Annotated in this window: 59 protein-coding genes, 1 tRNA gene and 1 pseudogene (2 of these 61 cut by a window edge); 20 read left to right on the top strand and 41 right to left on the bottom strand. The window is 62.6% G+C overall.

Features of this window, described 5'->3' with window-relative positions:
* From bamA to X728_RS147600, 8 genes are all read right to left on the bottom strand, one after another.
* A protein-coding gene (gene bamA / locus X728_RS147570) for an outer membrane protein assembly factor BamA (protein ID WP_023742441.1) crosses the window boundary here: on the bottom strand, positions 1-2,032 show its 5' portion. Its footprint begins 350 nt before the window's first position; only the first 2,032 of its 2,382 coding nucleotides appear in the window; the start codon lies at positions 2,030-2,032; the stop codon falls past the left edge of the window.
* A 217-nt stretch (positions 2,033-2,249) separates the two neighbouring features.
* Positions 2,250-3,392: an RIP metalloprotease RseP gene (gene rseP, locus X728_RS147575; protein WP_023754870.1), complete on the bottom strand. Its 1,143-nt coding sequence runs from the start codon at positions 3,390-3,392 to the stop codon at positions 2,250-2,252.
* A gap of 103 nt (positions 3,393-3,495) precedes the next feature.
* The gene (locus X728_RS147580) at positions 3,496-4,311 is read right to left on the bottom strand and encodes a phosphatidate cytidylyltransferase (RefSeq protein WP_023696555.1); all 816 of its coding nucleotides are present in this window, start codon (positions 4,309-4,311) and stop codon (positions 3,496-3,498) included.
* Positions 4,312-4,322: 11 nt separating this feature from the next.
* Entirely contained in the window at positions 4,323-5,096 is a 774-nt protein-coding gene (locus X728_RS0135475) for an isoprenyl transferase (RefSeq protein WP_280790906.1), read from the bottom strand.
* Entirely contained in the window at positions 5,077-5,631 is a 555-nt protein-coding gene (gene frr / locus X728_RS147585) for a ribosome recycling factor (RefSeq protein ID WP_023671027.1), read from the bottom strand. The genes X728_RS0135475 and frr overlap by 20 nt, the downstream gene beginning before the upstream one ends.
* Positions 5,632-5,730: 99 nt before the next feature.
* Positions 5,731-6,453, bottom strand: coding sequence for a UMP kinase (gene pyrH, locus X728_RS147590; protein ID WP_023671026.1), 723 nt, complete (start codon positions 6,451-6,453; stop codon positions 5,731-5,733).
* Between the two features lie 151 nt (positions 6,454-6,604).
* Positions 6,605-7,714, bottom strand: a complete 1,110-nt coding sequence (locus X728_RS147595) for an aldo/keto reductase (RefSeq protein ID WP_023724378.1) — start codon at positions 7,712-7,714, stop codon at positions 6,605-6,607.
* A gap of 34 nt (positions 7,715-7,748) precedes the next feature.
* Complete coding sequence (locus tag X728_RS147600; RefSeq protein ID WP_023832083.1) at positions 7,749-8,276, bottom strand: nuclear transport factor 2 family protein; 528 nt, start codon at positions 8,274-8,276, stop codon at positions 7,749-7,751.
* A 99-nt stretch (positions 8,277-8,375) separates the two neighbouring features.
* Here X728_RS147600 and X728_RS147605 point away from each other — a divergent pair, with 99 nt between their 5' ends.
* Positions 8,376-9,302 (top strand): LysR family transcriptional regulator, encoded by a 927-nt coding sequence (locus X728_RS147605; RefSeq protein WP_023832082.1) that lies wholly within the window; start codon positions 8,376-8,378, stop codon positions 9,300-9,302.
* A gap of 34 nt (positions 9,303-9,336) precedes the next feature.
* Here X728_RS147605 and tsf read toward each other — a convergent pair whose 3' ends face one another.
* The 5 genes from tsf to X728_RS147630 all read right to left on the bottom strand — a co-directional run bounded on the left by tsf (position 9,337) and on the right by X728_RS147630 (position 13,093).
* Positions 9,337-10,257 (bottom strand): translation elongation factor Ts, encoded by a 921-nt coding sequence (gene tsf, locus X728_RS147610; protein ID WP_023724376.1) that lies wholly within the window; start codon positions 10,255-10,257, stop codon positions 9,337-9,339.
* Positions 10,258-10,365: 108 nt separating this feature from the next.
* Positions 10,366-11,154, bottom strand: coding sequence for a 30S ribosomal protein S2 (gene rpsB, locus X728_RS147615; protein WP_023671022.1), 789 nt, complete (start codon positions 11,152-11,154; stop codon positions 10,366-10,368).
* A gap of 177 nt (positions 11,155-11,331) precedes the next feature.
* The gene (locus X728_RS147620; RefSeq protein ID WP_023832081.1) at positions 11,332-11,943 is read right to left on the bottom strand and encodes a LysE family translocator; all 612 of its coding nucleotides are present in this window, start codon (positions 11,941-11,943) and stop codon (positions 11,332-11,334) included.
* Positions 11,940-12,218, bottom strand: coding sequence for a DUF4031 domain-containing protein (locus X728_RS147625; protein WP_023671020.1), 279 nt, complete (start codon positions 12,216-12,218; stop codon positions 11,940-11,942). Before X728_RS147625 ends, X728_RS147620 begins: the two co-directional genes overlap by 4 nt.
* A 44-nt stretch (positions 12,219-12,262) precedes the next feature.
* Positions 12,263-13,093 carry a cell envelope integrity EipB family protein gene (locus X728_RS147630; protein ID WP_023671019.1) on the bottom strand — a complete coding sequence of 277 codons (831 nt, stop codon included), beginning with the start codon at positions 13,091-13,093 and terminating at the stop codon, positions 12,263-12,265.
* A gap of 138 nt (positions 13,094-13,231) precedes the next feature.
* Between X728_RS147630 and X728_RS147635 the strand changes: the two genes are divergently transcribed.
* The 5 genes from X728_RS147635 (at position 13,232) to X728_RS0135470 (ending at position 17,476) form a co-directional block, all read left to right on the top strand.
* Complete coding sequence (locus X728_RS147635; RefSeq protein WP_023832080.1) at positions 13,232-13,696, top strand: RidA family protein; 465 nt, start codon at positions 13,232-13,234, stop codon at positions 13,694-13,696.
* A 14-nt stretch (positions 13,697-13,710) separates the two neighbouring features.
* Positions 13,711-14,439 carry a glycerophosphodiester phosphodiesterase gene (locus X728_RS147640; RefSeq protein ID WP_023832079.1) on the top strand — a complete coding sequence of 243 codons (729 nt, stop codon included), beginning with the start codon at positions 13,711-13,713 and terminating at the stop codon, positions 14,437-14,439.
* A 55-nt stretch (positions 14,440-14,494) separates the two neighbouring features.
* On the top strand, positions 14,495-15,709 hold the full coding sequence (locus X728_RS147645; RefSeq protein ID WP_023693439.1) for a GNAT family N-acetyltransferase: 1,215 nt from the start codon (positions 14,495-14,497) through the stop codon (positions 15,707-15,709).
* 122 nt (positions 15,710-15,831) lie between these two features.
* On the top strand, positions 15,832-16,260 hold the full coding sequence (locus X728_RS147650; RefSeq protein ID WP_023684683.1) for an HIT family protein: 429 nt from the start codon (positions 15,832-15,834) through the stop codon (positions 16,258-16,260).
* Between the two features lie 280 nt (positions 16,261-16,540).
* Positions 16,541-17,476: a phosphatase PAP2 family protein gene (locus X728_RS0135470; RefSeq protein ID WP_031195654.1), complete on the top strand. Its 936-nt coding sequence runs from the start codon at positions 16,541-16,543 to the stop codon at positions 17,474-17,476.
* A gap of 103 nt (positions 17,477-17,579) precedes the next feature.
* Here X728_RS0135470 and clpA read toward each other — a convergent pair whose 3' ends face one another.
* The 4 genes from clpA to X728_RS1000000170390 all read right to left on the bottom strand — a co-directional run bounded on the left by clpA (position 17,580) and on the right by X728_RS1000000170390 (position 21,281).
* Complete coding sequence (gene clpA / locus X728_RS147655; protein ID WP_023671013.1) at positions 17,580-20,069, bottom strand: ATP-dependent Clp protease ATP-binding subunit ClpA; 2,490 nt, start codon at positions 20,067-20,069, stop codon at positions 17,580-17,582.
* A gap of 6 nt (positions 20,070-20,075) precedes the next feature.
* Positions 20,076-20,402 (bottom strand): ATP-dependent Clp protease adapter ClpS, encoded by a 327-nt coding sequence (gene clpS / locus X728_RS147660; RefSeq protein ID WP_023671012.1) that lies wholly within the window; start codon positions 20,400-20,402, stop codon positions 20,076-20,078.
* A 277-nt stretch (positions 20,403-20,679) separates the two neighbouring features.
* Positions 20,680-21,009: a phasin family protein gene (locus X728_RS147665; protein WP_023671011.1), complete on the bottom strand. Its 330-nt coding sequence runs from the start codon at positions 21,007-21,009 to the stop codon at positions 20,680-20,682.
* On the bottom strand, positions 21,006-21,281 hold the full coding sequence (locus tag X728_RS1000000170390) for a hypothetical protein (RefSeq protein WP_023726657.1): 276 nt from the start codon (positions 21,279-21,281) through the stop codon (positions 21,006-21,008). Before X728_RS1000000170390 ends, X728_RS147665 begins: the two co-directional genes overlap by 4 nt.
* A gap of 11 nt (positions 21,282-21,292) precedes the next feature.
* Here X728_RS1000000170390 and X728_RS147670 point away from each other — a divergent pair, with 11 nt between their 5' ends.
* Positions 21,293-22,744 (top strand): D-alanyl-D-alanine carboxypeptidase, encoded by a 1,452-nt coding sequence (locus X728_RS147670; protein WP_023706224.1) that lies wholly within the window; start codon positions 21,293-21,295, stop codon positions 22,742-22,744.
* Between the two features lie 46 nt (positions 22,745-22,790).
* Here the strand turns inward: X728_RS147670 and X728_RS147675 are convergent, their stop codons facing one another.
* From X728_RS147675 to X728_RS147690, 4 genes are all read right to left on the bottom strand, one after another.
* Complete coding sequence (locus X728_RS147675) at positions 22,791-23,489, bottom strand: DnaJ domain-containing protein (RefSeq protein WP_023700739.1); 699 nt, start codon at positions 23,487-23,489, stop codon at positions 22,791-22,793.
* On the bottom strand, positions 23,489-24,220 hold the full coding sequence (locus X728_RS147680; RefSeq protein ID WP_023832078.1) for a hypothetical protein: 732 nt from the start codon (positions 24,218-24,220) through the stop codon (positions 23,489-23,491). Before X728_RS147680 ends, X728_RS147675 begins: the two co-directional genes overlap by 1 nt.
* A gap of 103 nt (positions 24,221-24,323) precedes the next feature.
* The gene (locus tag X728_RS147685; protein ID WP_023815779.1) at positions 24,324-24,761 is read right to left on the bottom strand and encodes a DUF1489 family protein; all 438 of its coding nucleotides are present in this window, start codon (positions 24,759-24,761) and stop codon (positions 24,324-24,326) included.
* Positions 24,762-24,839: 78 nt separating this feature from the next.
* On the bottom strand, positions 24,840-26,243 hold the full coding sequence (locus X728_RS147690; RefSeq protein WP_023671005.1) for an L-serine ammonia-lyase: 1,404 nt from the start codon (positions 26,241-26,243) through the stop codon (positions 24,840-24,842).
* Between the two features lie 271 nt (positions 26,244-26,514).
* Here X728_RS147690 and X728_RS147695 point away from each other — a divergent pair, with 271 nt between their 5' ends.
* Positions 26,515-27,258 carry a DUF599 domain-containing protein gene (locus X728_RS147695; protein WP_023671004.1) on the top strand — a complete coding sequence of 248 codons (744 nt, stop codon included), beginning with the start codon at positions 26,515-26,517 and terminating at the stop codon, positions 27,256-27,258.
* Here the strand turns inward: X728_RS147695 and X728_RS147700 are convergent.
* The 7 genes from X728_RS147700 to X728_RS147730 form a co-directional block, all read right to left on the bottom strand.
* The gene (locus tag X728_RS147700) at positions 27,207-28,004 is read right to left on the bottom strand and encodes a YdcF family protein (protein WP_023671003.1); all 798 of its coding nucleotides are present in this window, start codon (positions 28,002-28,004) and stop codon (positions 27,207-27,209) included. The two genes, X728_RS147695 and X728_RS147700, sit on opposite strands and share 52 nt — an antisense overlap.
* Positions 28,005-28,011: 7 nt before the next feature.
* Positions 28,012-28,542 (bottom strand): hypothetical protein, encoded by a 531-nt coding sequence (locus tag X728_RS147705; protein ID WP_023671002.1) that lies wholly within the window; start codon positions 28,540-28,542, stop codon positions 28,012-28,014.
* A gap of 1 nt (position 28,543) precedes the next feature.
* Complete coding sequence (locus tag X728_RS147710) at positions 28,544-30,109, bottom strand: amidase family protein (RefSeq protein ID WP_023693429.1); 1,566 nt, start codon at positions 30,107-30,109, stop codon at positions 28,544-28,546.
* Positions 30,109-30,564, bottom strand: a complete 456-nt coding sequence (locus X728_RS147715) for a GNAT family N-acetyltransferase (protein ID WP_023832077.1) — start codon at positions 30,562-30,564, stop codon at positions 30,109-30,111. Before X728_RS147715 ends, X728_RS147710 begins: the two co-directional genes overlap by 1 nt.
* A 7-nt stretch (positions 30,565-30,571) precedes the next feature.
* Complete coding sequence (gene gatC, locus X728_RS147720) at positions 30,572-30,859, bottom strand: Asp-tRNA(Asn)/Glu-tRNA(Gln) amidotransferase subunit GatC (protein WP_023670999.1); 288 nt, start codon at positions 30,857-30,859, stop codon at positions 30,572-30,574.
* A 110-nt stretch (positions 30,860-30,969) separates the two neighbouring features.
* Positions 30,970-31,386, bottom strand: a complete 417-nt coding sequence (locus tag X728_RS147725; protein ID WP_023670998.1) for a hypothetical protein — start codon at positions 31,384-31,386, stop codon at positions 30,970-30,972.
* Positions 31,387-31,430: 44 nt separating this feature from the next.
* Entirely contained in the window at positions 31,431-32,138 is a 708-nt protein-coding gene (locus tag X728_RS147730; protein ID WP_023670997.1) for a metal-dependent hydrolase, read from the bottom strand.
* A 165-nt stretch (positions 32,139-32,303) separates the two neighbouring features.
* On the opposite strand from X728_RS147730, the gene ruvX reads away from it, so the two are divergent.
* Positions 32,304-32,810, top strand: coding sequence for a Holliday junction resolvase RuvX (gene ruvX, locus X728_RS147735; protein WP_023688595.1), 507 nt, complete (start codon positions 32,304-32,306; stop codon positions 32,808-32,810).
* Here ruvX and X728_RS147740 read toward each other — a convergent pair.
* From X728_RS147740 to X728_RS147750, 3 genes are all read right to left on the bottom strand, one after another.
* On the bottom strand, positions 32,728-33,069 hold the full coding sequence (locus X728_RS147740; protein ID WP_023670995.1) for a DUF6105 family protein: 342 nt from the start codon (positions 33,067-33,069) through the stop codon (positions 32,728-32,730). The genes ruvX and X728_RS147740 overlap by 83 nt on opposite strands.
* Positions 33,069-33,656 (bottom strand): hypothetical protein, encoded by a 588-nt coding sequence (locus X728_RS147745; RefSeq protein WP_023726664.1) that lies wholly within the window; start codon positions 33,654-33,656, stop codon positions 33,069-33,071. Before X728_RS147745 ends, X728_RS147740 begins: the two co-directional genes overlap by 1 nt.
* Positions 33,657-33,780: 124 nt before the next feature.
* Positions 33,781-35,409, bottom strand: coding sequence for a DNA alkylation response protein (locus X728_RS147750; RefSeq protein WP_023670993.1), 1,629 nt, complete (start codon positions 35,407-35,409; stop codon positions 33,781-33,783).
* 196 nt (positions 35,410-35,605) lie between these two features.
* On the opposite strand from X728_RS147750, the gene X728_RS147755 reads away from it, so the two are divergent.
* The 4 genes from X728_RS147755 to dprA are packed head-to-tail and all read left to right on the top strand — an operon-like array spanning position 35,606 to position 39,637.
* Positions 35,606-36,568 (top strand): aspartate carbamoyltransferase catalytic subunit, encoded by a 963-nt coding sequence (locus X728_RS147755; RefSeq protein ID WP_023684668.1) that lies wholly within the window; start codon positions 35,606-35,608, stop codon positions 36,566-36,568.
* A complete protein-coding gene (locus X728_RS147760) occupies positions 36,565-37,851 on the top strand; it encodes a dihydroorotase (RefSeq protein ID WP_023684667.1) in 1,287 nt (428 codons plus the stop codon). Before X728_RS147755 ends, X728_RS147760 begins: the two co-directional genes overlap by 4 nt.
* Before the next feature lie 56 nt (positions 37,852-37,907).
* Complete coding sequence (gene plsY / locus X728_RS147765) at positions 37,908-38,513, top strand: glycerol-3-phosphate 1-O-acyltransferase PlsY (RefSeq protein ID WP_023696534.1); 606 nt, start codon at positions 37,908-37,910, stop codon at positions 38,511-38,513.
* On the top strand, positions 38,510-39,637 hold the full coding sequence (dprA, locus tag X728_RS147770; RefSeq protein ID WP_023832076.1) for a DNA-processing protein DprA: 1,128 nt from the start codon (positions 38,510-38,512) through the stop codon (positions 39,635-39,637). The genes plsY and dprA overlap by 4 nt, the downstream gene beginning before the upstream one ends.
* Before the next feature lie 217 nt (positions 39,638-39,854).
* Here dprA and X728_RS147775 read toward each other — a convergent pair whose 3' ends face one another.
* Positions 39,855-40,997 carry a hypothetical protein gene (locus X728_RS147775; protein WP_023832075.1) on the bottom strand — a complete coding sequence of 381 codons (1,143 nt, stop codon included), beginning with the start codon at positions 40,995-40,997 and terminating at the stop codon, positions 39,855-39,857.
* Positions 40,998-41,250: 253 nt separating this feature from the next.
* On the opposite strand from X728_RS147775, the gene X728_RS147780 reads away from it, so the two are divergent.
* The 6 genes from X728_RS147780 to ugpC all read left to right on the top strand — a co-directional run bounded on the left by X728_RS147780 (position 41,251) and on the right by ugpC (position 47,083).
* Positions 41,251-42,135: a dihydrodipicolinate synthase family protein gene (locus X728_RS147780; RefSeq protein WP_023832074.1), complete on the top strand. Its 885-nt coding sequence runs from the start codon at positions 41,251-41,253 to the stop codon at positions 42,133-42,135.
* Between the two features lie 23 nt (positions 42,136-42,158).
* A complete protein-coding gene (locus tag X728_RS147785) occupies positions 42,159-42,818 on the top strand; it encodes a GntR family transcriptional regulator (protein ID WP_023693416.1) in 660 nt (219 codons plus the stop codon).
* A 66-nt stretch (positions 42,819-42,884) separates the two neighbouring features.
* Complete coding sequence (locus X728_RS147790) at positions 42,885-44,222, top strand: sugar ABC transporter substrate-binding protein (protein WP_023706208.1); 1,338 nt, start codon at positions 42,885-42,887, stop codon at positions 44,220-44,222.
* A complete protein-coding gene (locus tag X728_RS147795) occupies positions 44,222-45,160 on the top strand; it encodes a sugar ABC transporter permease (protein ID WP_023712372.1) in 939 nt (312 codons plus the stop codon). The genes X728_RS147790 and X728_RS147795 overlap by 1 nt, the downstream gene beginning before the upstream one ends.
* Positions 45,161-45,982, top strand: a complete 822-nt coding sequence (locus X728_RS147800; protein WP_023684659.1) for a carbohydrate ABC transporter permease — start codon at positions 45,161-45,163, stop codon at positions 45,980-45,982. It abuts the gene before it with no gap.
* Between the two features lie 39 nt (positions 45,983-46,021).
* Positions 46,022-47,083: a sn-glycerol-3-phosphate ABC transporter ATP-binding protein UgpC gene (ugpC, locus tag X728_RS147805; protein ID WP_023706206.1), complete on the top strand. Its 1,062-nt coding sequence runs from the start codon at positions 46,022-46,024 to the stop codon at positions 47,081-47,083.
* A gap of 47 nt (positions 47,084-47,130) precedes the next feature.
* Here ugpC and X728_RS147810 read toward each other — a convergent pair.
* Positions 47,131-47,206 (bottom strand) — tRNA-Lys (locus X728_RS147810).
* A 322-nt stretch (positions 47,207-47,528) separates the two neighbouring features.
* On the opposite strand from X728_RS147810, the gene X728_RS147815 reads away from it, so the two are divergent.
* Entirely contained in the window at positions 47,529-48,020 is a 492-nt protein-coding gene (locus X728_RS147815) for a BA14K family protein (protein ID WP_023706205.1), read from the top strand.
* A 90-nt stretch (positions 48,021-48,110) separates the two neighbouring features.
* Here X728_RS147815 and X728_RS147820 read toward each other — a convergent pair whose 3' ends face one another.
* The 8 genes and pseudogenes from X728_RS147820 to X728_RS147850 all read right to left on the bottom strand — a co-directional run.
* Positions 48,111-48,587, bottom strand: coding sequence for a DUF6882 domain-containing protein (locus X728_RS147820; RefSeq protein WP_023684656.1), 477 nt, complete (start codon positions 48,585-48,587; stop codon positions 48,111-48,113).
* A 22-nt stretch (positions 48,588-48,609) separates the two neighbouring features.
* A complete protein-coding gene (gene glpK, locus X728_RS147825) occupies positions 48,610-50,103 on the bottom strand; it encodes a glycerol kinase GlpK (protein ID WP_023706204.1) in 1,494 nt (497 codons plus the stop codon).
* 89 nt (positions 50,104-50,192) lie between these two features.
* On the bottom strand, positions 50,193-51,920 hold the full coding sequence (locus tag X728_RS147830) for an ABC transporter substrate-binding protein (RefSeq protein WP_023670978.1): 1,728 nt from the start codon (positions 51,918-51,920) through the stop codon (positions 50,193-50,195).
* Between the two features lie 77 nt (positions 51,921-51,997).
* Entirely contained in the window at positions 51,998-52,285 is a 288-nt protein-coding gene (locus tag X728_RS147835) for a DUF2160 domain-containing protein (RefSeq protein WP_023670977.1), read from the bottom strand.
* 67 nt (positions 52,286-52,352) lie between these two features.
* A pseudogene (locus tag X728_RS01000000166885) lies at positions 52,353-53,274 on the bottom strand (carbohydrate ABC transporter permease).
* Between the two features lies 1 nt (position 53,275).
* Positions 53,276-54,142 carry a sugar ABC transporter permease gene (locus X728_RS147840; RefSeq protein WP_023712374.1) on the bottom strand — a complete coding sequence of 289 codons (867 nt, stop codon included), beginning with the start codon at positions 54,140-54,142 and terminating at the stop codon, positions 53,276-53,278.
* Positions 54,143-55,234, bottom strand: coding sequence for an ABC transporter ATP-binding protein (locus tag X728_RS147845; RefSeq protein ID WP_023684651.1), 1,092 nt, complete (start codon positions 55,232-55,234; stop codon positions 54,143-54,145).
* Between the two features lie 10 nt (positions 55,235-55,244).
* A protein-coding gene (locus tag X728_RS147850; RefSeq protein ID WP_023670973.1) for an ABC transporter ATP-binding protein crosses the window boundary here: on the bottom strand, positions 55,245-55,339 show its 3' end. Its footprint extends 985 nt past the window's final position; 95 of the gene's 1,080 nt are visible here — the last part of the coding sequence; its start codon lies off the right edge, out of view — the gene reads right to left on this strand; it ends in the stop codon at positions 55,245-55,247.

Raw genomic sequence — 55,339 nt, 5'->3', positions numbered from 1 at the left:
CATACTCGAAGCCGCGGATCATGCGGTCGCTGCTCTGGAACTGATCGAAGATACGCAGGCCGTCACCGCCGAAGCCCTGAATATGGCCAGCGCCGCCTGAGATCAGGCCAACCAGATCCAGCTGTTCGGACAGCGTCTGGTAGACAGTGCCACGACCGGTAACCTTGACGAATTTGGCATCGCCACCAAGGCCGGCCACTTCCACGGTCGTGGTGGCGTAGATGCCTTCATGCGGGCTCTTCATGTCGTCGATGGTGTTGTAGACCAGTCCCAGGCTGACCGACGACTTGATCCACGGGCTATCATTGATGCCCTCGACGATGGCTTTAGAAATGTGGCAGTCAGCGTCCGGAATCTCATCGTGGGGAGTATCATCGCAACCGTCGTCGAGCTTGTACTTCTCCTGGGCGATATTGTACGCCAACTGCGTCGAGATGTTGTCGGTGATCGGCAGGCCGAAGCGCACCGTCGCACCCAGCGTCTCGCTGTCATAGTGGTCGTAGTTGCGTGTCTGCTGGAAGATGTCGAAGCCGGCAGCGATACGGCGCCCGAGGAAATAGGGCTCGGTGAAGGACAGGCTGTAGTCGCGCGAATTCTTGCCACCACCCGCCGAAACCTTGATGTACTGGCCGCGACCGAGGAAGTTGCGCTCCGCGACCGAACCTTCGACGGACGGACCCGCAGTGTCGCCACCGGTCGAATATCCTGCGCCAACCGAGAACTCGCCGGTCGATTTCTCGACTACGTCAACCACGAGCACGACCTGGTCTGGCTCAGAACCCGGGACAGTCGAAACGTCGACTTTCTCAAAGTAATCTAGCTTTTCCAGCCGCTTCTTCGCGCGCTGGATGAGTACCTGGTTGAAGGCGTCGCCTTCGCTGACATCGAACTCACGACGAATGACATAGTCGCGCGTGCGGTCGTTGCCGCGGATTTCGATGCGCTCGATATAGGCCTTGGTGCCCTGGTCGATCGTATAGACGACCGAAATGGTGTGGTTCTCGAAGTTGCGATCACCGCGCGGCGTCACCTGGGCGAAGGCATAGCCCGAACCCGCGACCTTTTCGGTCAGCGCGATGATGGTGTCCTCGACATTCTTGGCGTTGTAGACGTCGCCCTTGTGGGTCTGAACCACCGATTCCAGCGCCTTCGAGTCGACTTCGGGAATGGTGCTCTCGACGCTGACGTCGCCGAACGTATAGCGGTCGCCTTCCTGGACGGTGATGGTAACGGTGTACTGGTTGGTCGTGTCGTCGAGCTCGCCGACGGCTGAGACCACCTGGAAGTCGGCATAGCCGTGATTGTAATAGAAGCGGCGCAGCGATTCCTGGTCGGCGCGGAGCTTGTCCTCGTCATAGACGTCGTCACGCAGCACGAAGGACAAGAAGCTCGAGCGCTTGGTTGCGATGACGTCGGACAGGCGGCGGCTCGAATAGGCGCTGTTGCCGACGAAATTGACAGCGGCGATCTTGGTGCGGCCGCCTTCGTTGATGTTGAAGACCACGTTCACGCGGTTGTCGCCGAGATCCATGATCTGCGTCGTGACAGCGGCGTCATCCCGGCCAATTCGCCTGTAGGCAGCCTTTACCGCCTCGACATCGGAGTCCAGCGTTGCCTGCGAGAACGTCCCGCGCGGCTTCAACTGCACGGCGACTGCCAGCGCGTTGTCCTTGAGCTTCTTGTTGCCCTGGAACAGAACCTGGTTGACGACCTGGTATTCGGCAACCTTGACTACCAGCGTCGAACCGACCTGATTGATCTGCACGTCCGAGAACAGCCCGGTGCCGAACAGCGCCTTGACCGCATCGTCGATATCGGCGCTGGAAAACGCCTTGCCCGGCTTGATCGTGATGTAGTTGCGGATGGTGTCGGCGTCGACACGCTGGTTGCCGCTGACCTCGACTCTCGAGACAACGGCTGCCTGCGCCGCAGATGTGGCAACGAACTGCACGGCGAGCGCACCTGGTACAACCAGAGCGGCGGACATAGCCACCGCGGACGCGGCGCTCAAAAATTTGGATGCTGCCTTCATCGGGCTTTTGTACCTTTTCTCGAAGTCCCCACGGCGAGAAAACCGGACGTGCGGTAATTTCTCCTACCGTATTAACCGGATTTTCCCTACACGCAAGGCTTCTGGTTAATTTGTAATTACTTAACCCTGATGCGTGGCTTTCGCGTCACGCATACCCCCGTGCATGGTAAACGGCGTCTCAACATTGCCGGTGCTGAAGCCAAATTTCTTCATGATTTCAGCACCCAAACAGATCGTTCCAGAAGACGAAGCCCATAAATCCCAGCACCAGAAAGAGGCCGGCCCGGTATCCCATTTCCATCATCCGCTCCGATACCGGACGCCGGAAAACGGCTTCGAGTGCGTAGAACAGGAGATGGCCGCCGTCGAGGGGGGGAATCGGCAAAAGGTTCAGAATTCCGATCCCGACCGACAGGCCGGCGACGAGTTGCACCAGCCATAGGAAGCCCAGCTTTGCCGCCTGCCCCGACATCTTGGCGATCTTGATCGGGCCGCCCAGCTGGCATTTGTCTTCGCGGCCGACAACGAATCGCTGCAGGAACTGGCCGGTGCGCTGAATGACGTGCCCCGTCTCCTCGACCGCGGCGCCGACTGCTCCGACAGGGCTGTAGGTGATCAGCCTGGGCTGGCCGACATCCTTGTTGTTGACGACGCCGATGACGGCCACCTTGACCTTGTTGCCCAGTGCGTCCAGCTGCTCCATCGGCTCCGGCGTCGCGACGACGGTGACCTCCTTGCCGTCGCGCAACATGGTGAAGCTGATAGCGTCGCCGCCGCGGCCTGAGACCAGGCGTTGGACGTCGGCGAAGGTCTCAACCTTGCTGCCGTCGACGGCGACGAATCGGTCGCCTGGCAAAATGCCGGCCCTTTCGGCTGGACTGCCGGCGGTGACCGCCGCCACCATCGGCTCAAACACAGGGCGGCCATAGAGGGAAAACAGCACGGCAAAGACGGCAATGGTCAAAAGGAAGTTGAACAGCGGTCCGGCCACCACCGTGGCGGCGCGTTTCCAGATCGGCTGCGTGTGGAAGGCGACCTTGCGTTCAGCGTCAGTCAGCGTTTCCAGATCTTCCGAACTCGGCTGGCTCGACGTGGCGCTCATGTCGCCGACGAATTTGACATAACCGCCGAGCGGTATGGCGCAGAGCTTCCAGCGCGTGCCGTGGCTGTCGTTGAAGCCGAGAAGTTCGGGGCCGAAGCCGATCGAAAAGGCCTTCACGCCAATGCCGCACCAGCGGCCGACCAGGTAATGTCCCATTTCGTGAATGAAGACGACCACGGTCAGCACGAACAGAAACGGCACCAGCGTGCCGAGGACAAAGCCTTCCGTGCTGAAAAACGCGTGAAGAATTTCGTTCAAGTTGTGCCCTCAAATTCACCCGCGGCAAAAGGTGTCGCCGCGACTGTGACATCAATCCAGGCGAATCCGTGGCGTGCGCCATTTCTTCGCCGTGAAATATCACTCAAGCCGGAAACAGCCCCTGCGCCGGATGATCGGCGCCCGCCGAAATCCAGCCGATCACGTATAGGGCAAAAGCCGCCGCGACAAGCCCGTCCACCCTGTCCATGACACCGCCATGCCCGGGTATCAACGCGCTTGAATCCTTGCGGCCGTGGCGGCGCTTGACCCAGGATTCGAAGAGATCGCCAGCCTGGGCAACAATCGACAGCACCAGCGCAACCAAGGCGAGGACGCCAAGATTGCCGGCCCCGGCGGCGGCAGCCAGAAGCACGCCGGCGGCCACGCCGCCGACAGCGCCGCCAAGCGCGCCGCTCTGCGTCTTGCCGGGGGATATAGATGGCGCGAGCTTGGGCCCACCGACGGAGCGGCCGACGAAATAGGCGAAGATGTCGGTCGCCCAGACCACGGCGAACAGAAACAGGATTGCGACCAGGCCGGGATGGTCGCCGCCGCGCAGCAGCGCCAGCGATAAGCCGGACAAAGCCGCGTAGGCAAGACCGGCTGCATCCCATTGCGCCGCTCCACGCATACGGGCGCCGACAGCAGCGACCACAACCATGGCCAGGACAAGAGACAGAAGCCACGATGCCGGCACGCCTGCAACCAGGGCGACGACGAAAACCAGAAGCAGCGCTTCGGGAATGAAGCCGAGGGTCGCACCGGCCAAGGGGCGCGACATGCGCGCCCATTCATAGAAGATGACCGCCGATATCCCGGCGCAAAGCAGGCGGAACCACAGCCCTCCCAACCAGGTCAGGCCAAGCGCTATTGCGGCCAGCACCAGCGCCGAGACGATGCGAAGCTGAAGATTGTTCATCCCGCCGCCGATCACGAGGCAGCGACATCTTGAGCGGCAAGCCCGCCAAAACGGCGCTCGCGGCCAGCAAAATCGCGCAATGCGTCGGCCAGGTGTTCGCGGCTGAAGTCAGGCCAGTAGCAAGGCAGAAAAACCAGTTCGCTGTAGGCTGCCTGCCACAGAAGGAAGTTCGACAGCCGAAGCTCGCCACTGGTGCGGATGACCAGCTCCGGATCGGGAATGCCTGCGGTGTCGAGGGCGCCGGCAAAAGTGTCTGCCGTGATCGCCTCTGCGTCGATCTCGCCGCGCGCCACTGCGGCTGCGAGCTTGCGTGCCGTGCGCACGATCTCGTCGCGCCCGCCATAGTTGAAGGCGATGACCAAGGTCAGCGATTCATTGCGCGCAGTCAGCGATTCGGCCTCTTCCAGCAGGCCCCTGATGTCCGGCTGCAGCCCCGCCCTGTCACCGATGATCCTGACGCGCACGCCGTTCTGGTGCAGTTCGGCCAGATCGCGGCGGATGAACAGTTTCAAAAGCCCCATCAGGTCGCTGACTTCGGCCTTGGGCCGCGACCAGTTTTCCGACGAAAAGGCGTAGACGGTCAGGAAGGAAATGCCGAGACCGGGCGCGGCGCGCACCGTCTTGCGCAGCGCTTCGACGCCGGCGCGATGGCCGGCAAGCCGCGGCATGCCGCGCGCCTTGGCCCAGCGTCCGTTTCCATCCATGATGATCGCGACATGCGCGGGCGTTGCCATTGTCTCGCTTTCGGGCCGGTGTGGGCCGACCCTAAACCTGCATGATTTCAGCTTCCTTATCGGAAAGCAGGTGATCGATGGTGCTGATCGTCTCGTCGGTCAGCTTCTGGACCTGATCGGAGCGCTTGCGCTGATCGTCCTCGCTGATGTCGCCGTCCTTTTCGGCCTTCTTCAAGAAGTCCATGCCGTCGCGACGGACATGGCGCACCGCGACGCGGGCGTTCTCGGCGTAGCCATGCGAGATCTTGACCAGTTCCTTGCGGCGCTGCTCGTTGAGCTCGGGCAGCGGAATTCTGAGATTGGTGCCGTCGACGATCGGATTGAAGCCGAGATTGGATTCTCTGATGGCACGGTCGACCGCGCCGACCATCGACTTATCCCAGACCGAAACCGAAATCATGCGCGGCTCGGGCACCGACACGTTCGCCACCTGGTTGATGGGCATGGTGGTGCCGTAGGCCTGGACCTGGATGGCGTCGAGCAGATTGCTGGAGGCACGGCCGGTGCGCAGCGAAGCCAAATCGTGCTTGAAGGCGGCGATCGCGCCATCCATGCGCCGCTTGAGGTCGTCGAACTCACCACTCATCTTAGTCTCCTCGACCCGTTTGATCCGGGTTCACTGCTTAGGGCTCATATTCCGCCCCTCTTTCGAAAACTGATCCCTTTTTGGAGAGTATACTCCGGATTATTCGTCGGCGACGATCGTGCAACGGCCGCCGCCCCGCAGAATATCGCCGAAACCACCTTTTTCGTGGATCGAATAGACGATTATCGGGATGTTGTTTTCGCGCGCAAGTGCAATTGCGGCGGTATCCATGATCGATAAGCCCTTGTTGATGACTTCGGCATGGCTGATGCGCTCGAAGCGGGTCGCATTCGGATCCTTCTTGGGATCGGCCGAATAGACGCCGTCGACCTGGGTGCCCTTGAACAACGCGTCGGCGCCGATCTCGGCGGCGCGCAAGGCCGCGGCCGAATCGGTGGTGAAGAACGGATTGCCGGTGCCGCCGGCGAAAATGACGACCTTGCCCTGGTTCATATAGGCGGTGGCCTGGCGCTGGGAAAAACTCTCGCACAGTTCGGGCATGGCGATGGCCGACAGCACGACGGCATCGACGCCGATCTTGTTCAGCGAGGTGCGCAGCGCCAGCGAGTTGATGACGGTGGCCAGCATGCCCATGTGGTCGCCGGTGACGCGGTCGCCGCCCTTGGATGCCACCGCCACGCCGCGAAAGATATTGCCGCCGCCAATGACGACGCCGACCTCGATGCCAAGCGCGCGGGCTTCGGCGATGTCGGCGGCGATTCGGTCGACCACCGAGACGTCGATGCCGAAATGCTGCTCGCCCATCAACGCTTCGCCCGAGGCTTTCAGCAGGACACGTCGATAGAGGGGCTTTGCCGTCATCTGGACCTCGTCATTGATTGCGTGTGGCAGCCTGGGCAGGCCGCCCTCGCGCGGGCGCCGCCGCTGGCGCGATGCCGAGTTCCGATACACGAAGGGCGCCGCGATGTCACGCGGCGCCCCTCGCCGAATTCCGCCTTCCCGTCGCGGCCCGTCAGTTGCTGGTGATGCTGACGGCGTCGCCCTCGACCAGCAGCGGCGGCGCATAACCCAACGGTTTGTCGCCGGTCACGGCGCCGCCGGTAACCCGGGCTTGTATGTCGGACCCGAAATAGGCGTACGGGAATGGCGGCGGTGTCTTGCTGACCGTATCCAGCCGCGCGCGAAGCTCGGCGGGTAAAGTGAAATCCAACGCCGCCAGATTGTCCTGCAACTGTGCCAGCTTGGTGGCGCCAAGAATCACGGTGGCGATGCCCGGTTGCGTTGCCACCCAGTTGAGCGCGACCTGCGCCATGCTGTGTCCGAGTTCGGCGGCCACTTTTTCGAGTTCCGCCACGATCGCCCAGTTGCGCTCGGTGAACTTCTGGAACCCCGGATGAGTGGTGTTGCGAAAGCCGTCGAGCCGGCCGACATGGCCGTCCTGCGTCGGCCGGTACTTGCCGCTGAGCAGCCCGCTGGCCAGCGGGCTCCACACCATGATTCCTGCGCCATGGCGGGTGCCGAAGGGCACGAACTCATTTTCGATCGAACGCTCCGCCAGCGAATATTCAAGCTGCAGGGCCGACACCGGCTCGTAGCCGCGCCACTCGGCGATCGTCTGCGCGCGGGCAGCATACCAGGCCGGCACATCGGACAGGCCGACATGGCGAATTTTGCCCGCACGCACGAGATCATCCGTCGTGCGCATGACCTCCTCGGCCGGCGTCAGCCCGTCCCAGACATGGAGGAGGTAGAGGTCGATATAGTCAGTGCCCAACCGCTTCAGCGAGGCGTCCACGGCGCGCAAGATGTTCTTGCGGCCATTGCCGCCGGCGTTCGGATTGCCGGGCTCCGCGTTGAAGGTGAATTTCGTGGCGATCACCGCTTTGTCGCGCAAGCCCCGCTCGGCGATGAATTCGCCGAGCCAGGTTTCGGCTGTGCCGCCGGTGTAGAGGTCGGCGGTGTCGAAGAAATTGCCGCCGGCCTCGACATAGGCGTCGACCATGGCGCGCGCGGTTTCCCTGTCCGCGCCCCAGCCCCATTCGGTGCCAAAGGTCATGGTGCCCAGTGCCAGCCGGCTGACGCGCAGGCCGCTGTTGCCCAGTGTGTAATAGCTCATGGTCATGGTGTTTTTCCTATCCTGATTTCTTGACGCCGGCTCACTGGCCAGGCGTCATCTTGACCCAGGGATTGCCGCGCTCATGCGTGGCGCGGAAAACGAAGCCGTCGACTTTCCAGCCGGTCCCGGAGCGAACCAGATGGTGCTCGTAGGTGCCCCAGACTTCCCACAGCGGGTCGCCATTGCCTTCCATCCGGTTCCAGGCATAGCCGTTCGAAGAGACGGTCGCCGCGTCCGCCTCAAAGATCACCTGGTGATTGGTGCGCAGATGCAGGCTGGTCTTGCTGCCCCTGAGGTTGCCGGCCCAGGTACCGATCAGATTGTCGGAGGGGATGGCGGCGGCAGGCTGTCCTGACAGGCTGCTGAAGTCGACGGTGACACGGTCGGCGAAATAGGAGCGGGCAAGCTTCCAGTCCTGCGCATCGACGGCACGGTCGATGGCATCGGCGATGCGGATGACGGCGCGTTCGTCGGCGAGCGCGCGCCAACCGGACGGCTCGGCGCCGCCGGCATCGACCGGCGCTAGGGCAAGGCCTGCGGCGAAGGTAGCGTGTTTCAAGGCGTCCATCTCTCTTCTCCTTTGTGCATCGGTGATGGCAATATGGGTCAGCCTGTCGGCATCGAGAAGATTGAAGTGTTCGCAAGGACTATGCGATATCATGCATGAATGGACCGGGATCTGCTCAGTCATTTGCCTGTCATCGTCGCCGTTGCCCGACGCGGCGGCTTTGCGCTAGCTGCGGCCGAACTGGGCATGTCCCCATCCGCCGTCAGCCATGCGGTGCGCCTCGTGGAGGAGCGGATCGGCCAGCCGCTGTTTGCGCGCACCACGCGCAGCGTCTCGCTGACGGAAGCCGGCAAGGCGCTGGTGGAGACGGCAGCCCCTGCTCTCCAGGATATCGCCGACCGGATGGACCGTATCCGCGCCATCAAGGGCCGGCCCTCCGGCTTGCTCAGGTTGAACGTTCCCAACATCGCCGTTCCACTTGCCGTCACTCCCGTGGTCGCCGCGATGGCTGAACGCTATCCTGATGTGACCATCGAATTGCTCACCGATCAGGGGCTGGTGGACATTGTCGGCGAGGGTTTCGATGCCGGCATCCGGCTGGGCGAGATGATCGCACAGGACATGGTCACGGTCCGGCTGACGCCGCCATTCAACGCCGTGATCGTCGCCTCCCCCGCCTATGTCGGCCGGCATGGCCGTCCGCGCGGTGTGGCGGATCTTTCGGACCACAATTGCATCGACTACCGGCTTGTGCGCTCCGGCGCACTCTATCGCTGGGACCTGACCGAGGACGGCCAGGATGTCGTGGCCGAGACGAAGGGTACGGTCATCGTCACCGATTCGCTGGCCGCGATCGACCTTGCGCTTGCCGGCGTCGGGCTGACCTATGTGTTCGAGCCGCTGGTGCGCGCGGAATTGGCAGCCGGCCGCCTCGTTCAGATCCTGCCGCAAACGGCGATCGAGGAGCCCGGCCTCTTCCTCTACTTCCCGCGCCGGGCGTCGATGGCGCCAAAGCTCAGGGCCTTCATCGACACCGCACAAGAAATCGGCCGAGCATCCTTGCGGACACCCGGCCGAGTTGCCTGAGCTGAGAAGCCCCTTTTCAGGGGCTATTTTAAAACTACTTCTTCACCGCCGCCGCGACTTCCGCCGCGAAATCGGTCTCTTCCTTTTCGATGCCTTCGCCCAGCGCAAAGCGCAGATAGGCGGAGATCTTGGCCGGAGCGCCGATATCCTTCTCGGCATCCTTCAGCGCCTGCTCGACAGTGATGTCGGGATTGAGCACGAAGGCCTGCTTGAGGAGCACGACTTCCTCGTAGAACTTGCGCAGGCGGCCTTCGACCATCTTTTCGATGATCGCTTCCGGCTTGCCGGACTGGCGCGCCTGGTCGGCGAAGATCGCCTTCTCGCGCTCGACCGCTGCCGGATCGATCTGCTCGGCGGTCAACGCCAGCGGGTTGGTGGCGGCGACATGCATGGCGACCTTTCGGCCAAAGGCGTTCGCGGCATGCTCATTGCCCGTCGTCTCGATCGCGACCAGAACGCCGAGCTTGCCAAGACCATCGGCAACCGCATTGTGGACGTAGGTTGCGACAGCACCGTGCGGGACGGTGAGCTTGGCCGAACGGCGGAAGCTCATGTTCTCGCCAATGGTGCCAACGGCGTCCTTGATGGTGTCAGTGACCGACTTGTCCGAACCCGGATACTTTGCGGCAGAGACAGCCTCCGTCGTGCCATAAGCAAGCGCGACCTTGGCGACATTGCGAACGATCTCCTGGAACTGCTCGTTGCGGGCCACGAAATCGGTCTCGGAGTTAACCTCGACGATGGCGGCCTCGCGGACGCCGGAGTCGACGCCGATCAGGCCTTCGGCGGCAGTACGGCCAGCCTTCTTGTCGGCCTTGGAAATGCCCTTCTTGCGCAGCCAGTCGACGGCCTCTTCGATGTTGCCGTTGGTCTCGGTCAACGCCGCCTTGCAGTCCATCATGCCCGCGCCGGTCAAGTCGCGGAGTTCTTTGACCTGTGCAGCCGAAATGCTCATTGTCGCCTCTTTGTTTTAAATGCACCGACGCACCACCGGTACTCGGTGATGCGTCCGTCTAGCGTGCCAAATATGAGAATGATGAAGGCCGCAACCGGCCTTCGACTGTCAAGCTTCCGGAGCGTCCGCAGCCGGGGCCGGAGCCGGATCAAGCGCCGGTTCGACCGGAGCTTCGACCGAGGCGCCGATGTCGACGCCGAGCGCGCCCTGCTGGCGGGCGATGCCGTCGATGGCAGCCTTGGCGATCAGGTCGCAATAGAGCTGGATGGCGCGCGCCGCGTCGTCATTACCGGGGATCGGGAAGTCGATCTTGTCCGGATCGCAGTTCGAATCGATGATGGCAACGACCGGAATGCCGAGGCGCTTGGCCTCGAGAATGGCGATCGCTTCCTTGTTGGTGTCGATGACGAACATCAGGTCGGGCGTCGAGCCCATGTCCTTGATACCGCCGAGCGCCTTGTCGAGCTTCTCGCGCTCGCGGTCGAGGTTCAGGCGTTCCTTCTTGGTCAGGCCCTGGGCCTCGCCGGCCAGCATCTCGTCGAGCTTGCGCAGGCGCTGGATCGAATTCGAGATCGTCTTCCAGTTGGTCAGCATGCCGCCGAGCCAACGCGAATTGACATAATACTGGGCCGAACGCTGCGCCGCGTCGGCGACGATATCCGAAGCCTGGCGCTTGGTACCGACGAACAGCACGCGACCGCCCTTGGCAACGGTGTCGGAAACCTGCTTCAGAGCCTGGTGCAGCAAAGGCACCGTCTGCGACAGATCGATGATGTGGATGTTGTTGCGGGCGCCGTAGATGTAAGGCGCCATCTTCGGGTTCCAGCGGTGGGTCTGGTGGCCGAAGTGAATGCCAGCTTCCAAAAGCTGGCGCATGCTGAAATCAGGCAGTGCCATTCTTAGTTCCTTTTCCGGTTAGCCTCCACGGACACAGGCATTTTTGGACTTTGTCCTCGAACGCCACCGGAGGTTTCAGCCGGATTTCTCCCGGGCAGACACCAAAGTCCGTGTGTGGAATGAGCGCGCATATAGAGGGGAAGCGCTGCAAACGCAAGCGGTGAGGTGCTTCATCGCTCAGCGTGCGGCAATCAGCGCTCCGGTGCCGATCATGGCGCTGCCGGCGAACCGGTTAATCAGCCGCATGCGTTCGGGCGTCCTGAACCAGCCGGATGCCCTGCCCGCCAGCGCGGCGTAGATGCCCATGGTGAGAATATTGGCGCCGACGACGACTGCCACCACCAGCAGGCCGTCGGCAAACGTCATGGTGTCGAGGTTGAGGATCAGCGGCATGATCGAGGCGTGGAACAGGATCGCCTTCGGGTTGCCGAGCGCCACGGAGGCGCCAAGCAGGAACGACCGCGACAATCCGGTTTGGGGGATTCCTTGCGCGGCCGATTGCGCGGCCGCGGCCCGCCACATCTTGATGCCGAGGAAAATCAGGTAGGCCGCACCGGCGTATTTCAACAGGAGAAACACCCATTCGAAGGTCTGGGCCAGCGCCACCAGCCCGAGCAGTGCCAGGGTGACCAGCACGGCATCGCCGGCGGCAATGCCCATTCCGGCGACGAACGCACGCAGGAAGCCGCGTGCCACGCCGTTGGTGATCACCGTGAACATCGCCGGTCCCGGCGTGGCGGCGGCAAGTGTGATGGCAATGCAATAAGCCAGGAATGCCGTTAGCGTCACGATCGGCCCTTTCCGTTGGGTACCCGTACGCGCCTGAAGATCGCAACGATCTCCTCGCGGCTGCATTCGATGGCGCCGAGCCGCACCGCCCGGTCGCGCTCGAAGCCTGTTATGTCATAGTGCGGCGCCGATGTCCTGGGCGGCCCTTGGTAGGACGAACGCTTGACGCCAAGCTCGGCGGCGAAACGATGCAGTTCGTCCGTATCGTCGGCCATCAGGTGGCACCAGCGATGGCCGGCCCATTTCCAGATCGCCGCATCGACATAGACCGCCATCGGGAACTGCCATCAAGCCTGCCGTGGCCAGCGCCGCATTGTTGCTATTTCGAGACCGGGCAAGGCTTGGTCTGATCGAACAGCGACAGGTTGACCAGCTTTCCGGTCATCGAGAACTCGCCATAGTCCATTGTGAGGTCGCGGGTGATGCCGTTCTCGTGCAGCTTGAAGCTGATGCGGTATTCCGGCACCTCTTCGCCCGATTTGTCGGTCTCGTCGAAATAGGCGATGTCGACCGGCCAGTATTTGTCGCCTGCAAGCTTGGCCAGCGCCGGCGCTTCGGGGTCGGCCTTGTCGCCCTCGGCCTTCTTGCCGACGATGACGGTGGTGGTCATCACCTTGTTGGCATCCTCCGAACCGTCGAACAGGCTGGTTTCGTAGAAATTCTCGCCCTTCTCGGCCTTGCCGATCAGTTCGACCAGATGCTGGGTCGGGAACTGAGTGGCGGCGAGTTCCAGGCTGTTCTTCTCGGGCTTGTCGATGTCGACCTTGAGGCCCTTGGTCTCTTTCGTGGCGGTGCCCTTGACCTCCTTGTCGAGGTTCTGGTCGACGAAGGATTTGGTCACGAACGAGAAGGTCTTGCCTTCGGCGTCCTCGAACGTGGTCGTCTGCTGGTCGGTCAGCCTGGTGTTGTCGCCGGTGGCGATCTGGGTGACGAAACGGAATTTTACCGTATAGCCCTCGCAGGGCGAGCCGTTGAACTCATAGACCATGCGGCCGGAAATGCCGGTGATGCCCGAGCGGTCCGACGCCTTGTCGAGGGTAAGATCGTAGACGGCGCGATGCGCCTGCAGCGCCGGCACGGCAAAGGCTGGAGCCATCGAGAACAGCACCGGAACGAGAACGGCGTGGAAGGCAAGGCGCGTTGCGCGCATAAGGGGCTCCGATCGTCGCAGCTGATGGCAGGCCGCAGGTAAAGATGGTCCAGCTTAAAAAAAGTCGTGGCGGAAGCGAGGCAAAAATAGCAATTTCGGCCCGGCCAGCGCGGCGTCTCCAAGCAATAGGGAAATACGATGAGTGAAACAATCGAAAAGCGGCTAAGCGATCTCGGCGTGACGATACCTGCCGCCGCAGCGCCCGCCGCGAACTATGTGCCCTATTGCAGGTCCGGCAATCTTTTGTTCACCGCCGGGCAGTTGCCGCTCAAGGACGGCAAGCTGCAGGTAAGCGGCCTGCTCGGCCGCGACGTCGACACGGCAACCGGCAAGGAAGGCGCAAAGTACTGTGCAATCAACATCTTGGCGCAGGCAAAAGCAGCACTTGGCGATCTCGAAAAAATCCAGCGGCTAGTCAAGATCACCGTCTTTGTTGCATCAGTGCCGGATTTCGTCGAGCAGCATCTGGTCGCCAATGGCGCCTCCGATTTCCTGGTCGCGGCCCTTGGCGAGCGCGGCAAGCATGCCCGCTCCGCCGTAGGCACCGCCTGTCTGCCGCTTAATGCCGCAGTGGAAATCGAAGCCGTCTTCGAGGTCGCATGAGCAGGACCAAGACAATGACCGACCTTTCCTGGCTGACCGCCCGCCCGGTGGCGCATCGCGGCTTTCACGACATGAACAAGACGCTTTGGGAAAACACGCTGTCGGCCTTCGCTGCTGCCGCCGAGCGCGGCTATGCGATCGAATGCGACGTGCATTTGTCGTCCGACCGCGTCCCCATCATCATTCATGACGGCGATCTCAGGCGGTTGACCGGCCAGGACGGCTTCGTCTGGCAGCGCACGGCAGCGGAACTGGCGGCGCTCAGGATCGGCGGCACCAAGGACCATGTGCCGACACTGCAAGAAGCGCTCGACCTGGTCGACGGCCGTGTGCCGATGGTTGTCGAACTGAAGGGTGTGCCCGGTTACGACGAGGGCTTGGTGGCAAGCGTCGGCAAGATGCTGGAGCGCTACAAGGGCAAGGCGGCGATCATGTCGTTCGACCACTGGCTGGTCCGCGACTTCCCCAAGGATGCGCCTGCCATTCCGGGTGGGCTGACCGCCTACGGCAGGGACAATCAGTTGATCGAGGCGCATTTTGCCATGCTGGCACATGACCTCGCCTTCACCTCCTATGCCGCGGGCGATCTGCCGAACCCGTTCGTCAGCTTCGTGCGCGAAAGGCTTAAAATGCCTGTCATCACCTGGACGGTGCATGACCAGCCGGCGGTGGATCTCACCTTCAAATACGCCGACCAGATGACGTTCGAAGGGTTCGAACCCGATCTGGTCAATGTCGCCTGATGGAAGTGCCTGAAACGTGACTTGTAGCGGCCCCGACAGAGCTTAAATAAGCCCCATGGATCAGGGTGATGAAGGTGACGGGCAAACGGCGAATGCGGAGTTTTCCATCCGCGTTGCCGCCGGCATCAATGCCTTCACCTGCGACGAGTGGAACGGCTTTACCGGCACAACCCGCAGCGACACAGAAAATGGCTATAACCCTCTCGTTTCATATGCTTTTCTGAGCGCGCTTGAAGATTCCGGCTGCGCCGTGCGGCGTACCGGCTGGCAAGGTCATCATCTCAGACTGGAAAATGCCCAAGGCAGATTGCTGGGCGCCGTGCCCTGCTATCTCAAATCGCACAGCCAGGGCGAATATGTCTTCGACCACGGCTGGTCCGATGCGTTCGAACGCGCCGGCGGCAACTACTATCCGAAACTGCAATGCGCCGTGCCGTTCTCTCCGGTCACCGGCCCTCGCCTGCTGGTCAGCAAAGGCGAGGACAGCGCCATTGTGAAGGCCGGTCTCGCAGCGGGCCTGAAGGCGGTGACGGAAAAGCTCGGCGTGTCGTCCGCGCATGTCACCTTCGCCAGTGAAAGCGACGTTGCAACGCTGGAAGCAGCCGGCTTCCTGCACCGCACCGACCAGCAGTTCCACTTCTTCAACGAAGGCTTTTCGACCTATGACGATTTCCTCGCCACGCTGGCATCGCGCAAGCGCAAGGCGATGAAGAAGGAGCGGCGCGAGGCGCTCGCCAACGATATCTCGATCGACCGGCTGACCGGCAAGGACCTGACCGAAAGGGCCTGGGACGATTTCTTCGCCTTCTATATGGATACCGGCAGCCGCAAATGGGGCCGGCCCTATCTCAACCGCAAGTTCTTCTCGCTGATCGGCGAGCGCATGTCCCAGGATATCCTGTTGGTAATGGCCAAGCGCAATGGCCGCTATGTCGCCGGCGCCATCAACTTCATCGGCTCCGATGCGCTCTACGGCCGCAATTGGGGCTGCATCGAGGACCACCCGTTCCTGCATTTCGAAGTTTGCTACCATCAGGCCATCGACTTCGCCATCGAGCGTAAGCTGAAGGTGGTCGAGGCCGGCGCGCAGGGTGAGCACAAGCTGGCGCGCGGCTATCGTCCCGTGACCATGCATTCGGCGCACTACATCGCACATCCCGGCCTGCGCAATGCTGTGGCCGACTATCTCCGGCGGGAACGCCGCGAGGTCGAGCGGATGGGCGAAATCCTGGAAGAGCATACGCCGTTCCGCAAGGATCTTGAGGAATAGCGATCCGCCCCTGCCCTCGCCTGACCATCTTACCTGACCATCTTACCTGACCATCTTACCTGACCATCTTGCCGGTCCGGGACAGCTTCGCTACACCGGGAGCATACTCCCGGAGCGCCGCCATGACCGAGGCCTACGACCCCAGCAATATCTTCGCAAAGATCCTGCGCGGCGAAATCCCCTCGCACCGCATCTACGAGGATGATGCCGTGGTCGCCTTCATGGATGTGATGCCGCAAGGCCCCGGTCACACGCTGGTAGTGCCCAAAGCACCGTCGCGCAATCTGCTCGATGCCGATCCCGCGACGCTCGGCCGGCTGTTCACCACGGTCCAAACGGTCGCGCTGGCGGTCAAAAAGGCTTTCGGCGCTGACGGGGTCACCATCCTGCAGTTCAACGAACCGGCGTCCGGCCAGACCGTCTACCACCTACATGTCCATGTCATCCCGCGGTTCGAAGGCATCGCGCTCAAGCCGCATACGGGGCAGATGGAGAAGCCCGAAGTGCTGACGGAGAACGCGGCGAAGATCCGAGCAGCGCTGAACGGTTGAGGTGGCGCGCGCCTCAGGGAGATGCGCTCAGCCACAATCCACCACGTCGGTTAGGAAAATATCAAACCACGCCGTGATAACGTGCTCCGTACCGGGATGCGTTTGGGTTTTCAAAATCGTGGAACATTCGGTTGCGACATCAGAGCCGTTGGTAAAAGCAGCTGCCGGGCGGGCCTTTCTGCGCACCTTGGCGGACGCGTACCGGCGACACCGCCTGCTGCACGCGATGGCCATCGCTGCCCTGCTTTTGGCAGCCGCGGTCGGCCTGCGCACCGGAAACATGCCGGATTTCGGCGTGCTGGAAGACTATTCCCAATACCTTCTTTTCGCTTTCTGGATCGGTGGCTGCGCCTTCGCACTCGGCAGCTTTTTTCACCTTGCACTCATCAAGCGGGATCCTGAGCCGCTCGGCACTTTCCTGCGATCGATCGGCGGCGTCTTCGGCGACGCCGAGCGCAACGCCAACAGCCTGAATGGTCTGGCCGCGTGCATTGCGCTCATATCCGCTTTCGGTGTGTTGAAAGGCGCGGTCGCGATCCTTTCGCCATTCGCATGGGATCACGCATTGGCTCAGGCCGACCGGGTGCTGCATTTCGGCCGAGCGCCCCATGAATGGCTATGGTTTATCGTCCAGTCGCCGCTCGCCGTAAGATCGTTCAACCTGGCTTACAATTCCTGGTTCGTCGTCCTTATCGCCTCGGTCTTCATCGCTTGCATCACGCGCAGGGACACGAAGCTGCGTCACCAGTTCCTGATGAGCTTCATGCTCGTGTGGATACTGGCGGGTTTTTTCCTGGCGATGGGCCTGTCTTCGGCAGGGCCGTGCTTTTACGAGCGACTGGGGCTGGGCAGCGACTATCATTCCCTGATGCAAGCACTCGCCGCCGCCGATCGCATCTATCCGATCTGGGCGCTCAGCACGCAGGACATTGTGTGGAGCGGCTATATCGGGGCGACGCCAGGCAGTCTCGGCATATCCGCCTTCCCGTCCATGCATGTGGCGATGGCGGTGCTTTTCGCGCTTTATGCAACACGCCGCTCACGGTTGGCCGGCCTTTTGATGTGGGCATTCGCCGCAATCATCATGGTCGGCTCGGTCGTCCTTGGCTGGCATTATGCCGTGGATGGCTATGCGAGCGTTCTGATTTCGATCGCCATCTGGAAGGCGTGCGGGTACTTCCTGGGCAAGTTTGCACCCGAGGGCGTCGCCGCCTGACCTAACAACATCTGACCTGAAAAGCAGGGGCGCTGTGTCGGCAAACCGGCCAGCCAATGAAAAAAGGGCCCGTCACCGGGCCCTTTTTTCATAGGCGAACTTTTTAGCTCTTGCGCGGCAGTTGCGGCACCAGGCTGCGCTTGCCGCCATCCTTGCCCTTGGGCTCAGGCTCGTCCTTGCCCTTGGGCTGAGGCTTCTGCGCCACCGCCTTCTTGGCGACGGGCTTCTTGGCCACCGCCTTGCGGGCTTTCGGCGCCTCTTCCGGCTCCTGCTTCGGCTGCACCGGGGCTTCGTCGGCCAGTGATTCGAGCTTCAGGCCGGTTTCGCCGGTTTCCTTCTTCTCGACGGTGACGCGCACCGTGCCGCCCTTCTTGAGCTTGCCGAACAGCACCTCGTCGGCCAACGGCTTCTTGATGTGCTCCTGGATGACCCGGCCGAGCGGCCGCGCACCCATGCGCTCATCATAGCCCTTGTCGGCCAGCCAGGCGATCGCGTCGGACGACAGGTCGAAGGTGACGCCCCGCTCGGAGAGCTGGGCCTCGAGCTGCATGACGAACTTCTGCACCACCTGATGGATGACCGGCACCGGCAGCGAACCGAACGGGATGATCGCATCGAGACGGTTGCGGAACTCCGGCGTGAACAACCGGTTGATGGCCTCGACATCGTCGCCTTCGCGCTTGGTCGATCCGAAACCGATCGCCGCGCGCTGGGCATCGGATGCGCCCGCATTGGTGGTCATGATAAGGATGACATTGCGGAAGTCGATCTGCTTGCCGTTGTGGTCGGTCAGCTTGCCGTGGTCCATGACCTGCAACAGGATGTTGAACAGGTCCGGATGCGCCTTCTCGACTTCATCCAGCAAGAGCACGCAGTGCGGATGCTGGTCGACCCCGTCGGTAAGCAGACCGCCCTGGTCGAAGCCGACATAGCCGGGAGGCGCGCCGATCAACCGCGAGACGGTGTGGCGTTCCATATATTCCGACATGTCGAAGCGGATCAGCTCGACGCCGAGCGAGGCAGCCAACTGCTTGGCGACTTCGGTCTTGCCGACGCCGGTCGGGCCTGAGAACAGGTAGGAGCCGATCGGCTTTTCCGGTTCGCGCAGGCCGGCACGTGCCAGCTTGATCGCCGAGGTCAGCGCGGTGATGGCGGTGTCCTGGCCATAGACGACGCGCTTCAGCTCGATGTCGAGGCCTTGCAGCACCTTCTCGTCGTCTGCCGAAACCGTCTTCGGCGGGATGCGGGCCATCGTGGCGATGGTGGCTTCGATCTCCTTGATGCCGATCGTCTTCTTGCGCTTGGCTTCCGGCACCAGCATCTGCGAGGCGCCCGTCTCGTCGATCACGTCGATCGCCTTGTCCGGCAGCTTGCGGTCGTTGATGTAGCGGGCCGACAGTTCCACCGAAGCCTTGATCGCCTCGTTGGTGAACTTCACCTTGTGGAATTCCTCATAATAGGGCTTGAGGCCCTTCATGATCTCGATGGCATCCTCGATGGTCGGCTCGTTGACGTCGATCTTCTGGAAGCGCCGCACCAGGGCGCGGTCCTTCTCGAAGAACTGGCGGAACTCCTTGTAAGTGGTCGAGCCGATGCAGCGGATGGCACCCGAAGACAGCGCCGGCTTCAACAGGTTCGACGCATCCATCGCGCCGCCGGACGTGGCGCCGGCGCCGATGACGGTGTGGATCTCGTCGATGAACAGCACGGCGCCGGGATAATCCTCTAGCTCCTTGACAACCTGCTTCAGCCGCTCTTCGAAATCGCCACGGTAGCGGGTGCCGGCCAGAAGCGTGCCCATGTCGAGCGCGAAGATGGTGGCGTCCTGCAGCACTTCGGGCACGTCGCCTTCGACGATGCGCTTGGCCAGACCTTCGGCAATCGCCGTCTTGCCGACGCCGGGATCGCCGACATAGAGCGGGTTGTTCTTAGAGCGGCGGCACAGCACCTGGATGGTGCGGTTGATTTCGCTCTCGCGGCCGATCAGCGGATCGATCTTGCCGGCCTTGGCCTTGTTGTTGAGGTTGACGCAATAAGCCGTCAGCGCATCCTGCTGCTGCTTCTTCTTGCCGCCTTCCTCCTGCGGCTCGGCGCCGTTCTGGCCGCCCTGCTCGTCATCGGCGCCGCGCGGCGAGCGCGTCTCCGATGCGCCGGGGCGCTTGGCGATGCCGTGCGAGATGTAGTTGACCGCGTCGTAGCGGGTCATCTGCTGTTCCTGCAGGAAATAAGCGGCATGGCTCTCGCGCTCGGCAAAGATGGCGACGAGCACGTTGGCGCCGGACACTTCCTCGCGGCCGGATGACTGCACATGGATCACGGCGCGCTGGATGACGCGCTGGAAGCCGGCGGTCGGCTTGGAATCCTCATCGTAACCGGTGACCAGATTGTCGAGTTCGGTGTCGATATAGGTCAGAACGGTGTGCTTCAGCTCGTCGAGATCGACGTTGCAGGCGCGCATAACGGCGGCCGCCTCGGTGTCGTCGATGAGGGCGAGCAGCAGATGTTCTAGGGTTGCATATTCATGGTGCCGCTCATTGGCGAGCGTCAGCGCCTGGTGAAGCGCCTTTTCCAGGCCTTGGGAGAAAGCCGGCATGTTACCTCACTTCTTCTCCATCACGCATTGCAGCGGATGCTGATTCTGTCGGGCGAAATCCATGACCTGAGACACTTTGGTCTCGGCCACCTCGAATGTATAGACCCCGCACTCGCCCACCCCATGATTGTGAACATGAAGCATGATGCGTGTGGCGGCTTCGCGGTCCTTTTGAAAAAAACGCTCCAGGACGTGAACCACGAACTCCATGGGCGTGTAGTCGTCGTTGAGGATGAGGACCCTGTAAAGGCTGGGCTTCTTGGTCTTGGTCTTGGTGCGCGTAATGACGGCTGTGCCGCGACCGGCCTCATTGCCGTCGCCGTCACTTTGCATCCGCACCACGCTTGTCGTGGCAGTCAAACCTGAAGTCACGTAATCCTGCCTCTTTCGAATCCCCATGGCGAGTTCGATATGTAGGTGTTCGATGGACGATTTTAAGCCCTTCTTGTTAGCTGACAATATGGCTAGGTGGGCAAACCGAGGCGATTTTCAAAATCGTGAACCGCCAAAGCCCCGGAATTGAAACCGGCATGAAAAAACCCGGCCGCGCATCCGCGACCGGGTCTGTTTTGCAAGCCCGAAAGGCCGTGCCTGGTATTCTCGAGCGAAATTACTTCGCCTTGGCGACAATCGATTCGAAGGGCTTGTAAGCCTCCTTGGCGAGATCGGCATAGAGATCGCCGAACTTGGTCGCCTCGGCAACGAAGCTCTCATAGCTCTGCTTGGCGAAGTCGGACTGGATCTCGACCGCCTTTTCCAGCGACTTGGCGGAGAACAGCTTTTCGACCGCGGCGCTGCCGGCTTCGAAGCTCTTCTTGGTGTATTCGCCAGCTTCGGTGGCGATCGCCTGCGCGCCCTTGGAGAGCGAGGTGAAGCTCTTCAATCCGGTATCGGCAAACTCCTTGCCGTATTTCGAGAAGTCCTCGTAGGTCTGGGTCATTTGACGTTTCCCTTGGCGTTTTGAAGCGCCCTTGCCTGAGCGCGGTTGTGCAATGCACGAGAATATATTGTGCGCTGCACAAAAGTCAAGATTTCAGCGGCATCAGGCCGCGCTGCGCCGGCAACAGCTAAAATTCGAATAAAGAAAGGCTCAAGCCCGAGGAAAATGGTGAACGCGCCGGTTACCATAAACGGATTGGTAACGCTGGCCGCGATAGTTTGACGACAAGTGAGGTCGGATCCCTTTGCCGCCTCCAGGGCAATGAGTTTCAAAGGAACTATCAGTGCGTCAGGCGTTGTCGGTCTTCGGTTCAAAATCCGCATCTTCCCTCAAAACGATCATGATCCTCGCTTTGGCGATGTCATTTGTCGTTGCGGATGCCGCGTCCTCGATGGCCGCCAGGTCTTCGGCGATCGTCGTCGATGCCAAGACCGGCAAGGTGCTTTATTCGTCCGACGCCAACGGCCGGCGCTACCCGGCGTCGCTGACCAAGATGATGACGCTCTATCTGACCTTCGAGGCCATGGCGAAGGGCCGGATCAGCAGGAACACGCCCGTGCCGTTCTCGGCCAAAGCGGCGGCCGAACCGCCGACCAAGCTCGGCGTCAAGGCGGGCGGAGCGGTTTCGGTCGAGACCGCCATCCTGTCGATGGTGACCAAGTCGGCCAATGATTCGGCGACCGCGCTCGGCGAACTGCTCGGCGGCAGCGAAAGCAATTTTGCCCGCATGATGACCGCCAAGGCGCGCGCGCTCGGCATGGACGGCACCGTGTTTCGCAATGCCAACGGCCTGCCCGATCCCGGCCAGTTCACAACCGCCCACGACATGGCGATGCTCGGCATAGCGCTCAGGGAACATTATCCGCAGTATTACGGCTATTTCTCGCAGCGCTCCTTCCTTTACGGCCGCCAGCGCATCAATGGCCACAACCGTCTGCTCGGCCGCATCAAGGGCGTCGACGGCATCAAGACCGGCTATACCCGCGCCTCCGGCTTCAACCTCGTCTCGTCGGTTTCGGATGGCAACCGCCGCCTCGTCGCCGTCGTCATGGGCGGCACTTCGGGGCGCAGCCGCGACAACCAGATGGCCGGCCTGATCAACGCCTACATGCCGCGCGCATCGACCCGCGGCGGCGGCGCCCTGGTCGCCAAGGCCGGCGGCGACAATCCGGTCAAGGCGCTGGCCAAGGTCTTCCTGCCCAAGCATGACGCGCCGACGCCGGATGGCAAGCCGATCGTTGAAGACGATGCCGTAGCGTCCAATGACGATCCGACATCCGCTGACGAGCAGTCTGCTGAAGGCCAGTCTGCCGACGAACAGACGGTGGCCGCGGTCGAAGAGCCCGCCCCCGTCGTCAAGACCAGGAAGGTCAAGACCGTCATCGTGACGGCGCCGAAGGTCGAAACTGCGCAGATTGTGGCTGCCTATGCCGAACCCACGCCTGTATCCCCACAGGCGGTCGACCCGGTCAACACGGCCTCGGTGCCGGCTGGTTGGGCGGTGCAGGTGGCGTCGTCGCCCAAGCAGTCCGAAGCCCAGGCTTTCCTCGACAAGACCGCCAAGCTGGCGCCCAAAGTTCTTGGGGCTGCTTCCGGTTTCACCGTCGCCTTCGAAAAGGATGGCGAGACCTATTACCGCGCCCGGTTCGGCGGCTTCCGCTCGAAGGACGCGGCCTGGAATGCCTGCAATGCCCTGAAGAAAAAGAAAATCGCCTGCTACGCCGTCCAACAGTAGGGCGGCGTCGGAACCATCTCCCGGAAATTTACTGCGTCGAAGGAGACTAGTTGTGATTGGAGAGCAAGACGTCCTTGGCTTCGTTGATCCGCGCCGCCAGGAAAGACGTGCCGCCGATGTCGGGGTGCAGGCGCTGCATCAGGCGGCGGTGCGCCTTGCGGACATCCGCCGCGGCGGCCCCCGCTTCAAGACCAAGGATCTTGTAGGCCTCCTCCTTAGTCATGGCGCCCGCACCTGGCGCAACACCCAGCCCTTCGCCACCGTTCGCCTCAGCGTCTTTGCGCCAGACGGGAAAACGGCCGTCAAGATACGTCTCTAGGAGCTGGCGGCTCTCCGGGTCGCCGGGGAGTTCGCGGTAAAGCTGCTGCAGCTCGGCCAGGCCCATCGCGCCCAGCATCTTGCCTTCATGGCGGCCGGCCAGAACCAGGCCTTCAAGCCCGCCCGTATCGTGATCAAGCTCCATTTCCAGTGCGGCGGTCCGCACCGTCGAGCGCTTGCCGGGCGCCGGCCCGACCGACGGCCGCTTCATTCGCATCGAACCGTACCAGGCAAGGGCCGCGGCCAGAATGAGGCCGGCAATGCCTTCGCGCCCGACCACCAGCACGGCGAGCCCGACCAGCGCCAGAAGCACCGGCCCGAGCGTGCGCATGCCGCTTGCCAGTTTTTGCGCATCGGCGCGGACAAAGATCGTCGCCGCGCCGAGCAGCACCAGAAACAGTGCAACAAGTGCAATGATAGCGCCCATCAATTCCCGCCGCCCCTGAGATGCTCGATCAGCAGCCGGTCTCCCGGCCTGTCCCTTGCCTCGAGCGCCTTCAATCCGCCGGTCGCATAGACGGCAACCGCCGAAAGCAGCCCGGCCAAGGTCGCGGCAGCCCGCCGATCAAATCGGAACCAAGCCCCTTTGGACAGCCGCGCAATCTCCTTGAACGCCCTTTCTGCGCCGGAATCATGACCTTCCTGGAAGACGAAGACGGGAACGCCGTGCAGGCCGAGGCTGCCGGCCTTCTGCGCCAGGTCGTCGATATCCTCTTCCATGGCGTCGCCGATATAAACCAGAGCGTTGACCTTGGCCGCCGCCGTTTCCTTTAGCGCATGCGCCAGCACCTTGCCGATCTGGGTGTGGCCGGCACGGCAGTCGATCCGCGTCATCAGCTGCTTCAGGGCATCAGTATCGGCGACAAAAGCCGACGAGCGGCACTCGCCCAACCCGCGAAAATAGGCCAGTTGGACGCTGAGAGTTCCGGCCTTGCCGACGGCGTCGAACATTTCGCCCTGCAGCTTGGTGGCGAGATCCCAGGTCGGCTGGCGGCTCATCGTGGCGTCGAGCGCAAGGATCAGCCGCCCGGAGCCGGTCGCGGACGCGGCAAGCGTCCGGGCCTGACGGATGAAGGCGTCGATCTCGCCGGCATTGGATTGAGGCTTGACCGGCGCAGGACTGGCCCTTGCGGGCACGCGCTGCTTCTTGTCGCTCATAAGAAGCAAGATGTGGCGTTGTCGGGCCCCTTGCAAGTCCAGCCTTGGACAAGATGAAGGGCCAGCGCTCGACGCTCTGGGAGAAGCGGCCGCGCCCTTGGCTCTACAGCAAGCCCAGATCGGCGAGCTCGCGCTTCAGTTTCGGCGGCATCTCGACCATTCCGGCCTTGCCCTTGCCGATATCTGCGGGCGCATCCGAAGGTTTGAGATAACGCCAGCCCTGGAAGGCGCGGCGCGGCTGCCAGTCGGTGCGCACGACGTCGAGGTCGAGCATCAGGCGGCAACGGCCGATGCCTTCGTCGTCGGTGAAGGGCCTGATATCAGTGATCAGCTGGCGGCATTGCACGCTGCCCTTGATCACCCAATAAAGCGAACCGCCATCGGTCACCTCGGCGCCGCGCGCCGGCACCATGCGGGTGGTGTGCCAGTGCTCGGCGGGTTCGCCGGCGCGGCGGCGCTCATCGACGCGAAAGGCGATCCATTCTTCGAGGTCCTCGACGCTGTCGCAACCGACGCACAGTTTTAGGAGATTGAGTGCCATCGCTTAAGGTTTAGTCCGGCGCGCGATTGCGTCAACGGCCCTGCCCGACTTCTCCACAGTGCCAGTGGCGTTGCGCGGTCAGCATTCCACGACATTGACGGCGAGCCCGCCAAGGCTGGTTTCCTTGTACTTCTCGTTCATGTCGAGGCCCGTCTGGCGCATTGTTTCGATCGCGGCGTCGAGCGGCACGAAATGGACGCCGTCGCCTTTGATCGCCAGAGAGGCGGCGGTGACCGCCTTGACGGCGCCGAGCGCGTTGCGCTCGATGCAAGGCACTTGGACCAGACCGCCGACTGGATCGCAAGTCATGCCGAGATGATGTTCGAGCGCGATTTCGGCGGCGTTCTCGACCTGCTCGGGCGTGCCGCCCATGACGGCGCAGAGACCCGCGGCAGCCATCGCCGAGGCCGAGCCGACCTCGCCCTGGCAGCCGACTTCGGCGCCGGAGATCGAGGCATTGGTCTTGATGATGCCGCCGACGGCGGCGGCCGTGAGCAGGAAGTCGCGGATGCTCGGCTGGTCAGCCTCGGGGTGGAAATGCAGCCAGTAACGCAGCACCGCCGGCAATGTGCCGGCCGCGCCATTGGTGGGCGCGGTGACGACGCGTCCACCGGCCGCGTTCTCTTCGTTCACCGCCATGGCGTAGATCGACAGCCAGTCATTGGCCAGCAAAGGGTTGGGCTTGTTCTGCTGCCATTGCTCCTGCAGCTTGTCGTGCAGCATGCGGGCACGACGGCGCACTTTCAGCCCGCCCGGCATGATGCCGTCCTGCGACAGGCCGCGGTCGATGCAGCCCTTCATGGCGCCCCAGATCGCATCAAGGCCGCTGTCGAGCTCCTCGCGCGACATATGCGTCTCTTCATTGACGCGCTTCATGTCGGCGATAGACAGGCCGCTTTTGCCTGCCATCTTCAGCATCTCGACGGCGTTCTTGAAGGGATAGGGCACCTTCTTGCCTTCTGTGGTCACCGAGCCCTTGACCTTCATCCGCTGCAGCTCTTCCTCGGACACCACGAAGCCGCCGCCGATGGAATAATAGATGCGCTTGAGCAGCAGCCGGTCGCCGGCATCGTAAGCGTAGAAAGCCATGCCGTTGGCGTGGCCGGTGAGCGGCGTCTTGCGGTCGAGCACCAGATCCGTCGCCGGGTCGAAGCGATAGGAGGGATGGCCGTGTGGCGATATCCGCTTCTCGGCGGCGATGCGCGTGGCGATGCCTTCGGCCTGATCGGGATCGACCGTCTGCGGTGTCAGGCCAGCAAGGCCGAGGACAACGGCGCGATCCGAGCCATGGCCGATACCGGTATAGGCGAGCGAACCGTGCAGGCTGGCGCCCAGACGATCAACTTTCGCGCCGGCCGGGCGCGGCCAGTCGTCTCCGGCGATCTCGTCGAGAAACCGCCGCGCCGCTGTCATCGGTCCCATCGTGTGCGAACTCGACGGTCCGACGCCGATCTTGAACAGGTCGAAAACCGAAAGAAACACGCTGCGCCGTCTCCGGGAATGGGATCAAGACCTACATATAGGACTTTCCATGATGTTTGTGCTGTTTTGCGGATTGCGGCGCTGCACCTGCCGACCTTGTTTGCTCCGGCAGCGACATCACCGGCTGAAAGCGTGTCGCGCTGAAACGGATTCATGCGACGCGCTTTAAGTTCTTGTTTCAATGCATGTCGTTGTCCCAGAACCGCAGCTCACCTCTGGGCGCATGCATTGGAGCATCGAACTGACCGCTTTGCCTGTGGTAAAAGGCGGCATGGGCGATTCCTTCCATCTGTCGACGGCTGATCTGGCGGCGCTGGCTTTCTTCCTGCTCGCATGGTTGCTGCATACGCTGGCGTCCGACGGCAGACTGGTCAGCCGGGTGTCGTTGACGATGGCCATGAACGTGCAGCGCGAGGCCTGGATGCGCACCATGGCCGAGCGCGAAATCCGCATCGTCGACACCGCCATCATGAGCGGCCTGCAGCAAGGCACCGCCTTTTTCGCCTCCAGTTCGCTGATTGCGCTCGGTGGCTGTTTCGCGCTGCTTGGCGCCTCGGATCAGGTCCTTGCCGTGCTGAACGACCTGCCGTTGAACGCGACCTCATCGCGCTCCGCCTTTCAGATCAAGGTCTTTGGCCTGGTGCTGATCCTGGCCTTCGCCTTCTTCAAGTTCGGCTGGGCCTACCGTCTCTTCAACTACTGCACGATCCTGATCGGCGCGGTGCCGATCCCCTATGGCGAGGCGTCACGCAACCCGGTCAGCGAAACGGCGGTGTGGCGCGCGGCGCGCATGAACATGCTGGCCGGCAAGCATTTCAATTCAGGCCTGCGCGCGGTGTTCTTCTCGATCGGCTATCTCGGCTGGTTCGTCGACCCGATCGTGTTCGTGCTGTCGACGCTGCTGCTACTGGCAGTGCTGGTGCGGCGTCAGTTCTTTTCCGCCGCAAGGCAAGCCGTGATCGGTCAGCCGCCCGGGCCGGGGAAAAGCTGGTCGATCCGGCCCGACAGCCAATAGGCGGCGAGCCCGATCCACTCGCGGATCGCCACGGTCGTGGTCTGCAGCGAATCGGGTGCGTTGTCGCGAAACAGGCCAAAGCCTTCCTTGCCCGAGGTGCGATAGTCGACCGGCCACGGGACCGTGTGAAAGCCGGCCTTGTCGAACAGCGCCTTGGCGCGCGGCATGTGGAAGGCGGAGGTCACCAGCAGCCAGGTTTCGCCCGATTTCGGCGTTACCAGTTCCTTGGTGAAGACGGCATTCTCATAGGTGTTGCGGGATTTGCTCTCGAGCATCAGGCGATCGGCGTCGACGCCAAGCGCACCGAGCAGCCGCGGCGCGGTGGCCGCATCCCCCTCGCCATCGATGAACAGTTCACCGGTGCCGCCCGAGATAACCACTTTCGCCTCGGGAAAGCGCCGGGCAAGGATCGCCGCCTCGACCATGCGGTCGCCGCCGGAATTCAGCTCATAGCCGCCGCGCGCCAAGTTGATGGCGCCCTCGAAGCCGCCGCCGAGCACGACAATGCCGTCGACCTTCCGCGGCAGCGGCGGCTTTGGGAAGCGCTCTTCGAGCGGATTGAGCATCATGGCGCCAAGCGACGTCCAGGCCGACAGCGCCAGAATCAGGAAGGCGAACACACTGCCCGTCGCCGCCAATCGCCGGCGGCCGATCAGCGCCGCGAGCAAGCCGGCAAGCAGCAGGAAGATCGCCAGGTTGAGTGGTTGGACGAAGAACCAGAATACCTTGGAGAGATAGAAGAACATTGCCTGCCTATCTCCAGCTCAAATTGTGACGGCCGGTGAAGTGCTCGACCGCACTCGCTACCGCTTCCGCTTCGAGGCGGCTTAACTCCCTGCCGAAAACAAGGACGCCGTTCGCGTTGGTCAAGCTGATGACTTCCGACAGTCCCACTTCGTCCGTGGGATAGGTATGGTCGAGGATTTCGACCCTAAGATGCCCTTTCAAAGGCAGTGACCACCGATTTCGCAAGGAACCCCTCACCGAGCGCACGGCTGCAGTGTCGGTCAGCCGCAGGGTTTCCCTGCCGAACACCCGCCAGATGAAATCCTTGCCCAGGAAATAGGTGAAGAGGGCAATGACCGCCACGAAGGACAGCAGGCCGAGCGTGCCGCTGGTGAGCGTTGCGGACGACATATCCGTCAATCCCATGTAGCCGGTGTAGGCGACGATCGCGGCCCCGATCAGGACAAAGACTGTCCTGAAATCCGAGGTGCGTGGCGGGTTCGTGATCAGCAGTTCGTTTCCCGTCTCGACGATGGAAATGCGAGACGGAGGCGGCATGCTACCACCACTTCTCCGGCTGGAAGGTTCCCGCCGCCTGCTCGATGACGGCGGCTGTCTGGAACAGGGTTTCCTCGTCGAAGGGACGGCCAATCAGCTGCAGGCCGAGCGGCAGGCCCTTGGCATCGAGGCCGGCAGGCACGGCAATGCCCGGCAGTCCGGCCATGTTCACGGTCACCGTGAAAATGTCGTTGAGGTACATTTTCACCGGATCGGCGGCCATGTCCTCGTCAGCGATGCCGAAGGCGGCCGACGGCGTCGCCGGCGTCAGGATGACGTCGACGCCGTCGGCAAAAACCGTCTCGAAGTCGCGCTTGATCAAATTGCGCACCTTCTGCGCCTGCAGATAGTAGGCATCGTAATAGCCCGCCGACAGCACATAGGTGCCGATCATGATGCGACGCTTGACCTCCCGACCGAACCCGGCGGCTCGGGTCTTTTCGTACATGTCGACAATGTCCTGGCCCGGCACGCGCAGGCCGTAGCGGACGCCGTCATAGCGCGCCAGATTGGATGACGCTTCGGCGGGCGCAACGATATAATAAGCCGGCAAAGCGTATTTGGTGTGCGGCAGCGAGATGTCGACGATCTCGGCGCCGGCATCCCTGAGCCAGGCAATGCCCTTCTGCCACAGCGCCTCGATCTCTTCCGGCATGCCGTCGACGCGGTATTCCCGGGGAATGCCGACCTTCATGCCCCTGATCGGTTTGCCGATCGCCGCCTCGTAATCCGGCACCGGCCGGTCGACGGAAGTGGTGTCCTTGGGGTCGACCGAGGCCATGGACTTCAGCATGATCGCGGCATCGCGCACGTCCCGGGCGATCGGGCCGGCCTGATCGAGCGACGAAGCGAAGGCGACGATGCCCCAGCGCGAGCAGCGGCCATAGGTCGGCTTGATGCCGACGGTGCCGGTGAAGGCGGCTGGCTGGCGGATCGAGCCGCCGGTGTCGGTGGCGGTGGCGCCGGCGCACAGGAAAGCCGAGACGGCGGAAGCCGAGCCCCCCGAGGAGCCGCCGGGCACCAGTTGGGCATTGTCCAGCGTGCGCGCGGTCTTGGTGCCGCCGGCCGAAACGAAACCGCCATCGCCCTGATGCGTGGTCGGCATCACCACCGTGTCGAGGCGCGAACGCCGCCACGGATTGACGACAGGGCCGTAATAGGAGGTCTCGTTGGACGAGCCCATGGCGAACTCGTCCATGTTAAGCTTGCCCAGCATGACGGCGCCGTCTGCCCACAGATTGGCGGTGACGGTCGATTCGTAGCGCGGCTTGAAGCCGTCCAGCACATGGCTGCAGGCCTGGGTGTGGATACCTTCGGTGCCGAACAGGTCCTTGATGCCGAGCGGGATGCCTTCCAGCGCACCGCCCTGGCCCTTGGCGAGCCTGGCGTCGGAAGCTTTGGCCATATCGCGCGCCTTGTCGCCGGTGACGACGATGTAGGCATTGAGCACCGGATTGGCGCGCTCGATGGCACCGAGATAGGCCTCGGTGATTTCGACGGCAGAAATCTCCTTGGCGCGCAGCTTGGCGCGCGCCTGCGAAATTGTCAGATGGGTCAGTTCGCTCATCAAAGGCTCTTTTCGTAAAACACCGACCACTCGGAATCGGGATAATCCAGCACCGGCCCGCAGCGCGAGAAGCCGGCGCGTTCATAGACGGTCCAGGCGGCGGGATGGCGGTCGCCGGTTTCCAGCACCAGACGCTTCAGCCCTTCGCTGCGCGCCAGCGTTTCGACATGTTCGACGATCTTGGCGCCGATCTTCCTGCCCCGATGCGAAGGCCGCGTGTACATACGCTTGACCTCACCGACGCGGGCATCATGGCGCTTCAGCGCGCCGCAACCGCTGGCTTGCCCGTCGTCGCGGGCGATGAACACGGTGGTGTCGTCGCCAGCCATCTGCTCGACCGTCAGATGGTAGCAATGCTCCGGCGGCGTCAGTTCGAGCAGCGTCGCGTTGAGCTCCTCGACCAAAGCGCGGACATCGTCCTGCAGCGGCGTTTCGACGGCGATCTCGATTGCCATCGGCCAGCTACTCCACGACCTTCGGCACGAGGAAGAAATTCTCGTCAGTGGCCGGCGCGTTGGCGACGATATCGGCAGCCTTGTTGCCGTCGGTGACGATGTCTTGGCGCTTCTTCATCTCCATCGGGGTCACCGATGTCATCGGTTCGACGCCGGAGACATCGACCTCGTTCAGCTGCTCGACAAAGCCCAGAATGGCGTTCAGCTCGCCGGTCATGCGCTCGGCATCCTCCTCGCTCACCGCAATGCGGGCGAGACGCGCGACGCGCTTCACAGTTTGCAGATCAACGGACATGTCTTTAGCCTTTGGGAAAACCAGATGGCGCTATAGCGGCGTGGCGCGTGCCGCGCAACATCGATCGTGCTTGGGGATAGAGCCCGTTCATGCCAGGGCGGCATTTCAGCCTAGGGCAGCGATACACCCTCGCACAGATAATAGCTGCCGCCATTGCCGGCCTGCTCGCCTTCGTCGGCGGTCGGGCGCACCGAGACGATGTCGATTTGGGTCGCGTTCATCTGCGTGATCGACAGTATATCGGGAAAGAGAAAGCCCGGCTCCTGGCAGATGGCAGTGACCGCCCAGCTCGGCGAGCGCGTCGCCTTGGTGACCTGGACGAACTCGCAATTATACTCGACGCTTTGCAGGCCGTCCGCCGACAAGATGACATTGCCGGTGTCAATCAGCGTCTGCAGCGTGTCCTTTTTGGCTTGCGCGCAAAGCTCCTGGGTCTGGAGGTAAACGCCCTTGATGAAGTCCTCGGCGGCGGATGCGGGCGACGCAGCGACCAGCATCGAAACGCAAAGAGTCTCTCTCAAACCCATGGTTTAATTCCCCTTTGCGACAAGGGATCGTTTCAACGATCGCTCTATAGTGTGATCGTTTGGCCGATGGCTGGCAAGGCTACGTCGACACCTGATCCTTCGAGGCCGGCCACGAACTTCTCCGCCGTCGCGTCGATGATCGGGAAGGTGCCGAAGTGGCATGGCACGACGGTGTCGAAGTGGAAGAAGCGCCGGCAGGCCAGGGCCGCCACCGCGCCGCCCATGGTGAAGCGGTCGCCGACCGGCACGAGGCCGATCTTCGGCTCATGCAATTCCTCGATCAGCGCCATATCGGAGAAGATGTCGGTGTCGCCCATATGGTAGAGCGTCTTGTCCTCCGGGAAATGCAGGACCAGCCCGTTGGGATTGCCGAGGTAGACGTTCTGGCCGCCATCGAGCCCAAACGACGAGGAATGCAGTGCCTGCACGAATGTGGTGGTGAAGGCACCGCAATCGACGGTGCCGCCATGATTGCCGGGATTGATCTTCTTGCCGTCGACGCCCTTGCCGACCAGGTACATGCAGATCTCGTAATTGGCGACCAGCTGGGCGCCGCTCTTCTTCAGCACCTCCACCGCGCCGCTGACATGATCACTGTGGCCGTGGGTCAGAAGCACATGGGTGACGCCTTCCGCCGGCCCCTCCCAGCCGCTCGTCCATGATGGGTTGCCGACGAGATAGGGGTCGATCAGGATGTTCGCGCCTGATGTCTCGACGCGGAAGGCGGAATGTCCGTACCAGGTCAATTTCATCGATCGTGTTCCTCGATTTTGGTTGCGCCGGAAGATAGAACGCCGGCAGCAAAATTAAAGTGACATAGTGTGCTCGCGGTTCAAAAGAACGTGTCGCGCTCTTTGTGACGGCAAGTCTGGGTCACGGTTAGACTGGGTCACGGTAAAACTGGTTGGGGAAAGCCGTTGGGCATCATAGCAATCGAGGATCTGCCGGCACGGCTGGAGGGCGGCAGGACGCTGGCCGGGCTCGACCTCGGCGACAAGACGATCGGTGTCGCCGTTTCCGACCGCGGCCTGTCCTTCGCCCATCCGCGCGCGGTCATCCTGCGCAAAAAGTTTTCGCTGGATGCGGCAGCGCTGCTCGCCCAGCTGCAGAAGGACAATGTCGGCGCGTTTGTACTCGGTCTCCCCATCAACATGGACGGTTCGGAAGGTCCCCGCGCCCAGAAGTCGCGCGCCTTCGTGCGCAACATGGCAGGTATAACCGACCTGCCCTTTGTGCTGTGGGACGAGCGGCTGTCGACGGTGGCGGCGGAGCGGACGCTGATCGAGATGGATTTCTCGCGCCGAAAGCGCGCCGGCAAGATCGATTCGGCGGCTGCGGCCTTTATTCTGCAGGGAGTTCTGGACCGGCTCCAGTCGCTTGACCCACGCGATCGGACGGAACCGGATTCCCCGCCTGCCGCCTGACCCAGGCCATGATGTTGCGGCGGCGGCGAAACGCCCACAATGCCATCAGCAGGAAGCCGTCGAAGATGCAGGCCCTTGCCACCATGCCCGGAATGATCGCCGGATCGATGCCCAGCATCTGCCCGTAGAGCTGAAACACGAAATCATGCAGCTGCCGGCTGAGCATGACGTAGCCGAAATTGATGTCGTTGAGCGACAGGAAGAACCAGCCCCAGAACAGAGCGAGTGGCGCGGCCCACAATGCGAACAGCGTGCGCATCAGTGACCGTCCCTGCGGCTGGAGCCGCCTCTGCGACCGCTGGGACCAATGTCCGGACGGCCGGAAATGCGCGATAGCAAGGAGCCGTGCGCGGCACCCTTGGCCATGGCATGGGCGGTGGCGCGGCTCTCTGCCTCCCGAGAAACCATGACAGCGAAGACCGACCTCCGCTCGGCCAGCATGGCGACATAGGAGGCCAGAAGTGCCGCCAATTGCACGGCGACAACCAAAAACAGGCCGTTGATGCCTCGCGCTGCGCCGCCGATCAGGATGAGCGACAACACCGCGGATGCCGAAATGAAGGCGGTCCGCGCCACACTGTCGGCTTCGTCCGGGCTCGCTGCGGCGTTAACCAGGCTCTCGACGAAGACCCAGCAAAACAGCACCGCCACGACCAGCAAGGCGATGGCCAGCGGCGCCACGACGGCAGCATTGTCGAGATCGGCCAGACGAGTGTTTTCCACGACGACGCCGAGCACGCCCAGAGCGCCCGCAACGCCGCGGTTTCCATCGACACAGATGAACGCCAGCAGGGCGAAAACCAGCGCCCAGTGCAAGGCCAGAAAGGACGTCAAAATGTGCCGCATGGCATTCCTGCTTTGGTGACAAAGACAGTGGGGTCTGCGGCCTGCGGCTGCAACGGAAACCATTCGTTAAGGTTAACGGCTGTCCACAGGCAGGCAAATTCGTTCACGGCCTGGCGGAAGGCCCTCAATTCACCGGCGGATAGAGCGTGTCGATGATCATGCGCGCATCGTGGCGCGAATCGAGCATGCCATAGGTGTTGCGCCACTGGCCGGCGAGCCGCGTCTCGACGAAGGCGTCCGCAATCCGCCCTGCCCCCAGCCGGCGCAATTCCGCAGCTGCCGCCGACAGCGCCAGCTGTTCGGTCAGCAGGCGGGCCGACCCCTCATCGGTGCCGGCGACCTGCATGGCCGCCTTGAGCACGCCAATGGTTCCGCGTCCGCCGGCGCCGAGATCGCGGTCGATGCCGGCCAGCACCTCCTCGAACAGGCCGGGCGCGCGGCCGAGCACGCGCAGCACGTCGAGCGCCATGACATTGCCTGAGCCCTCCCAGATCGCATTGACCGGGGCTTCGCGGTAGTAGCGGGCGAGCGGCGCTTCCTCGACATAGCCATTGCCGCCGAGGCACTCCATCGCCTCATAGAGCAGTGGCGGCGCGATCTTGCAGACCCAGTATTTGACCACCGGGGTCATGGCGCGGGCAAAAGCAGCCTCGCCGCGGTCGCCGGCAGCCTCGTCGAAGGAGCGCGCCAGTCGGAACGAGAGTGCCGTGGCGGCGGCGACATCGAGCGCCATGTCCGCCAGCACGCGCTGCATAAGCGGCTGTTCGATCAGCGTCGAGCCGGCCACCTGGCGGTGACGGGCGTGATGCACGGCCTCAGCCAGCCCCGCTCGCATGATTGCCGACGAGGCGACGGCGCAGTCGAGCCGGGTCAGCGTGACCATGTCCATGATCGTCTTTATACCGGCGCCGGGCTCGCCGACCATCTCGCCGATGGCGTTGACGAACTCTACCTCCGATGAGGCGTTGGAGCGGTTGCCGAGCTTGTCCTTCAGCCGCTGAAAGCGGAAGCCGTTGCCGGAACCGTCGCCGAGGATGCGCGGGACGAGAAAACAGGAAAGCCCTTCCGGCGCCTGTCCAAGCACGAGAAAAGCGTCCGACATCGGCGCCGACATGAACCATTTGTGGCCGGTGAGGCGATAAAAGCCGCTGCCGGCGCGTTCGGCCCGTGTGGTGTTGGCGCGCACGTCGGTGCCGCCCTGCTTTTCGGTCATGCCCATGCCGAGCGTCAGCCCGGCCTTGTCGACCGGCGGCTTCTGGCTCTGGTCGTATTTGCGCGTCGTCACGCGCGGCGCCCATTCGCGAAACAGCTTTGGGCTGGCCATCAGGGCGGCCAGCGAAGCGCTGGTCATGGTGATGGGGCAGAGATGCCCGGTCTCGAGTTCGGCGGTCAGGTAGAAACGCGCGGCGCGCACCTGATGGCGACGGCCGATCTCGCTATCGCCGTTTTCCCAGATCGAGGAATGCAGGCCGCCGGCAACCGAGCGGCGCATCAGCGCATGATAGGCCGGATGGAATTCGACGAGGTCGATGCGCCGGCCCTGACGGTCATGCGTGCGGAGCTTCGGCGTCTCGACATTGGCGAGGCGCGCCAGCTCCTGCGCCTCCTGCGTCAGGACGAACCGGCCAAGCCCGTCGAGGTCCTTGCGCACCGGATCGGAAAAACGCTCGGCAAGCTGGATCAGCAACGGATCGCCCCGCCAGGCGTTGCCGCCCGTCAGCGGCGGCGGCTGGTTGGTCACGTCGTCGGTCACGCCCAATCCTTCTGAAAGTAGAAGGGCCTTCTAACGGTAGAAAGGCCTTATCATCACAAGGCTTCGAATCCGAAGCAATCGGCTAGATATAGCCCAAGCCAGGCGGCGCGCGCGACGAAAATACCGGGGAGAAAGGCCGCAATCCCAAGCTGGCGCTTGCGGCAAGGAATTCTCCCCCCTATAGCAGCGCCTTGAGATGACCGACGCTTCGTCCCTGCCGCTTTATCCTCACCGCCATCTTCTGGGCATCCGCGATCTTTCCCCCGGTGATATCGAGCTCCTGCTCGACCGGGCCGATCGCGCCGTCGCCATTTCGCGGCAGTCCGAAAAGAAGACCTCGACGCTGCGCGGCCGCACCCAGATCAACCTCTTCTACGAAGCCTCGACGCGCACGCAGTCGTCGTTCGAACTGGCCGGGAAACGGCTCGGCGCCGACGTCATGAACATGTCGGTGGCGAGCTCTTCGGTGAAGAAGGGCGAGACGCTGATCGACACGGCGATGACGCTGAACGCCATGCGGCCCGACATCCTGATCATCCGCCACCAGTCTGCGGGCGCCGCCGCCCTTTTGGCGCAGAAGGTCGGCTGCTCGGTGGTCAATGCCGGCGACGGCGCGCATGAACACCCGACGCAGGCGCTGCTCGACGCGCTGACCATCCGCCGCGCCAAGGGGCCGCTGTCGAAACTGATCGTAGCGATCTGCGGCGACATCCTGCATTCGCGCGTCGCGCGTTCCAACATCATGCTGTTGAACGCGCTTGGCGCGCAGGTGCGGGTCGTGGCGCCGTCGACGCTGCTGCCCACCGGCATCGAGAAAATGGGCGTCATCGTCTCGCGCTCGATGGCCGAGGGCCTCAAGGGCGCCGACGTGGTGATGATGCTGCGCCTGCAGCGTGAGCGGATGGAAGGCGCCTTCGTGCCTTCGGTACGCGAATATTTCCGCTATTTCGGCCTCGATGCCGAAAAGCTGAAGGCCGCCAAGGACGGCGCGCTGGTGATGCATCCCGGTCCGATGAACCGCGGCGTCGAGATTGCGTCCGAAATCGCCGACGGTCCCCAAAGCGTCATCCAGGAACAGGTCGAGATGGGTGTCGCCGTGCGCATGGCGGTGATGGAAGCGCTGCTCGACCCGCGCCGCAACGAGGGCCGGGTGGCATGAGCACGACGGTCTTTGAGCGCGCCCGCATCGTCGACCCGTCACGCGGCATCGACGAGGTCGGCACCGTGATCGTCGAGGGGAAAAAGATCGTTGCCGCCGGCAAGGCTGCCCTGAACCAGGGCCTGCCGGCGGGAGCCACCGTGGTCGACTGCGCCGGCAAGGCAATCATTCCCGGCCTGATCGACGCGCGCGTCTTCATCGGCGAACCGGGCGGCGAACATCGCGAGACCATCGCTTCGGCCAGCGTTGCGGCGGCGGCCGGCGGCGTTACCTCCGTCGTTATGATGCCCGACACGGACCCGGTGATCGACAATGTCGCGCTGGTCGAATTCGTGCTGCGCACCGCCCGGGACACGGCAAGCGTCAACATCTTTCCGGCGGCGGCGATCACCAAAGGCCTCGCCGGTCGCGAGATGACCGAATTCGGCCTGTTGCGCGAGGCCGGTGCGGTCGCCTTCACCGATGGGCGGCACACAATATCCAGCGCACTGGTGATGCGCCGGGCTCTCACCTATGCCCGCGATTTCGGTGGCGTCATCGCACATGAGACACAGGATGGCGACCTCGCTTCGGCAGGCGTGATGAATGAAGGCCTGTATGCCAGCTGGCTCGGCCTTGCCGGCATTCCGCGCGAGGCCGAGTCCATCCCGCTGGAGCGCGACCTGGCGCTGGCGCGGCTGACGCGCGGCGCCTACCACGCGGCCAAGATCTCGACGGCGACGGCAGCGCAAGCGGTGACGCGGGCGAAAGCCGACCAGGCCAATGTCACGGCGGGCGTGGCGATCCACAATCTGTCGCTGAACGAAAACGATGTCGGGGAATACCGCACCTTCTTCCGGCTGACGCCGCCTTTGCGCGCCGAGGAAGACCGGCTGGCCATGATCGAGGCGGTCAAGGACGGCACCATCGACATCATCGTCTCCTCGCACGACCCTCAGGATGTCGACACCAAGCGCCTTCCCTTCGCCGATGCAGCTGCCGGCGCGATCGGGTTGGAGACGCTGCTTGGAGCAGCGCTTCGGCTCTACCACAATGGCGACGTGCCGCTACTTCGGCTGGTCGAAACACTGTCCACCGCACCAGCAAGGCTGTTCGGCCTGCCGGGCGGCACGCTGAAGCCGGGAGCGCCGGCCGATCTTGCGCTGATCGACCTTGAAGAACCCTGGATCGTGAGTGAAAGCGGCATCCGCTCGCGCTCGAAAAACACCTGCTTCGAAGGTGCGCGGCTGCAAGGCATGGTCTTGCAAACGCTGGTGGCGGGCCGCACAGTGTTTTCGAGCTAGAGCGATCGCGCCACGTCGCAGACCGATATGTTGCTGGGGAAATGCGGGGGCAAACAATGAGTTATAACGTTATCCTGGCATTGCTGTTCGGCTATCTCCTCGGCTCGATTCCCTTCGGCCTCTTGATCACCCGCGCGGCCGGCCTCGGCGATGTGCGCAAAATCGGCTCCGGCAATATCGGCGCCACCAACGTTCTGCGCACCGGCAACAAGGGCCTCGCCGCCGCGACGCTGGTGCTCGACGCGTTGAAGGGTACGGCGGCGGTGATGATCGCGCGCCATTTTGGACACGACTACGGACTGTGGGCCGGCCTTGGACTCTGGGCGGGCCTTGGCGCCTTCCTTGGCCATCTGTTTCCGGTCTGGCTCGGTTTCAAGGGCGGCAAGGGCGTGGCGACCTATCTCGGCGTGCTGATCGCGCTCGGCTGGCATGTGGCGCTGATTTTTATCGTCGTCTGGCTGGCGATGGCTTTTCTGTTTCGCTATTCCTCGCTGGCAGCGCTGACGGCGGCGGTCATCGTGCCGATCGCGCTTTATTTCTGGAGCACACCTGAGACCGCCGGGCTGTTCCTGGTGATGAGCCTGATCGTCATCTTCAAACATCGCGCCAACATTTCGCGCCTTCTTGCCGGCACCGAAGGCAAGATCGGAGCCAAGGGTTGAGCAAGCCCGCCGCCGGGCCGCGCCTCAGCGACCGGCAGCGGCTGAGCTGGCTGCGGCTGATCCGCACACAAAATGTCGGCCCGGCCTCGTTTCGCGAATTGATCAACCGCTTTGGTTCGGCGGAGGCGGCGTTGGAGATGCTGCCCGAGCTGATGATTTCGGGCGGAGCCAAAAGGATCATGCGCATTCCTTCCGTGGAGGAAGCCGAAGCGGAACTCGACGCAGCCAGTGAAAACGGCGCCCGCTTCGTCGGCATCGGCGAGGCCGACTACCCGCCGATGCTGAAAAACATGGACAATCCGCCGCCACTGATTGCCGTGAAGGGCGAGGCAGCCGTCTTTCGCCTGCCGGCGGTGGCCATCGTCGGCGCCCGCAACGCGTCGCTCGCCGGCATCAAGATGGCGCGCATGCTGGCGGCGGATCTTGGCCGCGACGGCTACGTCATCGTTTCCGGCCTGGCGCGCGGCATCGACACGGCAGCACACCAGGGCAGTCTCTCGACTGGTACAGTGGGTGTGCTGGCCGGTGGGCTCGATGTCCCCTACCCGCCCGAAAATATCGGCTTGTGCGAAGACATTGCCGAGCGTGGCGGCGCCGTTATTTCGGAAATGCCGTTCGGCTGGCAGCCGCGGGCGCAGGATTTTCCGCGCCGCAACCGGCTTGTCGCGGGCGCCGCCCTCGGACTGGTGGTCATCGAAGCTGCGCAACGCTCCGGCTCGCTGATCAGCGCGCGCCTGGCCGGCGAGATGGGCCGGCTGGTCTTTGCCGTACCGGGTTCGCCGCTCGATCCGCGCTGCGCCGGCTCCAACGGCCTGCTCAAGGACGGCGCCACCCTGGTCACCGAGGCGGCCGATGTTTCCGGTGCGATCGCACCCTTGGCGGGCACGCGAACGCGAAGCATTGCGCCGCCAGAAAAGGCACCCGATTTTTCGGCAACTCCCCCGCCCGGTGAGGACGAACGCAGCGGCGTGCTCGAAGTGCTAGGCCCAACGCCGGTGGGCGTGGACGAGATCATCCGCCACACCGGCCTCAACGCCGCGCAAGCCTCCATGGTGCTGCTGGAACTCGACCTTGCCGGCCGCATCGAGCGCCATGCCGGCGGCAATGTCTCATTGGTTACGTGACGTTCCAGCCGATCCCGCCGCACGTCGGCCGCAACTCACGCGTCGAGGGTCACGCCGGCGGCGCCAACGCCGGTACAGTTGCCACCGCAGGGTATTTTCCAGGCGGCTCTCGGAAAAGCACTCCGCCATTCCAGGGCTCTCCGTTGCACTGCCGATCACGCTCGCAATGGCATATTCGACAGCTGACGAAAACCGGGCTCGACAGTCTGCGCATCAGTCAGCGGAACAGATACTTCGATACCTCCGGATTGCCACGGCGCCACATCACATTGTCCAGAAAATAATGGTGCACATTGATGAAGATGAGCACGATGAAGAAGAACAGCGATGACCCCAGCACTTGCCTGTCATACGGGATCAAGGCCGTCAGCGCGGATGGGATCAGCCAGAAGCCGAGATAGCCAAGGGCCGTGCCGCCGACGATAAAGCCGACGAGCCGAAACCTGTAGAGGGGGCCGAGAAAGGACAGGATTTTCGGCTGCGGATCGCTTTCGGCATCGGAACTGTCGCGCTCGACGTTCGTCTGGTAGCGCCAGACCACGGCGAGATACTGCAGCGAGTGGAGCGCGGGCACGATCAGCAGCCAAAGCGGGTTTACGCGCGCAATCAGGATCCAGAGATAGAGCGACGCCACATAGGCCACCAAACCGTTATAGGGCAGGCCGCCGCCGTTCTTCCGCCAACGATTGACCAGCATCAAGAGCGTGGCCGCCGTCGACGCAACGGCCGCCAGCATGGCGATGTTGGTGACCCAGGAAGGGGCCGCGAATGTGTAATAGTCCAGGCCATAATATTTGCCCTGGGTGACCGCCGTATTCGTCTGCAGCCACGCCAGGATCCACACGGCATAGGAGTTGACCAGCAGCACCTTCTTGTCGCGGTCGTCGAAGAATTTGCGCTTCAGCACCGCATCCACCATCAGCATGCCGTAGCCCTGCTTGACGTAGTGCCAACCGACAAAAAAGAACATGGCGTTGGTGGCATAGCCGAGCAGGCGCGTGTTCGCCGCCGCGGCGCCATAGGCAAAGAACCCGGCCATGACCAGGGGCACGACAATGCCCGCGAAGATATAGCGGAGCTGCAGGCTCCTGTCGTAGCCGTCGCCCGTCACCTTGCGCCCGAAATTGCGGTAGAAGAGCTGATAGGAGTGGGCGAAGTGGGGATAGTTCACGAGATAGGCCACGAAGACCATCGTTGCGGCCACCGGACCTTCATATTCAAGCGGAACGAGAAACAGCACCGGCAGGATGAGAAAGGCGCTGCCGCCCAGCATGAGGAAATCGGCGAGCGGGCCGAAGAGGTATTTTTGAGCGGTCGCCGTCTTAGGGGCTACAGCATCCGCCGAAAGCTGAAGTGTCATGTCAGAACCTCCCCTGGGAAAGGCTGAGTTTAGCCATCGACTGGGATGGGGACAAGGTTGGAGCTGCCGCTCCGCGCCCCGAAGACTAGGCCATCTTGTTGTTTCGCCAATGGTCTCGATGGCTTGAACCCGTGAACCTCTCGATAAAAAAGGTGGGGGCCCTCCGCTGTTAAAAAAGCGCACCACCCCAATTTACGACTAACATGTTAGTGTGCTAGCACACAGCGTACATACCTGCTTCGGAGACCTTCCGGTGACATCACGCTTTGGCCTTTCGGCCGCTCTCGCCACGCCTTTCGATGCCCGCGGGCAGATCGCCACCGCCCCCATGATCGCTCAGGCCGAAAGTTGCCTGGCGCAGGGTTGCGGCAGCGTGACGCTTTTCGGCACGACAGGGGAAGGCGCATCGGTGGGCACGACGGAGCGGCGGTCGGTGACCGAAGCCATGCTGGCTGCGGGAATCCTGCCGCATCAACTCGTTGCCGGCGTGCTGGTCGACGCCGCCGAAGACGCCGCCGAACAGGCACAGCATGCCTTGCAGCGCGGCGCCCGAAACATTCTGCTGGCCCCGCCAAGCTACTTCAAGAATGTCGGCGACGACGGCCTTTTCGGCTGGTTCTCCGCCGTCTTTGCCGCGCTCGGCCCCCTCGCCCGTGACGTGCTGCTCTACAACATCCCTTCGGTTACCATGGTGCAGCTTTCGCTTGGCCTGATCGGCCGGTTGCGCACTGCTTTTCCCGACGTGGTCGCCGGGGTGAAGGATTCCGGTGGAAATTGGAGCTACAGCGAGGCGCTGCTTGCCGCCCATGGCGATCTGGTGATCCTGATCGGCGATGAAAGGCATCTGGCGCGTGCGGTGCGAATGGGTGCTCAAGGCGCAATCTCGGGCATGGCCAATTTCGTCCCGGGCGAAATCCGCGCCATGGCCGAGGACGGGCGCGACGATCCTCGCGTCGAGAGTTTTGTGCTCGAATTGCTCAAACATCCGGTCACCCCGGCGGTAAAGGTGATGGTGGCGCGCAAGACCGGCGACGAGCGCTGGCTGGCGGTCCGTCCGCCGCTGGAGCCGATCGCGTTGCAAGGGCAGCAGCAGCTTGCCGCAGCCTATGACAGCTTGTTTACCAGGGAACCGGCCTGACCGGCAAAGAGAAGCGCGCCGATATGGAAGACGGCAACGAACCGACCACCCTCAGGGAGAAGGCCTATGCCAGCTTCACGCGGCATTTGCTGGCGCGCGACTTCAAGCCAGGCCAGTTCGTGTCGCAGCGTGAGCTGGTTGCCTTCACCGGACTGCCGCTCGGCGCCATTCGCGAGATCGTGCCGCGTCTCGAGGCGGAAGGACTGCTGACGACCATTCCGCAGCGCGGCATGCAGATCGCCCATATAGACATCAGCCTGATCCGCGAGGCCTTTCAGTTCCGCCTGTTCATGGAGCGTGAAGCGGTGGCGCTGTTTACGGTCAGCGCCTCCGACGCCGAGCTTGCCCGCTTGCGGCGCGAGCATGAGGACATGCTTGCCCGGGCGCTGGAGCAGACCCCGACGCCGGAGATGGAGGCCAAGGCGCAGACCATCGACTGGGCCATGCACGACACGTTCATCGATGCGCTGGGCAACGAGATCATCGCCAAGGCCTATCTGGTCAATTCGGTGAAGATCCGCCTGATCCACCAGGAACGGTTCCGTATCGACGGGCGCGTCGTGCCGGTCATGCGCGAGCACCTGGCGGTGATCGATGCGATGCAGAGCCGCGACCCTGGCAAGGCGGTCGAGGCCATTAGCCAGCATATCGATAAGGCGCGCCGGCTGGCGCTGCAAATCTGAGGAAGCATGAGCCGCGCCGCGGTCGCTGCGGCGCAATCGACAACGACAACAACCGGGAGGAAGAAAATGTCGTCCAATCTGTTCAACCCAACCAGGAGGCAACTCCTCCAGGGAACCGCCGCCCTTGCCGCCGCCGGCTTTGCCGGTGTTCGCCCAAGCTTTGCCGCCGGCGTCGACTGGAAGCGCTTTGCGGGAACGACGCTTGACGTCAATCTGGTGAAAAGCCCGCGCAGCGACACGCTGATAAAATACATCGCCGAGTTCGAGGAACTGACCGGGATCAAGGTCAATGCCGAAGCGACGCCGGAACAGCAGCAGCGCCAGAAGACGGTGATCGAACTGAGCTCCGGCAAACCGAGCTTCGACGTCGTGCATCTGAGCTACCACGTGCAGAAGCGCCAGTTCGAAAAGGGCGACTGGCTGGCCGACATATCAGGCTATCTCGCTGACCCGACCCTGACCGATCCTGCGCTGGTGGAAACCGATTTCGCCGATGCCGGCATGCTGTTTGCCAAGGACGGCCAGGGCGTGTTGCGCTCGCTGCCGTTCTCAGTCGACTACTGGATCGTCTACTGGAACAAGGAATTGTTCGAGGCCAAGGGCCTCAAATACCCTGAAACCTTCGAGCAACTGGTGGCGGCCGCCGAAGCGCTGACCGACCCATCGACCAACACCTACGGCTTTGTCGCCCGCGGCCTCAAGAACGCCAACACGCCGGTGTGGACGTCGCTTATGCTCGGCTACGACATGACGCCGCTCGACGACAAGGGCAAGCTGCGTACGACCTCGCCCGAGGCGGTCGAGGCGGCCAGCCTCTACCAGCGGCTGATGACCAAGTCGGCGCCTCCAGGCGTCACCGGATTCAACTGGGCCGAAGCCCAGTCCGCCTTCCTGCAAGGCAAGATCGGGATGTGGTTCGATGGCGTCGGCTTTGCCCCGCCAATGGAAAATCCGGAAAAGTCACGAGTGGTCGGCAAGGTCGGCTACGGCGTCATGCCCAAGGGGCCCAAGGCGCATGCCGCCGGCACCTTTGGCGACGGCCTCGGCGTGACGGCCGCCAGCGAGAAGAAGGAGGCCGCCTACCTCTTCTGCCAGTGGGCGATTTCGCCCGCCATGGGCGCGCGCCTGCTGCAGGCGGGTGCCGGCGTGCCGTTCCGCAAGTCGGTGCTGGAAGATCCCAAGGTGCGCGAAGGCGTCACCATGCCGGCGAGTTGGCTCGATGCCGTGGTCGGCTCGGGCAATGTCAGCCGGCTGTCGCTGCCGGTCATCATTCCGGTCACCGAGTTCCGCGATATCTATGGCGTGGCGCTGACCAATCTGATCGCCGGCGCCGATCCGGCAGAGGAACTGAAGCAGGCCACCGAGCAGTTCCAGCCGGTGCTCGACCGGAGCGAGCAAGGCTGATGTCCGCCATCACCCCAGAACGCGCCGGGGTGACGACGCAAGCCATCGAAGGGAACCAGACCATCCGTCTGGCTCCCAACTACTGGCCTTTCGTCGTCCCGGCGCTCGTCGTCGTCGGCGCCGTGATCGTCTTTCCCTGGGCCTTCACGCTGTGGATGAGCGTCAACCGCTGGACCCTCGGCCAGGCGCGAAGCTTTGCCGGGATGGAAAATTACCTGCGGCTGGCCGTCGACCAACGCTTCTGGGAATCGCTTTTCCATACGCTGACCTACACGGCGCTTTCGGTCGCGGCACCGATGTTCCTCGGCACTCTTGCCGCGCTGATCTTCGACGCCAAATTTCCGCTGCGCGGCCTGTTGCGCGGCGTCTTCGTCATGCCGATGATGGCAACGCCAGTCGCCGTGGCGCTGGTCTGGACGATGATGTTCCATCCCCAGCTTGGCGTGCTCAACTATCTGTTGTCGCTGGTCGGCATCCCGGCGCAGGAATGGATCTTTAATGCCAGGACGGTCATCCCGTCCCTGGTTGCGGTCGAGACCTGGCAGTGGACGCCGCTGGTGATGCTGATCGTGCTGGGCGGCTTGGCCTCCGTGCCGCGCGAGCCCTTCGAGAGCGCCGAGATCGATGGCGCCAACGCCTGGCAGCAATTCCGCTATCTCACCTTGCCGATGATCGCGCCGTTCCTGATGATCGCGATGATCATCCGCACCATCGATGCGCTGAAGAGTTTTGACATCATCTACGCGATGACCCAGGGCGGACCGGGCACGGCCTCGGAAACCATCAACATCTATCTCTACAACACCGCCTTCTCCTACTACGACATCGGCTATGGCTCGGCCATGGCCGTGGTGTTCTTCATCGTCATCGTCGCGCTGTCCTTCATCCTGCTGATGCTGCGCCAGCGCTCCCAATGGATCGGGGTGGAGGGCAAATAGATGAGTTCACGGCTGCTCAACCGGATCGGGCTGTTTTTCGCGGCTCTGGTCTTCGTCTCGCCGGCGATCCTGTTCTTCCTCTGGATGGTCTCGCTGTCGCTGAAGTTCGAGATCGACAACGGTGCCTACCCGCCGATTCTGATCCCGGAACATCTCGCCTGGTCGAACTATGTGAAGGTATTCGAGGAGAACAATTTCCTGCTCTATTTCTGGAATTCGGTTCTGGTGACGGGCACGGCAACGTTGCTGGCGCTGCTGATCGGCGTGCCGGCGGGCTATGGCATCGCGCGGCTCAAGGCCGAACGCTCGGCGGTGGTCATCATGATCGCCCGCATGACGCCGGGGCTTTCCTATCTCATTCCGCTGTTCCTGCTGTTCCAGTGGGTCGGCATTCTCGGCACGCTGTGGCCGCAGATCATCATCCATCTGGTGGTGACGGTGCCGATCGTGGTCTGGGTGATGATCGGCTATTTCGAGACCACGCCGATGGAGCTGGAAGAAGCGGCCAACATCGATGGCGCCAGTTCCTGGCAGGTGTTCCGGCTGGTCGCCTTGCCCATCGCCAAGCCGGGCATTGTCGTCGCCTTCATCCTGTCGATCATCTTCTCATGGAACAATTTCGTCTTCGGCATTGTGCTCGCCAGCCGCGAGACTCGCACGCTGCCGGTCGCCGTCTACAACATGCTTTCCTACGAGCAGGTGAGCTGGGGTCCGCTCGCCGCCGCAGCACTTGTGGTGACGCTGCCGGTGCTGGTGCTGACCCTGTTCGCGCAAAGGCAGATCGTCGCCGGGCTGACCGCAGGCGCCGTCAAGGGCGGCTGAGGCACGGCCCCGACATCACTCATTTCCGGGAGAAATCCAATGGCATCGGTAACAATCAACAACGTTCAGAAGGCTTTCGGAGCCGCCAAGATCATCCACGATGTCAGCGTCGACATCGCCGATGGCGAATTCGTCATCCTGGTCGGGCCGTCGGGCTGCGGAAAGTCGACGCTGCTGCGCATGATTGCCGGACTGGAAACGATCTCGGGCGGCAGGATCGCCATTGGCGATCGCCTCGTCAACAATCTCAGGGCGCGCGACCGAAACATCGCCATGGTGTTCCAGAACTACGCGCTCTATCCGCATATGACGGTGGCCGACAATATGGGCTTTGCCCTGAAGATCAAGAAAGCCGATCCGGCCGACACCGCCGGCCGCGTCGGCAGGGCCGCCAGCATTCTCGGCCTGGACAAGCTGCTCGACCGCTATCCGCGTCAGCTTTCCGGCGGCCAGCGCCAGCGCGTCGCCATGGGCCGCGCCATCGTGCGCGACCCGCAGGTGTTCCTGTTCGACGAGCCGCTGTCCAATCTCGACGCCAAATTGCGCGTGCAGATGCGCGGCGAGATCAAGGCGCTGCACCAGCGGCTGGGAACCACCACCATCTACGTTACCCACGACCAGATCGAGGCCATGACCATGGCCGACAAGATCGTCGTGCTGCATGACGGCCTTGTCGAGCAGATCGGCGCGCCGCTCGATCTCTACGATCGCCCGGCCAACCTCTTCGTTGCCGGGTTCATCGGCTCGCCGGCGATGAATTTCATTCGAGGCCATGTCGAGGAAGGTGTTTTCCGCAGCGCCGGTGGACTGATCTTGCCGCTGCCAGAAGGCATCGACCTGACCAACATACCCGGCCGCGACCTCATCTACGGCATCCGCCCCGAACACATCCGAGCGACGACCGCCAAAGGAATCCCCGGCACGATCGTGCTTCTGGAAGCAACGGGTTCGGAAATCTTTGCCCGGGTCGACTGCGCCGGAGAAGAAATCTCCTGCCTTTTCCGCGAGCGGCTGGCACTGAAACAGGGCGAGCAGATGCGCATCGAGATCGACCGCGCCTGCGCTCATCTGTTCGACGTCAAGACCGGGCGGCGATTGTAGGGGGCGATGGGGGCTGCTGACAGGGCAACTTCCGCACGAAATATTTCTGGTGAGCGCGTCGGGGTTCGAACCCGAGACCTACTGATTAAAAGTCAGTTGCTCTACCGGCTGAGCTACGCGCTCCCGCGGGCTCTAAAGGCCGCCCTCGAAATTGCGCGGAACATAGGGAGAGTGCCGCGACCGGTCAACCGGAAAAAGATGGCCCTTCGACCGGGGTTTCAGCCATCGCCAGACGCGCCGCAAATTGCGTCGTCACCAGCCCGGTGAGCCGCTCCCGCAACGTGGTCGCCGCTTCGATCTGTTGGCGCGCGAGACGCGCCTTTTCTCACGCGCCGAATTCGAGAAACATTACAAATCAGCAACTTACTGTTTTGGTGGGAACCATCGCACGAGCGGGCCGTTTTCGTCTCACAAGGGACGTCAACCACCCTTCAAGGAGAAGATCATGAACAAGATCGCAACGGGTCTACTGGCGACCACCCTGTCAATTTCGTTTGCCGCGGCCGCCGCTATGCCGGCCAATGCCGCCCAGATGTTCGTGCCCCAGTCATCAGCAACTTCGTCCGACATCGTGAATGTGAGCGATTCTCGTCATGACAACTGGCGGTGGATGCGCCATGGCAACCGCAATTCCGGCAATCGCGATTTCCGCGTAGGCCGCCAGTTCTCCCGCAACAATGATGGCGGCAGCTATTGGAATGGCCATCGCGGCTATCGCGAATATCACCGCGGCTATCGCCGTCACGGCGACTACTGGTTCCCGCTGGCTGCCTTCGCCACCGGCGCCTTGATCACCGGTGCGATCGTCAACAGCGAGAACAACCGCGGCGATGCCCATGTGCAGTGGTGCTACGACCGCTATCGGTCGTACCGCGCTTCGGACAACACATTCCAGCCCAATTACGGCCCGCGTCAACAGTGCAATTCGCCCTATTGAGCTGAGTTGGTACCAAGTGTTGAGTAGAAAAGCCTGCGCCGGCAACGGCGCGGGCTTTTCCGTAGGTTGCTTGGGTACGGGCGCGGCGGATTAGCTGGCCCAATTGACGCTCTTGAAGATCAGATACAGGGCTCCGCCTTCACCACGCGGAGAACGGTATGCGCCGAGGCCGTTGCAGATTCGAACCGCAGCTGCGGTCATTTTCCAGCCGAGCACTTCCAAGTCGTTGTTCAAATCTATCGCATAGGGTTGAGCCAGCTCATCAATGGAATGCTCCTGTCCGAAAGACCGAACCAGCTCTGCGTCGGCAAGCAGGTCGCCAGGCAGGTTTGAATTTGCCCAAGCCCAGAGCCAGTTGCTGGCCTTGGCACTCGTCGATCCGGCGATTTGGATTTCGGCGACGACCTTGGTGATGCCGTTGTCCGAGAACAGAAGCTTTCCTTCTGTCAGATCATAGTCATAGCGAGGCCAACTGCCGAGTCGGAACTCCTGCTGCAAGCGTGCATTCTTTGCATCCAATTGTTCGACAGCCTCGTCGCGCCAGGCCCCATACCAGTGTGGATTCATCCCCTTCCCCCGCCATGATTTACTACCGCGCGCTCAGCGTCCGGCGCACCGCATTGCGCCAGCCCGCGAGCTTTGCCGAGCGCACCGTGGCATCCATGTCCGGCTTGAAGCGGCGCTCGAGCGCCCAGCTCTTGGCAAAATCCTTCGCCTTCGGCCACACGCCTGCTTTCGAGCCGGCAAGCCACGCCGCACCCAGCGCCGTCGTCTCCAGAATGGTCGGGCGATCGACCGGCGCATCGAGGATATCGGCCAGCCGCTGCATGGTCCAGTCGGAGGCCACCATGCCGCCGTCGACGCGAAGCACGGTTTTGGCCGACGCCCCCTTCCAGTCCTTGCGCATGGCGTCGAGGAGATCGCGCGTCTGGTAGGCGACGGATTCCAGCGCCGCGCGGGCGAACTCCGCCGGGCCAGAGTTGCGGGTCAGCCCGAAGATCGCGCCACGCGCCTCGGCGTCCCAATGCGGCGCGCCGAGACCGACGAAAGCCGGCACCAGATAGACGTTCTGCGTGGGGTCGGCGGTTGCCGCCAAAACGCCGCTATGCTCGGCCTTGCCGATCACCTTGATGCCGTCGCGCAGCCATTGCACGGCGGCACCCGCGATGAAGATCGAGCCTTCCAAGGCATAGGTAGTCTTGCCGTTCAGCCGATAGGCGATGGTGGTCAACAGCCGGTTCTTCGAGCGCACTAGATCGGCGCCGGTGTTGAGCAGCGCAAAGCAGCCGGTGCCATAGGTCGATTTCATCATGCCTGGCTCGAAACAGGCCTGGCCTATGGTCGCTGCGTGCTGATCGCCGGCCACGCCAAGGATTTTGATTTCGGCGCCAAACAGGCTTTTTTCCGTCACGCCGTAGTCGTCGGCGCAATCCTTGACCTCAGGCAGCATCGCCACCGGGATGCGCAGGATGGAGAGCAGCTCGTCGTCCCAGACATTTTTCTCGATGTTATAGACCAGCGTGCGCGAGGCGTTGGTCGCATCCGTCGCATGCACCTTGCCGCCGGTCAGCCGCCAGATCAAAAAACTGTCGATAGTGCCGGCGAGCAGTTCGCCCTTTTCGGCGCGCTTTCTCGCACCGTTTACCTTGTCCAGCATCCAGGCGATCTTGGTGCCGGAGAAATAGGGATCGAGCAGCAGGCCGGTCTTTTTGGTGAACTTTTTCTCCAGGCCGTGTTTTTTCAGCTTCTGGCACAGCGGCGCGGTGCGGCGGTCCTGCCAGACGATGGCATTGTGGATCGGCTTGCCGGTCGCCTTGTCCCAGATGACGACGGTTTCGCGCTGGTTGGTGATGCCGATCGCCGCCACATCCGAGGCCTCGCGGCCGGCGGCCTTCAGCGCGCCTTTGACCGTCGCGACGACGCTTGCCCAGATCTCTTCCGGATCATGCTCGACCCAGCCGGAGGCAGGATAATGCTGCGTGAATTCCTGCTGCTTGCTGCCGGCGACCTTCATCGCGCCGTCGAACAGGATCGCCCTGGTCGATGTCGTACCCTGGTCGATTGCAAGGATGTATCCGGTCATTAGTCCTCCCGGTAGCTCGCCTATACAAACAGGGGAGACGGCAAGATGCCGCCTCCCCGTTCACTATGATCCTGGCGCGTACGCCAAGATTACTTCTGCCAGCTCTTCACCAGTTCGTCGTAGTTGATGGTGATCGGCTTTTCCTTCTCGTTCTCGATCTTCAGCTGAGGCGCGAGATTGCCGTTCTTGACCGCGTCGGCGTTCCAGTAGGCGAGGTCATGCTCTTCGGCCATCTTCGGGCCGATATCGCCCTGGACGCCCGACTTCTCGATGCGGGTCATGACTTTTTCCTGCTCGGCGCAGAGCGAGTCCATGGCTTCCTGCGCCGTCTTGGCGCCGGACGAGGCATCGCCGATCGCCTGCCACCAGAGCTGTGCCAGCTTCGGATAATCGGGCACGTTGGTGCCGGTCGGCGACCACTGAACGCGGGCCGGCGAGCGGTAGAACTCGATCAGACCACCGAGCTTCGGCGCACGTTCGGTGAAGCTCTTGTCGTGGATCGTGCTTTCGCGGATGAAGGTCAAGCCGACATGGCTCTTCTTCACGTCGACCGTCTTCGAGGTCACGAACTGCGCGTAGAGCCAGGCGGCCTTGGCGCGGTCGGTCGGCGTCGACTTCATCAGCGTCCAGGAACCCACGTCCTGATAGCCGAGCTTCATGCCGTCCTTCCAGTAGACGCCATGCGGCGACGGGGCCATGCGCCACTTCGGCGTTCCGTCGTCGTTCAGCACCGCCTTGGCGCCGGCGTCGACCATCGAAGCGGTGAAGGCGGTGTACCAGAATATCTGCTGCGCGACCGCACCCTGTGCCGGCACCGGGCCGGATTCGGAGAAGGTCATGCCCTGGGCTTCGGCCGGAGCGTAGGCCTTCAGCCAGTCGAGGTATTTCTGGATCGAGTAGACGGCAGCCGGGCCGTTGGTGTCGCCGCCGCGCGCCGTGCAGGAGCCGACCGGCTGTGATTTCTCGTTGACCTTGATGCCCCATTCGTCGACCGGCAGGCCGTTCGGCAGGCCCTTGTCGCCGTTGCCGGCCATCGACAGCCAGGCATCAGTGAACCGCCAGCCGAGCGACGGGTCCTTCTTGCCGTAGTCCATGTGGCCATAGACCTTCTTGCCGTCGATCTCGCGGCCGGTGAAGAACTCCGCGATGTCCTCATAGGCCGACCAGTTGACGGGAACGCCGAGGTCGTAGCCGTATTTCGCCTTGAAGTCGGCCTTGTTCTTCTCGTCGTTGAACCAGTCGTAACGGAACCAGTAGAGGTTGGCGAACTGCTGGTCGGGCAGCTGATAGAGCTTCTTGTCCGGCGCGGTGGTGAAGGAGGTGCCGATAAAATCCTTCAGGTCGAGGTTCGGATTGGTAACGTCCTTGCCCTCGCCCGCCATCCAGTCGGTCAGGTTGCGGACCTGCTGGTAGCGCCAGTGGGTGCCGATCAGGTCGGAATCGTTGACCCAGCCGTCATAAAGGTTCTGGCCGGTCTGCATCTGGGTCTGGATCTTCTCGACGACGTCGCCTTCCTGGATGACGTCATGCGTGATCTTGATGCCAGTGATGGCGGTAAAGGCCGGCGCCAGCACCTGCGATTCATACTGGTGGGTGGCGATGGTTTCGGACACGACCTTGATGTCCATGCCGGCGAAAGGCTTCGCGGCATCGATGAACCACTGCATTTCTGCTTCCTGGCCGGCCCGGTCGAGCGTCGACAGCGGGCCGATTTCCTTGTCCAGAAACGCCTTGGCCTCATCCATTCCGGCGTAGGCGTTGCCTACCCCGAGCAACAGGACAAGGGCAGTTGTTGATGTTAAAAATTGCCGTCGCATAGGTTTCCTCCACATTTAGGTTTCAAGTGCGATCTGGAACGGCCACCGGCACGCGGTCGATCCAACAGTTTCCCCCTCTATACGTAGCGGAACACGCCGACGGCGTAGACCACGGAGAGAGCGAGAGCCCACCACAGGTTGGATCCGACAAGACCCAGCCAAGCGAGATGGATAAAGGCGCTGCCAAGCAGCGACAGAAAAAGACGGTCGCCGCGCGTCGTCTCGAAGCGCAGGATGCCGACGCGCGGATTGCCGCCCGGCGAGGCAAATTCCCAAAACGCCATGCCGCACAGCAGCAGAAGAATGGTGCCGAAGAACGCCGCCGTCGGCCACGTCCACGCCATCCAGGTGAGGTCGAGATTCATGGTGACACCCTCCCCAGGGCAAAGCCCTTGGCGGTGGTGGTGAGGATGAACCCGTGCTTTTGTTTCATCACACCCTCCCCAGGGCGAAGCCCTTGGCGATGTAGTTGCGGACAAACCAGATGACGAGCGCGCCGGGGATCAGCGTCAGCACGCCGGCGGCAGCGAGCAGGCCCCAATCCATGCCGGCGGCCGAAACGGTGCGGGTCATGGTGGCGGCGATGGGCTTGGCATCGGTGGTCGTCAGCGTGCGAGCGATCAAAAGCTCGACCCATGAGAACATGAAGCAGAAGAAGCAGGCGACACCGATGCCACTGGCGATCAGCGGCATGAATATCCTGACGAAGAAGCGCGGGAAGGAGTAGCCGTCAATATAGGCTGTTTCGTCGATCTCTTTGGGCACGCCCGACATGAAGCCTTCGAGGATCCACACCGCCAGCGGCACGTTGAACAGGCAGTGCGCCAGCGCCACCGCGATGTGGGTGTCGATCAGGCCGAAGGCCGAATAGAGCTGGAAGAACGGCAGCGCGAACACCGCCGGCGGCGCCATGCGGTTGGTCAGCAGCCAGAAGAACAGATGCTTGTCGCCGAGGAAGCGGTAGCGCGAAAAGGCGTAGGCCGCCGGCAGCGCCGCAGCCACGGAAATCACCATGTTCATGACAACATAGGTGATCGAGTTGATGTAGCCCGAATACCAGGACGCATCGGTGAAGATAGTGACGTAGTTGGCGATCGTAGGCTGATGCGGATAGAGCGTCAGCGAGGAGACGATCTCGGCATTGGTCTTGAAGCTCATGTTGATGAGCCAGTAGATCGGCAGCAGANAGCAGAAGCACGATGATGTAGATCGTCGGCACGATCCACCACCAGCGCGATTCCTCGCCGCGCTTGCGCATCAGCCGGGCGACCTGATCCTGCGAAAGCGTGCTCGCCAATTTTCCCGAAGCGGTGGTTTCGCTCACTCTGTCGGCTCTTTCGTTGGCGCCGCTCATCTCAGCGCTCCGCGTCGTAGTTGGTCATCACGGTGTAGAACACCCACGACAACAACAGGATGATCAGGAAGTAGACCAGCGACATGGCGGCCGCCGGACCGAGGTCGAACTGGCCGAGCGCGGTCTTGACGAGGTCGATCGACAGGAACGTGGTCGAGTTGCCGGGGCCGCCGCCGGTGACGACGAAGGGCTCGGTGTAGATCATGAAGCTATCCATGAAGCGCAACAGCACGGCGATCAAAAGCACACGCTGCATCTTCGGCAGCTGGATATAACGGAACACCGCCCAGCGCGAGGCGCCGTCGATCTTGGCCGCCTGGTAGAAGGCATCCGGGATCGAAACCAGGCCGGCATAGCAGAGCAGCACGACAAGGCTGGTCCAGTGCCAGACGTCCATGATGATGATGGTGACCCAAGCGTCGAACGAATCCTGCACGTAATTGTAGTCGATGCCGAGCGCGTTGACGTAGTAGCCGAGCAGGCCGATGTCGTTGCGGCCGAAGACCTGCCAGATGGTGCCGACGACGTTCCACGGAATGAGCAGCGGCAACGACATAAGCACTAGGCAGACCGGCACGCCCCAGCCCTTCTTCGGCATGTTGAGCGCGATGAAGATGCCGAGCGGCACTTCGATGGCCAGGATGATGAAGGAGAAGATCAGGTTGCGCACCATCGCTTCCCAGAAGCGGCTGGACGACAGCAGTTCCTCGAACCACTGGGTGCCTGCCCAGAAGAAGACGTTGTTGCCGAAGGTGTCCTGCACCGAATAGTTGACGACCGTCATCAGCGGAATGACGGCCGAGAACGCCACCAGCACCAGCACCGGAAGCACCAGGAACCAGGCCTTGTTGTTCCAGGTCTTTTCCATCTATGCCCCCATCTCGACACGCCCCATCTCAACCAGCCAGGAATCGGCATAGATGTTGATGCCGGCCGGATCGAAACGAACCTTTGGGTCGGCCGGCACGCTCTCGTCCTCGCCGATGACGGCAGCGATCTCGCGGCCTTCGAGGCTGGCGCGCACCACCTTGTGGCGGCCGAGATCCTCGACCTTGCTGATTTTAACCGCCATGCCGTCACGGCCGAGCCTGACATATTCGGGGCGGATGCCGAGTTCGATGGCGCCGGAGCTCCCAGCGGCGGTCTTTGGCGCGCCGGGCAGCTCGATCCGCTGGCTGCCAATGGTCGCGGTCTTGCCGTCGATCGCCACCGGCATGACGTTCATGCCGGGCGAGCCGATGAAGTAACCGACGAATGTGTGGCGCGGGCGCTCGAACAATTCGGCCGGCGTGCCGATCTGGACGATGCCGCCATCATACATGACGACGACCTGGTCGGCGAAGGTCAGCGCCTCGGTCTGGTCATGGGTGACATAGACCATGGTGTAGCCGAAGCGGCGGTGCAGTTGCTTCAACTGCGAGCGCAGCACCCACTTCATGTGCGGATCGATAACCGTCAGCGGTTCGTCGAACAGGATGGCATTGACATCCGAGCGCACCAGGCCGCGGCCGAGCGAGATCTTCTGCTTCTGGTCGGCGGTCAGGCCCCTCGCCTTCTTCTTCGCCCACGACTCCAGGTCGATCATCTCCAGCGTCTCCCGCACCTTGCGGTCGACATCGGCCTCCGGCACGCCGCGGTTGCGCAGCGGGAAGGCCAGATTGTCGTAGACGGTCATGGTGTCGTAGATGACCGGGAACTGGAACACCTGCGCGATGTTGCGCTCCTGCGTCGACAGATTGGTGACGTCCTTGCCGTTGAACAGCAACTCACCGTGCGAGGGGTGCAGAAGTCCCGAAATGATGTTGAGCAGCGTGGTCTTGCCGCAACCCGAAGGCCCAAGCAGCGCATAGGCGCCGCCATCCTCGAATGTGTGGTGCACTTCCCGCAGCGCAAAATCGGCATCCTTCTGCGGATTGGGCAGGTAGGAGTGCCTGACATGGTTGACGTCGATGCGCGCCATCTCTTCCCCCTCAGGCCGCAAGCTTCGGCGCGGCGACGGCGCTGCCGTTGCTGTCGAAGACCATGATGTGGCGCGGATCGATAAACACCTCGATCTCGGCGTCGG

Origin of the sequence: Mesorhizobium sp. L103C119B0 (assembly GCF_000502235.1) — a bacterium.
Taxonomy (GTDB): Bacteria; Pseudomonadota; Alphaproteobacteria; order Rhizobiales; family Rhizobiaceae; genus Mesorhizobium.
The sequence above is the reverse complement of the archived record's forward strand: the minus strand, read 5'-3'. Positions and strand labels throughout refer to the sequence as shown.

Excerpts from the sequence above, each read along its gene's own strand:
- X728_RS147625 (WP_023671020.1), bottom strand. The coding sequence starts at position 12,218 with ATGGCGGTCTATGTCGATGCGGCGATCTGGAAATGGGCCGGCCATCGC.
- X728_RS147595 (WP_023724378.1), bottom strand. The coding sequence starts at position 7,714 with ATGACCATGAGCTATTACACACTGGGCAACAGCGGCCTGCGCGTCAGC.
- X728_RS147835 (WP_023670977.1), bottom strand. The coding sequence starts at position 52,285 with ATGAATCTCGACCTCACCTGGATGGCGTGGACGTGGCCGACGGCGGCG.
- X728_RS147685 (WP_023815779.1), bottom strand. The coding sequence starts at position 24,761 with ATGGCACTCAATCTCCTAAAACTGTGCGTCGGTTGCGACAGCGTCGAG.
- X728_RS147730 (WP_023670997.1), bottom strand. The coding sequence starts at position 32,138 with ATGAAATTGACCTGGTACGGACATTCCGCCTTCCGCGTCGAGACATCA.
- X728_RS0135470 (WP_031195654.1), top strand. The coding sequence starts at position 16,541 with ATGCCGGATTTCGGCGTGCTGGAAGACTATTCCCAATACCTTCTTTTC.
- clpA (WP_023671013.1), bottom strand. The coding sequence starts at position 20,069 with ATGCCGGCTTTCTCCCAAGGCCTGGAAAAGGCGCTTCACCAGGCGCTG.
- X728_RS147645 (WP_023693439.1), top strand. The coding sequence starts at position 14,495 with ATGGATCAGGGTGATGAAGGTGACGGGCAAACGGCGAATGCGGAGTTT.
- X728_RS147760 (WP_023684667.1), top strand. The coding sequence starts at position 36,565 with ATGAGCACGACGGTCTTTGAGCGCGCCCGCATCGTCGACCCGTCACGC.
- X728_RS147650 (WP_023684683.1), top strand. The coding sequence starts at position 15,832 with ATGACCGAGGCCTACGACCCCAGCAATATCTTCGCAAAGATCCTGCGC.
- X728_RS147710 (WP_023693429.1), bottom strand. The coding sequence starts at position 30,109 with ATGAGCGAACTGACCCATCTGACAATTTCGCAGGCGCGCGCCAAGCTG.
- X728_RS147635 (WP_023832080.1), top strand. The coding sequence starts at position 13,232 with ATGAGTGAAACAATCGAAAAGCGGCTAAGCGATCTCGGCGTGACGATA.
- X728_RS147800 (WP_023684659.1), top strand. The coding sequence starts at position 45,161 with ATGAGTTCACGGCTGCTCAACCGGATCGGGCTGTTTTTCGCGGCTCTG.
- X728_RS147580 (WP_023696555.1), bottom strand. The coding sequence starts at position 4,311 with ATGAACAATCTTCAGCTTCGCATCGTCTCGGCGCTGGTGCTGGCCGCA.
- X728_RS147790 (WP_023706208.1), top strand. The coding sequence starts at position 42,885 with ATGTCGTCCAATCTGTTCAACCCAACCAGGAGGCAACTCCTCCAGGGA.
- X728_RS147755 (WP_023684668.1), top strand. The coding sequence starts at position 35,606 with ATGACCGACGCTTCGTCCCTGCCGCTTTATCCTCACCGCCATCTTCTG.
- clpS (WP_023671012.1), bottom strand. The coding sequence starts at position 20,402 with ATGCAAAGTGACGGCGACGGCAATGAGGCCGGTCGCGGCACAGCCGTC.
- pyrH (WP_023671026.1), bottom strand. The coding sequence starts at position 6,453 with ATGACGGCAAAGCCCCTCTATCGACGTGTCCTGCTGAAAGCCTCGGGC.
- X728_RS147675 (WP_023700739.1), bottom strand. The coding sequence starts at position 23,489 with ATGGGCGCTATCATTGCACTTGTTGCACTGTTTCTGGTGCTGCTCGGC.
- X728_RS147815 (WP_023706205.1), top strand. The coding sequence starts at position 47,529 with ATGAACAAGATCGCAACGGGTCTACTGGCGACCACCCTGTCAATTTCG.
- X728_RS147840 (WP_023712374.1), bottom strand. The coding sequence starts at position 54,142 with ATGGAAAAGACCTGGAACAACAAGGCCTGGTTCCTGGTGCTTCCGGTG.
- X728_RS147775 (WP_023832075.1), bottom strand. The coding sequence starts at position 40,997 with ATGACACTTCAGCTTTCGGCGGATGCTGTAGCCCCTAAGACGGCGACC.
- X728_RS147785 (WP_023693416.1), top strand. The coding sequence starts at position 42,159 with ATGGAAGACGGCAACGAACCGACCACCCTCAGGGAGAAGGCCTATGCC.
- glpK (WP_023706204.1), bottom strand. The coding sequence starts at position 50,103 with ATGACCGGATACATCCTTGCAATCGACCAGGGTACGACATCGACCAGG.
- X728_RS147680 (WP_023832078.1), bottom strand. The coding sequence starts at position 24,220 with ATGAGCGACAAGAAGCAGCGCGTGCCCGCAAGGGCCAGTCCTGCGCCG.
- X728_RS147795 (WP_023712372.1), top strand. The coding sequence starts at position 44,222 with ATGTCCGCCATCACCCCAGAACGCGCCGGGGTGACGACGCAAGCCATC.
- X728_RS147740 (WP_023670995.1), bottom strand. The coding sequence starts at position 33,069 with ATGCGCACGCTGTTCGCATTGTGGGCCGCGCCACTCGCTCTGTTCTGG.
- X728_RS147845 (WP_023684651.1), bottom strand. The coding sequence starts at position 55,234 with ATGGCGCGCATCGACGTCAACCATGTCAGGCACTCCTACCTGCCCAAT.
- X728_RS147705 (WP_023671002.1), bottom strand. The coding sequence starts at position 28,542 with ATGCCGCCTCCGTCTCGCATTTCCATCGTCGAGACGGGAAACGAACTG.
- frr (WP_023671027.1), bottom strand. The coding sequence starts at position 5,631 with ATGAGTGGTGAGTTCGACGACCTCAAGCGGCGCATGGATGGCGCGATC.
- X728_RS147745 (WP_023726664.1), bottom strand. The coding sequence starts at position 33,656 with ATGCGGCACATTTTGACGTCCTTTCTGGCCTTGCACTGGGCGCTGGTT.
- gatC (WP_023670999.1), bottom strand. The coding sequence starts at position 30,859 with ATGTCCGTTGATCTGCAAACTGTGAAGCGCGTCGCGCGTCTCGCCCGC.
- X728_RS147725 (WP_023670998.1), bottom strand. The coding sequence starts at position 31,386 with ATGGGTTTGAGAGAGACTCTTTGCGTTTCGATGCTGGTCGCTGCGTCG.
- X728_RS147605 (WP_023832082.1), top strand. The coding sequence starts at position 8,376 with ATGGACCGGGATCTGCTCAGTCATTTGCCTGTCATCGTCGCCGTTGCC.
- tsf (WP_023724376.1), bottom strand. The coding sequence starts at position 10,257 with ATGAGCATTTCGGCTGCACAGGTCAAAGAACTCCGCGACTTGACCGGC.
- X728_RS147820 (WP_023684656.1), bottom strand. The coding sequence starts at position 48,587 with ATGAATCCACACTGGTATGGGGCCTGGCGCGACGAGGCTGTCGAACAA.
- X728_RS147830 (WP_023670978.1), bottom strand. The coding sequence starts at position 51,920 with ATGCGACGGCAATTTTTAACATCAACAACTGCCCTTGTCCTGTTGCTC.
- plsY (WP_023696534.1), top strand. The coding sequence starts at position 37,908 with ATGAGTTATAACGTTATCCTGGCATTGCTGTTCGGCTATCTCCTCGGC.
- ugpC (WP_023706206.1), top strand. The coding sequence starts at position 46,022 with ATGGCATCGGTAACAATCAACAACGTTCAGAAGGCTTTCGGAGCCGCC.
- X728_RS147630 (WP_023671019.1), bottom strand. The coding sequence starts at position 13,093 with ATGCGCGCAACGCGCCTTGCCTTCCACGCCGTTCTCGTTCCGGTGCTG.
- X728_RS147700 (WP_023671003.1), bottom strand. The coding sequence starts at position 28,004 with ATGTTCTTCTATCTCTCCAAGGTATTCTGGTTCTTCGTCCAACCACTC.
- X728_RS147600 (WP_023832083.1), bottom strand. The coding sequence starts at position 8,276 with ATGGACGCCTTGAAACACGCTACCTTCGCCGCAGGCCTTGCCCTAGCG.
- X728_RS147640 (WP_023832079.1), top strand. The coding sequence starts at position 13,711 with ATGACCGACCTTTCCTGGCTGACCGCCCGCCCGGTGGCGCATCGCGGC.
- X728_RS147695 (WP_023671004.1), top strand. The coding sequence starts at position 26,515 with ATGGGCGATTCCTTCCATCTGTCGACGGCTGATCTGGCGGCGCTGGCT.
- X728_RS147665 (WP_023671011.1), bottom strand. The coding sequence starts at position 21,009 with ATGACCCAGACCTACGAGGACTTCTCGAAATACGGCAAGGAGTTTGCC.
- rpsB (WP_023671022.1), bottom strand. The coding sequence starts at position 11,154 with ATGGCACTGCCTGATTTCAGCATGCGCCAGCTTTTGGAAGCTGGCATT.
- X728_RS147715 (WP_023832077.1), bottom strand. The coding sequence starts at position 30,564 with ATGGCAATCGAGATCGCCGTCGAAACGCCGCTGCAGGACGATGTCCGC.